Source organism: Sphingomonas sp. M1A8_2b, assembly GCF_053345535.1.
Window position 1 is genome coordinate 1299643 of record NZ_JBKFAH010000001.1, and the last position, 57010, is coordinate 1356652.

The 57010-nt window shown below is 66.2% G+C and carries 50 protein-coding genes and 1 pseudogene (2 of these 51 running past the window's edge); 35 read left to right on the top strand and 16 right to left on the bottom strand.

Annotation, left to right across the window (positions count from 1 at the left end):
- Positions 1-151 carry the start of a PAS domain-containing protein gene (locus tag ACLBWL_RS06020; RefSeq protein WP_447791107.1) on the bottom strand. The gene continues 617 nt to the left of window position 1, outside the view, so only the first 151 of its 768 coding nucleotides appear in the window; it begins with the start codon at positions 149-151; its stop codon lies off the left edge, out of view.
- A 147-nt stretch (positions 152-298) separates the two neighbouring features.
- Between ACLBWL_RS06020 and ACLBWL_RS06025 the strand changes: the two genes are divergently transcribed.
- Entirely contained in the window at positions 299-1603 is a 1305-nt protein-coding gene (locus ACLBWL_RS06025) for a M28 family metallopeptidase (RefSeq protein WP_447791109.1), read from the top strand.
- A gap of 31 nt (positions 1604-1634) precedes the next feature.
- On the opposite strand, the gene ACLBWL_RS06030 is transcribed toward ACLBWL_RS06025, so the two are convergent.
- Together ACLBWL_RS06030 and ACLBWL_RS06035 are read right to left on the bottom strand one after the other, a co-directional pair.
- A complete protein-coding gene (locus ACLBWL_RS06030; RefSeq protein ID WP_447791111.1) occupies positions 1635-3968 on the bottom strand; it encodes a putative bifunctional diguanylate cyclase/phosphodiesterase in 2334 nt (777 codons plus the stop codon).
- A gap of 192 nt (positions 3969-4160) precedes the next feature.
- Positions 4161-5933 carry a fatty acyl-AMP ligase gene (locus ACLBWL_RS06035; RefSeq protein WP_447791113.1) on the bottom strand — a complete coding sequence of 591 codons (1773 nt, stop codon included), beginning with the start codon at positions 5931-5933 and terminating at the stop codon, positions 4161-4163.
- Between the two features lie 98 nt (positions 5934-6031).
- Between ACLBWL_RS06035 and ACLBWL_RS06040 the strand changes: the two genes are divergently transcribed.
- The 5 genes and pseudogenes from ACLBWL_RS06040 to ACLBWL_RS06060 all read left to right on the top strand — a co-directional run.
- Positions 6032-6724: a regulatory protein RecX gene (locus tag ACLBWL_RS06040; RefSeq protein WP_447791115.1), complete on the top strand. Its 693-nt coding sequence runs from the start codon at positions 6032-6034 to the stop codon at positions 6722-6724.
- A gap of 64 nt (positions 6725-6788) precedes the next feature.
- Positions 6789-7400 carry a cold-shock protein gene (locus ACLBWL_RS06045; protein WP_447791117.1) on the top strand — a complete coding sequence of 204 codons (612 nt, stop codon included), beginning with the start codon at positions 6789-6791 and terminating at the stop codon, positions 7398-7400.
- Positions 7400-7900 carry a DUF192 domain-containing protein gene (locus ACLBWL_RS06050; RefSeq protein ID WP_447791119.1) on the top strand — a complete coding sequence of 167 codons (501 nt, stop codon included), beginning with the start codon at positions 7400-7402 and terminating at the stop codon, positions 7898-7900. The genes ACLBWL_RS06045 and ACLBWL_RS06050 overlap by 1 nt, the downstream gene beginning before the upstream one ends.
- A gap of 142 nt (positions 7901-8042) precedes the next feature.
- A complete protein-coding gene (locus tag ACLBWL_RS06055) occupies positions 8043-8435 on the top strand; it encodes an NADH:ubiquinone oxidoreductase subunit NDUFA12 (RefSeq protein WP_447791120.1) in 393 nt (130 codons plus the stop codon).
- 197 nt (positions 8436-8632) lie between these two features.
- A pseudogene (locus ACLBWL_RS06060) lies at positions 8633-8866 on the top strand (DUF2155 domain-containing protein); the annotation flags it as partial.
- A gap of 35 nt (positions 8867-8901) precedes the next feature.
- Here ACLBWL_RS06060 and aat read toward each other — a convergent pair.
- From aat to ACLBWL_RS06075, 3 genes are all read right to left on the bottom strand, one after another.
- Positions 8902-9648 carry a leucyl/phenylalanyl-tRNA--protein transferase gene (aat, locus tag ACLBWL_RS06065; RefSeq protein WP_447791122.1) on the bottom strand — a complete coding sequence of 249 codons (747 nt, stop codon included), beginning with the start codon at positions 9646-9648 and terminating at the stop codon, positions 8902-8904.
- On the bottom strand, positions 9645-10370 hold the full coding sequence (locus ACLBWL_RS06070) for a ParA family protein (RefSeq protein ID WP_447791124.1): 726 nt from the start codon (positions 10368-10370) through the stop codon (positions 9645-9647). The genes aat and ACLBWL_RS06070 overlap by 4 nt, the downstream gene beginning before the upstream one ends.
- 122 nt (positions 10371-10492) lie before the next feature.
- Positions 10493-10876 carry a hypothetical protein gene (locus tag ACLBWL_RS06075; RefSeq protein ID WP_447791125.1) on the bottom strand — a complete coding sequence of 128 codons (384 nt, stop codon included), beginning with the start codon at positions 10874-10876 and terminating at the stop codon, positions 10493-10495.
- A gap of 521 nt (positions 10877-11397) precedes the next feature.
- On the opposite strand from ACLBWL_RS06075, the gene ACLBWL_RS06080 reads away from it, so the two are divergent.
- From ACLBWL_RS06080 to ACLBWL_RS06175, 20 genes are all read left to right on the top strand, one after another.
- Positions 11398-12366, top strand: a complete 969-nt coding sequence (locus tag ACLBWL_RS06080) for a cysteine synthase A (RefSeq protein WP_447791127.1) — start codon at positions 11398-11400, stop codon at positions 12364-12366.
- A 59-nt stretch (positions 12367-12425) separates the two neighbouring features.
- Positions 12426-12695, top strand: a complete 270-nt coding sequence (locus ACLBWL_RS06085) for a hypothetical protein (protein ID WP_447791129.1) — start codon at positions 12426-12428, stop codon at positions 12693-12695.
- 365 nt (positions 12696-13060) lie between these two features.
- Positions 13061-13588, top strand: coding sequence for a division/cell wall cluster transcriptional repressor MraZ (locus ACLBWL_RS06090; RefSeq protein ID WP_183129002.1), 528 nt, complete (start codon positions 13061-13063; stop codon positions 13586-13588).
- Positions 13585-14535, top strand: a complete 951-nt coding sequence (rsmH, locus tag ACLBWL_RS06095; RefSeq protein ID WP_447791131.1) for a 16S rRNA (cytosine(1402)-N(4))-methyltransferase RsmH — start codon at positions 13585-13587, stop codon at positions 14533-14535. The genes ACLBWL_RS06090 and rsmH overlap by 4 nt, the downstream gene beginning before the upstream one ends.
- On the top strand, positions 14532-15221 hold the full coding sequence (locus ACLBWL_RS06100; protein WP_447791133.1) for a hypothetical protein: 690 nt from the start codon (positions 14532-14534) through the stop codon (positions 15219-15221). Before rsmH ends, ACLBWL_RS06100 begins: the two co-directional genes overlap by 4 nt.
- A complete protein-coding gene (locus ACLBWL_RS06105; protein ID WP_447791135.1) occupies positions 15218-16936 on the top strand; it encodes a peptidoglycan D,D-transpeptidase FtsI family protein in 1719 nt (572 codons plus the stop codon). Before ACLBWL_RS06100 ends, ACLBWL_RS06105 begins: the two co-directional genes overlap by 4 nt.
- Positions 16937-16946: 10 nt before the next feature.
- On the top strand, positions 16947-18362 hold the full coding sequence (locus ACLBWL_RS06110; protein ID WP_447791137.1) for a UDP-N-acetylmuramoyl-L-alanyl-D-glutamate--2,6-diaminopimelate ligase: 1416 nt from the start codon (positions 16947-16949) through the stop codon (positions 18360-18362).
- 133 nt (positions 18363-18495) lie between these two features.
- A complete protein-coding gene (locus ACLBWL_RS06115) occupies positions 18496-19887 on the top strand; it encodes a UDP-N-acetylmuramoyl-tripeptide--D-alanyl-D-alanine ligase (RefSeq protein WP_447791139.1) in 1392 nt (463 codons plus the stop codon).
- Positions 19888-20958 carry a phospho-N-acetylmuramoyl-pentapeptide-transferase gene (mraY, locus tag ACLBWL_RS06120; RefSeq protein WP_056486650.1) on the top strand — a complete coding sequence of 357 codons (1071 nt, stop codon included), beginning with the start codon at positions 19888-19890 and terminating at the stop codon, positions 20956-20958. It begins immediately after the preceding gene.
- Positions 20955-22331 carry a UDP-N-acetylmuramoyl-L-alanine--D-glutamate ligase gene (gene murD, locus ACLBWL_RS06125; protein WP_447791141.1) on the top strand — a complete coding sequence of 459 codons (1377 nt, stop codon included), beginning with the start codon at positions 20955-20957 and terminating at the stop codon, positions 22329-22331. The genes mraY and murD overlap by 4 nt, the downstream gene beginning before the upstream one ends.
- 65 nt (positions 22332-22396) lie before the next feature.
- Positions 22397-23578: an FtsW/RodA/SpoVE family cell cycle protein gene (locus tag ACLBWL_RS06130; protein ID WP_447792022.1), complete on the top strand. Its 1182-nt coding sequence runs from the start codon at positions 22397-22399 to the stop codon at positions 23576-23578.
- Positions 23575-24717 carry an undecaprenyldiphospho-muramoylpentapeptide beta-N-acetylglucosaminyltransferase gene (gene murG, locus ACLBWL_RS06135; protein ID WP_447791143.1) on the top strand — a complete coding sequence of 381 codons (1143 nt, stop codon included), beginning with the start codon at positions 23575-23577 and terminating at the stop codon, positions 24715-24717. Before ACLBWL_RS06130 ends, murG begins: the two co-directional genes overlap by 4 nt.
- Positions 24714-26132 (top strand): UDP-N-acetylmuramate--L-alanine ligase, encoded by a 1419-nt coding sequence (murC, locus tag ACLBWL_RS06140; protein ID WP_447791145.1) that lies wholly within the window; start codon positions 24714-24716, stop codon positions 26130-26132. Before murG ends, murC begins: the two co-directional genes overlap by 4 nt.
- An 83-nt stretch (positions 26133-26215) precedes the next feature.
- Positions 26216-27223, top strand: coding sequence for a UDP-N-acetylmuramate dehydrogenase (gene murB / locus ACLBWL_RS06145; protein ID WP_447791147.1), 1008 nt, complete (start codon positions 26216-26218; stop codon positions 27221-27223).
- Positions 27220-28173, top strand: a complete 954-nt coding sequence (locus ACLBWL_RS06150) for a D-alanine--D-alanine ligase (protein WP_447791149.1) — start codon at positions 27220-27222, stop codon at positions 28171-28173. Before murB ends, ACLBWL_RS06150 begins: the two co-directional genes overlap by 4 nt.
- The gene (locus ACLBWL_RS06155) at positions 28170-29135 is read left to right on the top strand and encodes a cell division protein FtsQ/DivIB (protein ID WP_447791150.1); all 966 of its coding nucleotides are present in this window, start codon (positions 28170-28172) and stop codon (positions 29133-29135) included. The genes ACLBWL_RS06150 and ACLBWL_RS06155 overlap by 4 nt, the downstream gene beginning before the upstream one ends.
- A gap of 1 nt (position 29136) precedes the next feature.
- Positions 29137-30399, top strand: coding sequence for a cell division protein FtsA (ftsA, locus tag ACLBWL_RS06160; RefSeq protein WP_132738761.1), 1263 nt, complete (start codon positions 29137-29139; stop codon positions 30397-30399).
- Positions 30400-30512: 113 nt separating this feature from the next.
- Positions 30513-32102 carry a cell division protein FtsZ gene (gene ftsZ, locus ACLBWL_RS06165; protein ID WP_447791152.1) on the top strand — a complete coding sequence of 530 codons (1590 nt, stop codon included), beginning with the start codon at positions 30513-30515 and terminating at the stop codon, positions 32100-32102.
- A 260-nt stretch (positions 32103-32362) separates the two neighbouring features.
- Entirely contained in the window at positions 32363-34429 is a 2067-nt protein-coding gene (locus ACLBWL_RS06170) for an SPOR domain-containing protein (RefSeq protein ID WP_447791154.1), read from the top strand.
- Positions 34426-35610: a deoxyguanosinetriphosphate triphosphohydrolase gene (locus ACLBWL_RS06175; protein WP_447791156.1), complete on the top strand. Its 1185-nt coding sequence runs from the start codon at positions 34426-34428 to the stop codon at positions 35608-35610. Before ACLBWL_RS06170 ends, ACLBWL_RS06175 begins: the two co-directional genes overlap by 4 nt.
- A 79-nt stretch (positions 35611-35689) precedes the next feature.
- Here ACLBWL_RS06175 and ACLBWL_RS06180 read toward each other — a convergent pair whose 3' ends face one another.
- On the bottom strand, positions 35690-35983 hold the full coding sequence (locus ACLBWL_RS06180; protein ID WP_447791158.1) for a hypothetical protein: 294 nt from the start codon (positions 35981-35983) through the stop codon (positions 35690-35692).
- 216 nt (positions 35984-36199) lie between these two features.
- Between ACLBWL_RS06180 and ACLBWL_RS06185 the strand changes: the two genes are divergently transcribed.
- The 4 genes from ACLBWL_RS06185 to ACLBWL_RS06200 all read left to right on the top strand — a co-directional run bounded on the left by ACLBWL_RS06185 (position 36200) and on the right by ACLBWL_RS06200 (position 41610).
- Positions 36200-37753 (top strand): DUF1800 domain-containing protein, encoded by a 1554-nt coding sequence (locus ACLBWL_RS06185; RefSeq protein WP_447791160.1) that lies wholly within the window; start codon positions 36200-36202, stop codon positions 37751-37753.
- A gap of 2 nt (positions 37754-37755) precedes the next feature.
- Positions 37756-38910, top strand: a complete 1155-nt coding sequence (locus ACLBWL_RS06190; RefSeq protein ID WP_447791162.1) for a DUF1501 domain-containing protein — start codon at positions 37756-37758, stop codon at positions 38908-38910.
- Positions 38911-39166: 256 nt separating this feature from the next.
- On the top strand, positions 39167-40891 hold the full coding sequence (argS, locus tag ACLBWL_RS06195; protein ID WP_447791164.1) for an arginine--tRNA ligase: 1725 nt from the start codon (positions 39167-39169) through the stop codon (positions 40889-40891).
- Positions 40891-41610 (top strand): SPOR domain-containing protein, encoded by a 720-nt coding sequence (locus ACLBWL_RS06200; protein WP_447791166.1) that lies wholly within the window; start codon positions 40891-40893, stop codon positions 41608-41610. Before argS ends, ACLBWL_RS06200 begins: the two co-directional genes overlap by 1 nt.
- A 513-nt stretch (positions 41611-42123) precedes the next feature.
- Here the strand turns inward: ACLBWL_RS06200 and ACLBWL_RS06205 are convergent.
- A complete protein-coding gene (locus ACLBWL_RS06205) occupies positions 42124-42393 on the bottom strand; it encodes a hypothetical protein (RefSeq protein WP_447791168.1) in 270 nt (89 codons plus the stop codon).
- Between the two features lie 230 nt (positions 42394-42623).
- Between ACLBWL_RS06205 and ACLBWL_RS06210 the strand changes: the two genes are divergently transcribed.
- Both ACLBWL_RS06210 and ACLBWL_RS06215 read left to right on the top strand, forming a co-directional pair.
- Positions 42624-44855 carry a ribonuclease R family protein gene (locus ACLBWL_RS06210; protein ID WP_447791169.1) on the top strand — a complete coding sequence of 744 codons (2232 nt, stop codon included), beginning with the start codon at positions 42624-42626 and terminating at the stop codon, positions 44853-44855.
- Positions 44856-44906: 51 nt separating this feature from the next.
- Positions 44907-45203: a hypothetical protein gene (locus tag ACLBWL_RS06215; RefSeq protein WP_447791171.1), complete on the top strand. Its 297-nt coding sequence runs from the start codon at positions 44907-44909 to the stop codon at positions 45201-45203.
- A gap of 157 nt (positions 45204-45360) precedes the next feature.
- On the opposite strand, the gene ACLBWL_RS06220 is transcribed toward ACLBWL_RS06215, so the two are convergent.
- Entirely contained in the window at positions 45361-46521 is a 1161-nt protein-coding gene (locus ACLBWL_RS06220) for a saccharopine dehydrogenase family protein (RefSeq protein ID WP_447791173.1), read from the bottom strand.
- A gap of 108 nt (positions 46522-46629) precedes the next feature.
- Here ACLBWL_RS06220 and ACLBWL_RS06225 point away from each other — a divergent pair, with 108 nt between their 5' ends.
- Positions 46630-46968: a TfoX/Sxy family protein gene (locus ACLBWL_RS06225; RefSeq protein ID WP_447791175.1), complete on the top strand. Its 339-nt coding sequence runs from the start codon at positions 46630-46632 to the stop codon at positions 46966-46968.
- Positions 46969-47158: 190 nt separating this feature from the next.
- Here the strand turns inward: ACLBWL_RS06225 and ACLBWL_RS06230 are convergent, their stop codons facing one another.
- A complete protein-coding gene (locus ACLBWL_RS06230; protein ID WP_447791177.1) occupies positions 47159-48934 on the bottom strand; it encodes an ABC transporter transmembrane domain-containing protein in 1776 nt (591 codons plus the stop codon).
- 172 nt (positions 48935-49106) lie between these two features.
- On the opposite strand from ACLBWL_RS06230, the gene ACLBWL_RS06235 reads away from it, so the two are divergent.
- Positions 49107-50339, top strand: coding sequence for a polyhydroxyalkanoate depolymerase (locus ACLBWL_RS06235; protein ID WP_447791179.1), 1233 nt, complete (start codon positions 49107-49109; stop codon positions 50337-50339).
- 152 nt (positions 50340-50491) lie between these two features.
- On the opposite strand, the gene ACLBWL_RS06240 is transcribed toward ACLBWL_RS06235, so the two are convergent.
- The 5 genes from ACLBWL_RS06240 to ACLBWL_RS06260 all read right to left on the bottom strand — a co-directional run bounded on the left by ACLBWL_RS06240 (position 50492) and on the right by ACLBWL_RS06260 (position 55537).
- The gene (locus ACLBWL_RS06240; RefSeq protein ID WP_132738710.1) at positions 50492-50989 is read right to left on the bottom strand and encodes a pyridoxamine 5'-phosphate oxidase family protein; all 498 of its coding nucleotides are present in this window, start codon (positions 50987-50989) and stop codon (positions 50492-50494) included.
- A 401-nt stretch (positions 50990-51390) separates the two neighbouring features.
- Positions 51391-52569, bottom strand: coding sequence for an acetyl-CoA C-acyltransferase (locus ACLBWL_RS06245; RefSeq protein ID WP_447791181.1), 1179 nt, complete (start codon positions 52567-52569; stop codon positions 51391-51393).
- Between the two features lie 133 nt (positions 52570-52702).
- A complete protein-coding gene (locus ACLBWL_RS06250; RefSeq protein WP_447792024.1) occupies positions 52703-53137 on the bottom strand; it encodes a MaoC family dehydratase in 435 nt (144 codons plus the stop codon).
- Positions 53138-53291: 154 nt separating this feature from the next.
- On the bottom strand, positions 53292-54458 hold the full coding sequence (locus ACLBWL_RS06255) for a mechanosensitive ion channel family protein (RefSeq protein WP_447791184.1): 1167 nt from the start codon (positions 54456-54458) through the stop codon (positions 53292-53294).
- A gap of 11 nt (positions 54459-54469) precedes the next feature.
- Entirely contained in the window at positions 54470-55537 is a 1068-nt protein-coding gene (locus tag ACLBWL_RS06260) for a DNA topoisomerase IB (RefSeq protein WP_447791186.1), read from the bottom strand.
- A 63-nt stretch (positions 55538-55600) separates the two neighbouring features.
- Here ACLBWL_RS06260 and ACLBWL_RS06265 point away from each other — a divergent pair, with 63 nt between their 5' ends.
- On the top strand, positions 55601-56164 hold the full coding sequence (locus tag ACLBWL_RS06265) for a type 1 glutamine amidotransferase domain-containing protein (RefSeq protein WP_120301195.1): 564 nt from the start codon (positions 55601-55603) through the stop codon (positions 56162-56164).
- Between the two features lie 57 nt (positions 56165-56221).
- Here ACLBWL_RS06265 and ACLBWL_RS06270 read toward each other — a convergent pair whose 3' ends face one another.
- Positions 56222-57010: the 3' portion of an acyltransferase family protein gene (locus tag ACLBWL_RS06270; RefSeq protein ID WP_447791188.1), read on the bottom strand. The gene runs 288 nt beyond the window's last position; only the last 789 of its 1077 coding nucleotides appear in the window; its start codon lies off the right edge, out of view; its stop codon occupies positions 56222-56224.

Consider the following 57010-nt stretch of genomic DNA (forward strand, 5'->3'; position numbering starts at 1 on the left):
CGATCAGCTCTCTTTGCGTGCGTTGCAGCACGCGAGCCACCGGTTCGTCGATGGACTGGATGACACCCGCCGCGCTGGAAATCGAATGGCCTATGATCATTGCATTTCCAAAGAATCCGGTAAGTGTCTCTAGGGCCTGTTTAAACAACATTAAATTGAGAGAGCACAACATGGATCATGTCCACGTACGTCGCGCGACGATGGCGACAGCCCTCGGCAAGCCAAGCCAGCTTTTTTAAGGCAAGTCCCAAGGTATTAAACACTTGAGGCGTGACTCCGATCCGGGCACCATCCCGGCATGTCGATCCTCACCGTCCCGCTGCTGCTCGCAGCCGCCGCTCCGCTCGCGTCATCCCCTGCGACAGTGCCGCCGCCGTCCGCGACCCGCTTGAAGGCGGACGTCACGACGATGGTCGATTTCGGCACGCGTCATACCGCGTCGACCACGACCGATCCCAAGCGCGGCATCGGCGCAGCGCGAACCTGGGCGGCGCGACGCTTTGCGGAGATCGGCGCATCCTGCGGGGGGTGTATCTCGGTCGAGCGCATTTCGCGGACGTTTACCGGCCCGCGTGCACCGACCGGCGTGGTCGTCGAGGACGTGCTGGGGATCCAGAAGGGCCGCGATCCGAACCGCGTCGTGATCGTCGGCGCACATATCGACAGCCGCGTGACCGACGTGATGAACGTGACGTCCGACGCGCCCGGCGCCAACGACAACGCGTCCGGCGTCGCGCTGGTGCTGGAGGCGGCGCGACTGCTGTCGCAACGGCAGTTCGATGCGACGATCGTCTATGCGGTGTTCTCGGGCGAGGAACAGGGTCTGTGGGGTGCCGAACTGCTCGCCGATACCGCCAAGGCGCGCGGATGGCAGGTCTCGGCGATGCTCAACAATGATATCGTCGGCAACACCGTGGGGCAGGGCGGCGTCCGGGTCGCGGACAAGGTGCGCGTCTTTTCCGAAGGCATCCGCGCGTCCGAGGATATGGTCGCGCAACAGGGGCGCCGCGCCGAAGGGGGCGAGGACGATGGCCCGAGCCGCGCGTTGGCCAAGGCGATCGACGGGATCGCCGGGGGTATTCCCGGTGGGCTCGACGTGATGCTCGATCGGCGGCCGGATCGATTCGGCCGCGGTGGCGATCACGAACCCTTCCTCAAGCTCGGTTATCCCGCGGTGCGATTCTCGGTCGCGGCCGAGAATTGGGATCGCCAGCATCAGGATCTGCGCACCGAAAACGGCATCGTCTACGGCGACACGATCGCGGGTATGGACTTCCCGTATCTAGCGAAGGTGACGGCAATCAACGTCGCGACGATCGCCCGGATCGCCGACGCGCCGGCGGCACCCGAAGACGTGTCGATCGCGGGAGCGCTGTCGCGTGACACGACCGTCAAATGGACCGCGGTGCCCGGTACGACGCGCTACCGGGTCCGCTGGCGGCGCAACGATGCGCAGACCTGGACCGACATGCGGGATGTGACCGGGACGCAGACAGTGCTGACCCAGGTCCCGGTCGATGATAATTTCGTCGGTGTCTCGTCCCTGGCGGCGGACGGCGCCGAAAGCCTGGTGAGTTTTGCCGGGCGAGAGCGCCGCCGATAAACGGAGTCGGAAAATCGGCGGCGCTCCCCAATCAGGCCGCCGCCGATTTTTTCCATCCCCGATGAGCCAGCGCGCGGGCTTCCTCGACGGGAAGCGGGCGCCCGAAATAATAGCCCTGAACCTTGGTGCAGCCGAACTTCTGCACCATGCGGTGTTCGGCTTCGGTCTCGACTCCCTCGGCGGTGGTGGCCATGCCTAGGCTTTCCGCCAGCGCGACGACGGCGCGGATGATCGCGATCGCCTCTCGCACGCCCTTGGCGGCATCCTGGACGAAGCTGCGATCGATCTTGATCGACGAGAACCGCGTCCGGCTCAGATAGCCGAGCGACGAATAGCCGGTGCCGAAATCGTCGAGGCTGAGGCGCACGCCGAGATCGAGGACGCGCTCCAGGACCTTGGTGACGCCCAGCCCCTCGTGCATGAACACGCTCTCTGTCACTTCGAGTTCGAGCCGTTCGGCCGACAGGCCTGTGCTGGCGAGTGCGCCGGTGACGGTCGTCACGAACCCGGGGTTCTGCAACTGGTCGGGCGAGACGTTGACCGCGATCCTGAATTCGGACGGCCAACGCGCGGCCTCTTCGCACGCGGTTCGCAGCACCCACGCGCCGATATTGGCGATCAGGCGGGTTTCCTCGGCAAGCGGGATGAACTTGTCGGGCGACACGGTGCCGAACTCCGGGCTCGTCCAGCGCAGCAGCGCCTCAAAGCCCAGCAGGTTGCCGGTGCCGGCATCGACGACGGGCTGGTAGACCAGATGCATTTCGCCATTCTCGACTGCCGTGCGCAGTGCGATTTCGAGGACGCGGCGCTCTTCGGCCTGGACGTGAAGCTCGGGTTCGTAGCTGCGGAAGACACCGCGACCGGCATCCTTGGCACGGTAGAGCGCGAGATCGGCGGAGCGGATGAGCATTTCGGCGGTTCGGCCATCGCGCGGACCGACCGCGAGACCGATGCTGGCGCCGATGTATAGCGTGTGTGCGTCGAGTTCGTATGGCAGCGACAGCGAGTCGATGATTCGCTGGGCGAGCGATTCGAGTGCGGCCTGATCGCTGGCATCGCGTACCACGACCGCGAACTCGTCGCCGCCGAGTCGGCCGCACAGCGCGTTGTCGGTCATCAACTGACTCAGGCGTTCGGCGACGCGGCTCAGCAGGCGATCGCCGATCGGATGGCCGAGCGTGTCGTTGACCGCCTTGAACCGGTCGAGGTCCAGCATCATGAATGCGTAGCGGCCGCCCCACTGGCCGGCTTCGGCGATCGTTCGGACGAGCGTTTCGTTGATCATCAGCCGGTTGGGCAGGCCGGTCAGCGTGTCGAAACGCGCCATCCGGTTGATCTTGTCGACCGACGCGCGTTGCTCGGTGATGTCGGAGCCGACCCCGCGAAACCCGGTGAATACGCCGCGGTCGTCGAACCGCGGCGATGCCGCGATCTCCCACCAGCGGTCGTCGCCGGCGATCTGGACAGGCAGGCGCAGATCGCGAAAGCTCTCGCGCTTCTTCATCTTTTCGGCGAGCGTGCGCAGTCCGGTGGTGAACTCCCCGGTTTCCCAGGTCGGGCCGGCGAGGATCTGGAGCAACGGCATGCCGTCGATGCGGTGCGGATCGAGGCCGGCGGCGAAGGCGAATCGCGGCGAGGCGCGGACGATGCGCCGCGAGGCATCGGTTTCCCACAGCCAGTCGGCGCTGGTTTCCTCGAATTCGCGGAGCAGCAGGCTGACCGTCTCGTCGCGTTCGTCGAGCGCCATTTCGCTGGCCTGCAGCAGCATCAGCGTGCGGGCGCGGCTGACGCAGACCAGCATCAGCAGCAATGTGAAGACGAACACGCCGACCGACGCCGCGATCGTCCCCGCCAGCGCCAGCTGAACGACAATCGCACTTCCCAGAGATCCCAGGAATATCAACGTCCCCAGCGTCAGCGGCGCCATTACGAACGCTGCGGCGGTCATCAGCGCGCAGAGCGTCAGACCGAGCCCTGCGGTCGTCCCGGAGGGCGCATGCGTGCAGAACAGCACCGGGACCGTCGACCACGTCAACGCCGACACCAGCCCTTCCCAGCCGGTGCTCCGCATGTCGCGCAACGTCGCCTGGCCGTCGTCCGATCGGGGAACCCTTAGACGACGATAGCCGATGACGATGGCGACGATCATCAGCACGCCGAGCCAGATCTCGATCTGCCAAAGGGGTGTGGTGGCGTCCACCAGCAGCGCGGTGGCGGCTGCCGCGACGAGGTCCGCGAGAAGCATCAGGGGCATCATCCGACGCCCGCCGACCAATTGCGCGGCGCGAATACGGCTCCATTCGGCCGGGTCGGGCCCGTCGCGCAACCCAAGCAGCACCGGAAAGGTGACGGCGATCCTTCGCAACGTCGAGGGAGCTTTGCTCGACGGTGCTTTGGTCAGAGAGTGCGTCGTGGTCACGGGTCGAACCGTAATGGTCTTTGGTTAGCGGAACATTCGTCCTTTGCCGCATCTGCCACGGCTCGTCCGATGGCTGGGGCCGACTGCCGCGCCTCGACCGGTTCCGCCGTGCCGAGCGTCATTGATCGGCCCGCGTTTTCAGGCGGCGATATCGTAGGGTTTGATGTCGCCACTGAGGTACAGATTACGTGCCTTGGCCCGGCTGAGCTTGCCCGACGAGGTGCGGGGCAGCGTGCGCGGCGGGATCAGTTCGATGACGCAGTTCATCCCTGTCACTGAACGGACGCGCTCACGGATCTCGTCGCGCAGGCGGAGGCGTTCGGCCTCGTCGGAACTGCGGCACTGGACCAGCACGGCAGGGGTTTCCTCCCCGCCCGGCGTCGTGATCGCGAATGCGGCGATGTCCCCGGCCTTGAACCCGGGCAGTTGCTCGACCGCCCATTCGATGTCCTGTGGCCAGTGGTTCTTGCCGTTGACGATGATCATGTCCTTGGCGCGGCCGACGATGTAGATATAGCCGTCCGACATATAGCCCATGTCGCCGGTATCGAGCCAACCGTCGGACATGCACGCCTCGGTCGCGGCGTCGTCGCGGAAATAGCCGACCATCACCGACTTGCCCTTGCACCAGACCTTGCCGATGGCGCGCTCGGGCAGCGGCGTGCCGTCCTCTTCGCGGATCTCGATTCGCATGTCGCGAACCGGCTTGCCGCAATTGACGATCGCGCGGTAGCGCTGGGGGCGGTCAATGCCGCGCGAGCCGCCCGAGAGTTGCGTCTCCTCGACCAGTTCGACGCGGATGCCTTCGCCCGGCGGCATCAGCGAAACGGCCAGCGTCGCCTCGGCAAGGCCATAGCTCGGCAGGAACGCGCTGGCCTTGAAGCCGGCATCGGCGAACGCATCGACGAACGACTGCATCACGTCGGGGCGGATCATGTCGGCGCCGTTGCCCGCGACGCGCCAGCGGGACAGATCGAACCGGTCGCTCGCCTTGGTCTGCGACGACATGCGGCGTGCGCAGATGTCGTAGCCGAAGGTCGGCGAATAGCTCAGCGTGGTGCCGGTGTTGCGGCTGATGAGATCGAGCCACGCGAGCGGACGGCGCGCGAAATCCTCGGTCTTGAGATAATCGGTCGAGACCTGGTTGGCGATCGGCGACAGGAAGCAGCCGACCAGCCCCATGTCGTGATACCAGGGCAGCCACGAGACGCAGCGATCGGTATCGCAAACTTCCATGCCGTGACTGTGCGCGGCAAGGTTGTTGAGCAATGCGGCGTGGGTGATGACGACGCCGTGCGGGAAGCGCGTCGAGCCGCTCGAATATTGCAGATAGGCGATGTCGTCGGGGCTGGCTTCCGGCAGCGCCGCGGCGGGCGCCTCGCGGGTCGCGAATTCGGACCAGTCGATCCCTACGGTACCCGACAGACGCGCGGCCTCGCCGGCCATCTGCGCGAGTTCGGGCGGGAAGATCAGCATCTTGGGATCGCAGCTCGAAAGCTGGACACGGAGCTGTTCGATGTACGAATCGCGTCCGCCGAACGAGGTCGGCAACGGCAGTGGCACGGGCCAGGCCCCGGCGTAGACGACGCCGAAGAAGAGCGCGGCGAACTCCGGGCCGGTTTCGGCGACCAGTGCGATGCGGTCCTCGCGGCCGACGCCGGCGGCGATCAGGCGGTCTGCCATTGCGCGTGCGTCGGTGCGGAGCCGCGAATAGGGATAAGGATGCGACAGGGTGCCGCGCGCGTCGTGGAAATTAAGCCCACGGCTACCATTTGCGGCGTAGTCGAGGGCTTCGCCCAGCGTCCCGAAATCGGCGAAGCGACGCGGCAGGGCGTCTTCGGTCGGCGTAGCAACCTGCGCCGTTGCGGCCTGGCCGCGCGTGCCGTCCTTGATGGGCGTGTCGGTCGTCATCGCAGTTCCTGCCTTGCTTCGTCGCGGCGATCGAACACACCACGCCTATCTCTAGTCTAGCCGTTCAACTTCGGGTGTCAGTGTGGCACAATGATGGCGTGGACGACGACGCCGACTCCCTGGACCCGCAACGGGATGCTGCCGACGCCGACGCGAGTCGATTCACGGGCCGGTCGAAGGACGGTCGCGGCACGGCGAAACGCGCGGGTTGGGGGAAGGGCGGCGGCAAGGATCGATCGCGGGAACGGCCTGCACCCAAACCGCTCGACTCCACCGCGCTCGAGCATCTCGCGCTGCGCTATGTCGAACGGTTCGCAACGACGCGCGGGCGGCTGACCGATTACCTCAACCGCAAGATTCGCGAACGCGGCTGGGCTGGCGAAACCGGTGGGGGCGCAGACAACGGCGCTGCCGCCGACCCCGTCGCGTTGGCGCAGCGAATGGCGGATCTCGGCTATGTCGACGACCGCGCCTTCGCCGAGCAGCGGGCGGCGGCGATGCAGCAGCGTGGCTTGGGCGCGCGGCGAGTAGCCGGCGCCTTTCGCGAAGCCGGCATCGACGACGGCGATGCGGAATCGGTGGCGCCGGCGATCGCCGACCGCGCGGTCGAATCGGCGTTGGCGTTCGCCCGACGCAAGCGGATCGGACCCTATGGCAGCGGCGATAGCGACCGGAAACAGCACGAAAAGCAGCTGGCGGCGATGCTTCGCGCAGGTCACCGTTTCGATCTGGCACGCCGGATCGTCGCTGCGCCGCCATCGACCATTGTCGAAGCGTCCGATTTCGAGTGATGTCCGTCATGGTTTCGTTGCGATTGCGACGAACCGTGCTAGCTAGGCGGCTAGGGGTGTAACGATGCGTATCGAGACGCAAACAGGGGCCGACATGCCGATCGAAACTGCGATCGAAGCCACTATCGACAAGGGGGCGGTATTGGCCGGTCTTGCCGGCGATGGCGACACACGTGCGATCGGTGGCGTCATCAAATGGTTCGACGTGACCCGCGGGTTTGGATTCGCGGTCGCGGACGACGATAGCGTCGGTGACATCCTCGTGCATTTCTCCGTTTTACAACCGCACGGCCGCCGCAGCCTGCCCGAGGGCGCGCGGGTCGAAACCGTCTCGGTCCAGCGCGGTCGCGGGTTCCAGGCGCGCGAGATCGTCTCGATCGACATGACCAATGCCGTTTCAGAAGTGCAGAGGCCGCCCCCCTCACCCGACCGGGTCGATCCGATCGCGATGATCGATGCCGCCGGTCCGTTCGAACCCGTCGTCGTCAAATGGTTCAACCGGCTCAAGGGCTATGGTTTCCTCGTCCGCGGTGCAGACGGCAGCGACATCTTCGTGCATATGGAGACGCTGCGCCGCGCCGGGATCGAGGCGGTCGAGCCCGACCAGCCGCTCCGCGCGCGAGTCGTCGCAGGACGCAAGGGGCCGCTGGCGGTCGCGGTCGAAGAGGGTTTTTAATGAGCGTACTTGCCAAGGTCGGTCTGGCCGCGGTTCTGGTTACGGGTGCAGGGGTTGGCGGGGTCGCGTACATGCACAGCCAGACCAAGGCCGAGGATGCCGCCGTCGTCACGCTGCCCCTCACGGTCAAGAGCGCGAACGGCGCGCACGTGTTCGTCGTCGAGAGCGCGAAGACGCCGGGGCAACAGCAACGCGGGCTGATGTACCGAACCGATCTGAAGCCGGATGGCGGCATGCTGTTCTGGCCCTATCCGGCGACCGGCGGTGCCCCGGTGGCGGCAAACTTCTGGATGAAGAACACGCCGAGCCCGCTCGACATCCTCTACATCCGCGCCGACGGCACGATCGCGCGGATCGCCGAAAACACCGTACCGTTCTCCGAAGCACCAATCCCATCCGGCGAGCCGGTCGGCGCGGTGCTGGAGTTGATGGGCGGTCGATCCGCCGAACTGGGGATTGCCGAAGGCGACCTGGTGACGTGGGACAAGAGCGCCAAGTAGCGGGGCGTAGTCCGGGGGTGTGATTGTCGGCGCGCATTCTCGACCGAACACGTCCCGGATGACCTGAGGGAGCGCCGTCCCGGCCACACCGCGATCATCATCATGGTTGAAGCCCGCCGCCACTCGGGTTAAGCGCACCGGCATGGGCTTTCTCGCATCGACTTTCACGTGGTGGAACGGCGCCACCCTCGGTACCAAATTCGGCTTGCGCAGCATGGCGAAGAAGGGCGAGGACGCACTCGGCAACGTCTATTACGAGGGCGGCAAGGATACTGCCGGCAACCCCCGTCGCTGGGTGATCTATCAGGGTGCGACCGACGCGAGCCGCGTTCCACCCGCGTGGTTCAGCTGGCTGCATCATCAGGTCGACGACGTGCCAGAGCGGGCGTTGCCGCCGGTTCGTGCCTGGCAGAAGCCCGCCGTCCCCAACATGACCGGCACCGCGCTCGCCTATCGCCCGTCGGGTGCGCTCGAGAAGGGCGGGACGCGCGCGCCGGCCACCGGTGATTACGAAGCCTGGGCGCCCGAAGGGTGAACCTGCGCTGGCTTGCCACGGCCGTTCTGGTCGTGGTGCTGGGGTTGGGCGGCTGGTTCGGCTACCGTACGCTGCATACGTCGGCCTCCAAGACTGCCGTGGTCCAGCAGGACCTGCCGATGGCGGACGAGTCGGGAAATTCCTCGGTCGAGACGATCGATACCGCCGCCGCGACGATCGCGAATGGCGGCACGCCGATGGCGCAACGCGTCGCGGTGCTCGGGATCCTCAACAAGCGCAACGGCGAGACGCACGACGTCACGCTCAAGCCCGGCCAGGCGACGCGTCTGGGTGACGTGGTCCTGCGGCTGCGCGCCTGCGAACAGACCGCGCCGTGGGAGCAGGAGCAACTGACCGGCGCGTTCGTCCAGGTGCTGGTGCGCGGTGTCGATACGCATTGGCGTCGGACGTTTTCGGGCTGGCTCTACAAGGAGCGCCCGGCGCTCAACGCCGTGCAGAATCCGGTTTACGACGTCTGGACCAAGAGCTGCGCGATGACGTTCCCGGCGACCGGTCCCGATACGGCGCCGGTGGCGGAGACTGCGCCTGCCAGCCGGTCGAGCGCGCGGAAATCGCCGGCGGCCAGCGAGGGCGATGCCGAGGTCGCACCGACCACGCCTTCGAGCGACGCGGCAAGCAACGCGACGTAGTCGGCGCGCTCGATCTCGATCGCGCCGAGCGAGGCGAGGTGCGAGGTCTGGAACTGGCAGTCGAGCAGCGTGAAGCCACCGACCCTCAGGCGGGCGACCAGATGCGCGAGCGCGACCTTCGAGGCGTCGGTCGCGCGGCTGACCATGCTTTCGCCGAAGAACGCACGGCCCAAGGCCAGGCCGTAGAGCCCACCCACCAGCTTGCCGCCGTCCCAGCATTCGACCGAATGCGCAAACCCCATCGCGTGCAGCGTCGTGAAGACGCGCTCGATGCCGGCGTTGATCCACGTCTCGGGACGACCTGCGACGCTCTCGGCGCAAAGCCGGAGCACGTCGTCGAACGCGGTGTCGACGGTGACCTTAAACCGATCGGCGACGACCGTTTTCCGCAGCGACCGCGAAAGCCGGAACGAGTCGAGCGGCAACACTGCACGGCGGCGCGGTTCGACCCAGTAGACGCTGGCGGCGTCGCGGCTGTCGGCCATCGGGAAGACGCCGACCGAATAGGCGCCCAGGACGAGCTGCGGGTCGAGCGCATTCTTCGGATCGAGAACCTCGCTCATTCGGCCAGCCGGTGTTCGATCCGTCGCCACAGATCGGCGAACGCGCGCGCCGCCGAGGATTTGGGCAGGAAGGCGCCGACCGGCGCACGCTTCGACGCCATCGCTTCGATCCCGCTCGCCATAGGGATGACCGGCCAGTCGGGGTGCCGAGCCAGCGCATCGGAATGCAGCGCGCGGCGCTTGTCGACCATCACATGAACCGGCAGCAACGGCGTGCGACCGCCGAGATGCGCGACCACCGCTTCATAGGCGCGGGTCGACAGCGGCGAGGGGATGACCGGGATCACGATCAGGTCGGCGGCACGCATGACCTGGTCGGCGGTCTCGGTCAGGCCCGGCGGGCAGTCGAGGACAACGCGGTCGTAGTCGGCAAGCTCGGACACCAGCTTGGCCAGCCGCTTCTTCTTGTCGAGATCGTGGAACAGCTGGTCGAGCCCGCGCAACGACGCGTCGGCGCCGATCAGGTCGAGATGCGGATACGCTGTCGGCCGCGCCTGCTTGCGGACGCCGATATCCTTGGAGAACATCGCCTGCGCCTGATCGGTGCAGCCGCGTTTGTCATTGTCGCGGCCGGTCAGCACCCAGGTCGCGGCGGCTTGCGGATCGAGATCCCAGAGCAACGTGCGGCGTGAGGAGAGCGCGGCGGCGCACCAGGCGAGGTTCACGGCGAGCGTGGTCTTACCGACGCCCCCCTTCAGGCTGTAGATCGCTAGCGTTGCCATGGCGCACAAGGTGCCGGGCCGGCGGCGTCCGGGCAAGAGTGCATCGCACAAAGAAAAAACGGCCGGCGGAAGGTCCGCCGGCCGTTTTTCGAACCGTTCATGCAAAAATCTTTGAGCGAGCTTTATGCGTGGCAGATCTGCGCCGACTTGCCCGGCCGGGTCAGCGTGACGCTGTCCTCGTTGCCGGTCATCGACCAGCCGCCCTCGGCGGTCTTCGGTGAACCGGCGACCTCGGACTTGAGCGTCGTCGGCGTGCCGTCCTGCTTGGTGCGCACCACGGCCTGCTTGTCGCCCTGGAAGAACGTCACGTACACCAGGCTGTTGTCCTTGCAGCGCAACGTCTTTTCCGACTTGATCGACGGCGGCAGCTCGACCGGCGCCGCGTTCGCGAGCGTGTTCGCCATCGGATCGGGATTGGAGTCGAGCACCTCCGGCGAGGCTGGCTTGGAGTTGCAGGCAGCCAGCACGAGCAGCGCGGCAACGGCGGTGATGGGGAGGATCTTCATAGCGGAACCTCGCTTCGCGCATGCAGCATAGGGCGTCAAGTTTTATGCGCGACCGCGGGGCGGAGTCACGACCAAAGGGGCAGGCTTGCTGACGAGTGGAGTGGTCGTGGTAGCGCTATCCGACTGCGCTGTATGCGGGGCTGTACGCGGGTTTCCGCAGTCAGGGTTTTGGTGCCTCGCGCAGCGCGACCAGCTGTGCTTCGACGACATCGATCGGAGTGGCGATATGGGCTGAGGCCAGCGAGCCGCCGACCGCGACCATGATCCGCATGGCCTCCGACAGTAACGACAGCGTGCGCTCGTAGTTTTCCAGGACCGAAAGACCTCATATCCTGATCAGGGTCTACTGGCGCAATTAATATGGATTAGTCGTACGTGGAAGCATGGTCGATTTCATCGAGGTGGCGCGCCGTGGTTCAAGCTGCGTAGTTCGAGCTGCAGGGCTCGAGCCGATCAAGCGGTTTAGCGTGCAAAACTTTCGATGGGTTGCCCGCGGCTGGCGGCACCGCCATTTAACCGCGATGCACACGACACCTGATACGCTCGCCCTGATCGGCAACACTCCGCTCGTTCGCCTTAAGGGGCCAAGCGACGCGACCGGTTGCGACATCTTCGGCAAGTGCGAATTCACCAACCCCGGCGCGTCGATCAAGGACCGTGCGGCGTTGTTCATCGTAGAGGATGCCGAACAGCGCGGGCTCCTCCAGCCGGGCGGGACGATCGTCGAGGGTACCGCCGGCAATACCGGGATCGGGATCGCGCTGGTCGCCAATGCCAAGGGCTACAAGACGATCATCGTCATGCCCGAGACGCAGAGCCGGGAGAAGATGGACACGTTGCGCGCGCTCGGCGCGGAACTGGTGCTGGTACCCGCGGCCGCATTCTCGTCACCGTGCCATTTCGTCCACACGTCGCGGCGGATCGCGGAAGAGACCCCTGGCGCGGTCTGGGCGAACCAGTTCGACAACACCGCCAATCGCCGCGCGCACATCGTCGGCACGGCGGAGGAGATCTGGGATCAGATGGAAGGACGCGTCGACGGCTTTACCTGCGCGGCCGGGACCGGGGGGACGATCGCCGGGGTCGGGCTCGGGTTGAAGGCGAAGGACGACAATGTCTGTATCGCGTTGACCGACCCGCACGGCGCGGCGCTCTACAATTACTACGCGCACGGCGAACTGAAATCCGAAGGGTCTTCGGTCGCCGAGGGGATCGGGCAGGGGCGGATCACTGCCAATCTCGAAGGGGCGCCGATCGATACGCAGTTCCGGATCTCGGATCAGGAGGGGTATGCCTGGGTCCGCCGCCTGCTGGACGACGAGGGGCTGTGCCTCGGCCTATCGTCGGGGATCAACGTGGCGGGCGCGGTCGCGCTGGCGAAACATCTCGGGCCCGGCAAGCGTATCGCGACGATCCTGTGCGACACCGGATTTCGGTATCTGTCGACCTTGTACGACCCCGAATGGCGGGCGGCGAAGGGCCTGTCCTGATCGTGGAGTTTGTAGAGAATCGACAGCGGGGCGGCGGTCGGGTATCGGAGCGCGACAAGATGAAGTCGTCCAACGATCCATTCCAGCGCATGCAACGCATCAAGGTCGGCCTGATCGGTCTCGCGGCCGTCGTGCTACTGATCGGTCTGGCGAGCGCGATCATCGGCTCGGCCAGTCGTGAGCGGCCGGTCGCGGCGGCTGGGGCTGCACAGCCCGATGTGGTCGCCAACATGGGCGTGACGAACAGCGTGGACGCGACCGACTCGGGTGAACCGCTGGCCGAGATGGGTGTCGCACCCAGTGGTAACGGACAGGTCGCGACCCACTAGCGCCGGCTGCCGCCGCCGTTTCAGCCACGACTTCGCACGGGGCATATTCGGCCCCCTGCAAAATCTGCGCCATCTTTCGATACGCTCTACGACGGGTTCCGATCCGGTCGTTGACTGCGTGATTCCTGAGAAATCCCCGGAAATCCCCAGGTAGACGTCCCTAACGACGCGTTAATTCCGCCAGCCCAAGCTGAATTCCCCGGAATTAGTCGACGAACCGACCTGTGAATTCCGACAAATCCCCAAAAATCCCGTTGCGTCCCCGTATCTCTATGGTAGATGGAGGTTAATACAGGGGCATGTTTCACCGTCGGCAATTGCTGCGGTCGGGGCGCGATGATGGTCGCGGCTCGAGGTGGTGAAGCGTGTGCGCCATTTCGAAGGGTTTTGGCGTGTCGGTACGTGGTCGCTATCAAGGAGACGGTATCGGCCTTGTCGACGACAAGGGCCGGGTAGCCATCCCTTCGGCGCTCCGCACGACGCTGTCCGCCAATGCCCCCAAGGCGAACGGCAAGGACGGCGGGACCATCATCATCGGCGCGCATCAGAAGAATCGCTGCCTGGTTGCGTATGATCCCGGTTACGTCGACATCCTCGCCGAGCGCCTCGATCGCCGCGAATCCGAGAACACGTCCGAGAACGGCGAGTACGACTACAACATCAAGCGCGCCGCAGCGTCGGGCGAAGCGGTGCCGTTCGACGGCTCGGGTCGCTTCATCATGCCCGCGTTCCCGCGCTTCTATGCGGGCATCAAGGGCCATGCGTTCTTCTACGGTGTGCTCGACTATATCGAGATCTGGGACCCCGCGACGCTGATCGCCACCGACGGCATGCCCCCCGTCGTCAAGGAGATGGCGCGCTTCTACATGGCCGAGAAGGGGGTGCAGCTGTGAGCAGTCCCGACGCACCGCACATTCCCGTCCTGCTAGACGAAGTCCTGGCCGCGCTTTCCCCCGAGCCCGGCGAGACGATGGTCGACGGCACGTTCGGTGCGGGCGGCTACACGCTGGCGTTGCTTAAGTCGGGCGCGCGGATCGTCGCGTTCGACCGCGATCCCGATGCTATCGCCAATGGTCGCGCGATCGAAGAAGCCGAGGAAGGCCTGACGTTGATCGCCGCGGACTTTTCGGCGATGGCGTCCGAACTCGAATCGCGGGGCCTTGCCCCGGTGGACGGCGTGACGCTCGATATCGGCGTGTCGTCGATGCAACTCGACCAAGCCGAGCGCGGCTTTTCGTTCCAGTCGGACGGCCCGCTCGACATGCGGATGGCGCAGGCCGGCATGTCGGCGGCGGACTTCGTCAACGAGGCGGACGAGAACGAGATCGCCGACGTGCTGTATCAATATGGCGACGAGCCAAAGTCGCGGCGCGTGGCGCGCGCGATCGTCGCGGCGCGCCCGCTGACGCGGACAGGCGAGCTGGCGCACATCGTCCGCCGCGCGCTCGGCTACAAGGCGCACGACAAGAAGGATCCCGCAACGCGCGCGTTCCAGGCGATCCGCATTCATGTGAACCGCGAGCTGGGCGAGCTGGCCGACGGATTGCTGGCGGCCGAGCGCGTGCTGAAGCCGGGCGGCCGGCTCGCCATCGTGACGTTTCACAGCCTGGAGGACCGAATGGTGAAGCGCTTCCTGCGCACGCGGTCCGGCGGGTCGCCTTCAGGGTCCCGTCATCTTCCGCAGGTGAAAGCCGCTGCAGACCCTAGTTTTTCTCATGTCGGCCGCGGTGTTCGCGCCGGCGAGGCCGAGATCGCGCGCAACCCGCGCGCGCGCTCGGCGACATTACGGACGGCGCGGCGGACCTCCGCGCAACCCTGGACGGAAGAGGTGACGACATGACGGCGGCGTATCGGATGAAGGGTGTGGGCTGGTTCGGGGGCTGCGTGGCCGTCGTGCTCGGTTTCTACCTCGTATCGCTGCAGGTCGCTGCCGAGCGCAAGAAGCTGGAGGCGGTCAATGGCCAGATCCGCGTCGCGCAGCGCGATATCCGCGCGCTGGAAACCGAGTTCGACACGCGCGGCAACCTGGCGCAGCTCGAGCGCTGGAACGGCGATACGCTCGCCTTGTCGGCGCCGACCGCGGGGCAGTTCGTCGTGAGCGAGGCCGCGCTCGCGTCGCTCGACGTCAACAGTCTGGGGGGCGACGGTGTTCAGACCGCCGCGTTGCTAGTGCCGTCGGGGGCGGGGTCCGTCGTCTCCGTGCCGACCGTCCCGGTGACCGCTGCGCCGGCGGTCGTGAAGCTTGCTCCGGTTCAGATGGCGCAGGCGACCGCACCGCGCGCGATGAACGTCGCGATCCAGGCTGCGTCGAAGACCGCGCTCAAGCCCGTCGTGATCCGTGCCTCGGTCTCGGCGCCACGCTCCGCCGAGGCTGCGCTCGTCCGCGCCGCTAAGACCGAGCGGCTAGCAGCAGTCGCGAAGGTCCGCCCGCAGGCGGTCGCGATGCTCGATCGCAAGCTGCTGTCCGATTCGACGCTGGGTGACATCATGAGCGGTGCCCGTTCCGAGAGCGGTCGGCGGCGTTGACGGCTTTGGTCGCCCGACCTGTTTCGCAGCCGCGTAGCGCCAACCAGCGTCATGCCCTGGTAGCGACGGCGCACACGCGCCTGATGATGCTGATGTTCCTGTTCGGCGCGGCTGTTCTGGTGGTGATCGGGCGGCTCGGGATGCTGGCGGTGCAGTCGTCGCTCGCCGATCCGCAGGCGCGCTCGGCGGCGATCGCGGCGCGTGGCGACATAGTCGATCGCAACGGATCGCCGCTCGCGCGGACGATCGACGCCTGGACGATCGCGGTGCATCCCAAGAAACTGATCGGCGACCCGACCGAGATCGCCAGCAAGCTCGCCGCGCTGATGCCCGAGGCGGGCGACCAGGCGCATTATTATGCGCTGCTGACGTCGGGGAAGAACTTCATCTATCTCCAGCGGCGTGCGTCGCCGGCGTTGGTCGAGCAGGTCAACGCGATCGGCGAGCCCGCGATCGTGTTCGACCGCGATACGCAGCGGCTGTACCCGCAGTCGACGATGGCGGCGCATGCGCTCGGCTTCCTGTCGACCGCGGGCCACGGCATGAGCGGGATGGAGCGCGTGCTCGACGAGCGGCTGACCAACCCGGCGCTCAACGGCACGCCGGTCGCGCTGTCGCTCGACAACCGCGTCCAGGCAGCGATGGAGAGCGAACTCGGTCGCGCGATGACGACGTTTTCGGCACGCGGCGCCGGTGGCATCGTCCTTGATGTCTCGACCGGCGAAGTGATCGCGATGGTCTCGTTGCCGACGTTCAATCCCAACCGCGTCGGCATGTCGGGCAGCGAGCAGCTCCGCAACATCACCACGCAGAGCGTGTTCGAGCTGGGCTCGACGTTCAAGCCGATCACGATGGCGACCGCGCTGGATACCGGCGTGGTGACGTCGTTCGCGCGGCGCTTCGATGCGACGCATCCGCTCCAGGTCGGGCGCTTCACGATCCACGACGAGCGCGGCGATCCGAAGCGGTGGCTGAACATGGCCGAGACGCTGATCTATTCGTCCAACATTGCCACCGCGCGCGTTGCCGATGAGGTCGGGCCCGCGAAGATGCAGGCGATGTTCAAGAAATTGGGCTTCGACACCAAGCCCGATATCGAGCTGCGCGAGAAGGGCCGTCCGTTGTGGCCGAAATACTGGGCGCGGACGACGACGATGACGACTGCCTATGGGCATGGCATCGCGGTGACCCCGCTTCATCTCGCGAGCGCGTATGCAGCGCTGGTCAACGGCGGGATCTGGCGTCCGGCGACGTTGCTGAAGGTCGCGCCGGGTCATGCGGTTGCCGGTCGTCGCGTCATCAGCGAGCAGACGAGTGCGCGGATGCGGCAGATGCTGCGGCTGATCGTGCAGCGCGGTACGGGGCGGAAGGGTGACGCACCCGGCTACCGTGTCGGTGGCAAGACCGGCACGGCCGAGGCGGCGGTGTCGGGCGGCTACGATCATTCGCGCAACGTGGCGACATTCGCCGCGGCATTCCCGATGGATGCGCCGCGCTATGTCGTGCTGGCGATGCTCGATTCGCCACTCGGGACGAAGGAAACCGCCGGGTGGAAGACCGCGGCATGGAATACCGCGCCGGTGGTGGGCCGCACGATCTCGCGCGTCGGGGCGATCCTGGGCGTGGTGCCGGACGCGCACCGCGACATCGACGTGTCTGACATCCTGCCGACTTTGTGGCAGGACCCGACCCGTACGCAGCCTACCGGGCAATGAGGACTATTGCATGAAACTCGCAGCGCTGACCGACGGGACGGAAGAGGCGCAGGTGACGGGGTTCGCGATCGATCACCGCAAGGTCGCGCCGGGCACGGTGTTCGGCGCGTTCGAAGGCGCGCGGGTGAATGGCGAGGATTTCGTGGCCGATGCGATCCGCTCCGGCGCGATTGCAGTCGTGGCGCGGCCTGGGCTGACGGTCGAGGGCGCCACCTACATCGCCGACGACAATCCCCGCGAGCGGTTCGCGCAACTGGCGGCGAAGTTCTTCGCGCCGTTTCCTGAGACGTCGGTCGCGATTACCGGAACCAACGGGAAGACGTCGTGTGTCGAGATGACGCGGCAGTTGTGGCGGATGGCTGGGTTTCATGCCGCCTCGATCGGGACGCTGGGGGTTACAACGGCCGACGAGCGGGTGACGACCGGGCTGACGACGCCGGACGTCGTGACGTTCCTGTCGAATGTCGCCGGGCTCGCGCGCGAGGGCGTGACGCATCTGGCGTTCGAGGCGTCGAGCCACGGCCTGACCCAGTACCGAACCGAGGGGCTTAAGGTGGCGGCGGCGGCGTTCACGAACCTCAGTCGCGACCATCTCGACTATCACGGCGACATGGCGGCGTATTTCACCGCCAAGATTCGGCTGTTCTCGGAAGTGCTTTCGACGGACGGCGCGGCGGTGGTCTGGGCGGACGATCCGCAGTCGGCGCGGGTGATCGACTTGGCGCGCGAGCGCGGCAACCGGCTGATCACGGTCGGCACGCAGGGTGAGACACTTCGGCTCGTGGGCCGCGATCCGACGCTGCTCGGGCAGGGGCTGACGATCGAGGCGGAGGGTCAGACGTACAAGGTCACCTTGCCGCTGATCGGCGCCTACCAGGCGGCGAACGCGCTCGTGTCGGCTGGGCTGGTGATCGCGACCGGTGGTGACGTGGGCTCAACGATCGCAAACCTCGCGCGATTGCAGCCGGTGCGCGGGCGGCTCGAGCGCGCGGTGATCGCGAAGTCGGGTGCGCCGGTGTACGTGGATTACGCCCACACCCCTGACGCTCTCGAAGCAGCGATTGCAGCTTTGAAGCCGCATGCAGGCGGCAAGCTGATCGTGGTATTCGGAGCAGGGGGCGACCGCGACACCGGCAAGCGCGAGACAATGGGGCAGGTCGCGGTGCAGCACGCCGACCGTGTTATCGTGACCGACGACAACCCCCGGACCGAGGACGCTCGGGCGATCCGATGCGATGTCCTGAAGGGCGCGCGCGGGGCTGAGGAAATCGGCGACCGGCGGGCGGCGATCGGCGCTGCTGTGCGCGAGGCTGGCCCCGAGGACATCGTGCTGATCGCCGGCAAGGGCCACGAGCAGGGGCAGATCGTCGGCGACATGGTCCTGCCGTTCGACGACGTGACGGTCGCGCGGGAGTGCGCGGCGTGAGGGTGGCTATCTTCTTCCCCCCTCCCGCAAGCGGGAGGGGCCGGGGGTGGGCTCGCGGGTTCGGCAGGCGCTGCGCTTTGTCGACAGCGTGCGCCCACCCCCCGACCCCCTCCCGCTTGCGGGAGGGGGGGAAGTGAGCCTCTGGACTTCGGCCGAGATCGCGGCCGCTACTGGCGGTGTCGCGTCTGGTGATTTCTCCGTCAGCGGCGTCGCGTTTGACTCTCGCGAGGTTGGCCCCGGGGATCTGTTCGTGGCGATGAAGGGCGAGGCCAGCGACGGGCACCTGTTCGTCGACCAGGCCTTCGCACAAGGCGCCGTGGGGGCGATCGTGTCTGAGCCTTGCGATCATCCGCACGTGCTCGTGGCGGACAGTTTTGCCGCATTGAACGCGCTTGGCGGCGCTAGCCGTACACGCTCGTCCGCCAAGATCATCGGCGTCACCGGCTCGGTCGGCAAGACCAGCGCGAAGGAGGCTCTCTTCGCCTGTCTCGACCGCGCAGCCCCCGGCGAGGTGCATCGCTCGGTCAAGAGTTACAACAACCACACCGGAGTCCCGCTCAGCCTCGCCCGCATGCCGCGCGACGCGAAGTTCGGCGTGTTCGAGATGGGGATGAACCACGCCGGTGAGCTTGCCGAGTTGACGCAACTCGTCCGTCCGCACATCGCGATGATCACCGCGATCGCGCCTGCGCATACCGCGTTCTTTCCCGACGAAAGCGCGATTGCGGATGCCAAGGGCGAGATATTTGCTGGGTTGGAGCCGGGCGGAACGGCGATCGTGCCTTATGACAGCCCGCACCGCGACCGCCTGCTCGGCCACGCCGCGCCGCATGCCGCGCATATCGTCACGTTCGGCAGCGAGAAGGGCGCTGATATCCGCGCGATCGAGGCGATGCGGCTGCCGACCGGCGGGACGTTCGTTACCGCGCGGATGGGGCAGGGGGCGGAGCATGAGCTGAGCTTCACGATCGCGCAGCCCGGCGCGCATTGGGTGTCGAACGCGCTGGGCGTGCTCTCGTGCGTGCAGGCGGCCGGGAGCGATCTCGGACTCGCCGGGCTTGCGCTGGCCGAACTTGGCGGCCTGCAAGGTCGCGGAGCGCGGTCGCTGGTGACCGTCGGCGAAGGCCAGGCGCTGGTGATCGACGAGAGCTACAACGCCAACCCCGCTTCGATGCGTGCGACGCTCAGCGTCCTTGGCCACGAGCCCGGTCGTCACATCGCGGTACTCGGCGAAATGCGCGAACTGGGCGAGGCGTCCGACGACTATCACGCTGGACTCGGTGAGCCGATCCTCGCCGCGCGCGTCGAAATGGCGCTGCTCGTCGGTGAAGCGATGGCGCCGCTAGCGCAGGTGCTTGAGGGACAGATCGAAACCGTCCATGTGGGCGACGCTGCGGCCGCACTCGCGTCGTTACGGACGATTCTGGCGCCCGGCGATGTCGTGCTCGTCAAGGGATCGAACGGGGTGGGCCTCGCCCGCGTCGTGGCTTGTCTTCAAGCTGGCCTCAAAGGCGGGATTAACTGAATGCTGTACTGGCTCGCCGAGCATCTGGGGTTTCCCGGCCTGCTGAACCTCATCCGCTATCAGACGGTGCGGACCGGTGGCGCGGTGGCAACCGCGCTGATCATCGGCCTGATCATCGGGCCGAAGTTCATTGGCTGGTTGCGCGTGCGGCAGGGCAAGGGCCAGCCGATCCGCGCCGACGGCCCGCAGTCGCACCTGTCGAAGCGCGGCACGCCGACGATGGGCGGGCTGATGATCCTGACCTCGATGTGCCTCGCCATCTTCCTGTGGATGGACCTGAGCAACCCGTATGTCTGGGCGTGCGTATTCGTGACGCTGGGCTTCGGGACGATCGGGTTCCTCGACGACTACGACAAGGTGCGAAAGGCGAGCACCGCGGGGATCAGCGGGCGGACGCGGCTGCTGCTCGAGTTCGCGATCGCCGGGATCGCCGCGACGATCATCATGTCGCAGAACGGGCCGCATCTGTATCTGCCGTTCACCTCGCGCATGTACCTCGATCTCGGCTGGTTCTTCCCGGTGTTCGCGGCGTTCACGATCGTGTCGTTCGGCAATGCGGTGAACCTCACCGATGGGCTCGACGGGCTGGCGACCATGCCGGTGATTATCGCCAGCGTCGCGTTCATGGTGATCGTGTACCTGGTCGGGAACGTGAAGTTCGCGGATTATCTCGGCATCCCGCATGTGCCGCGTGCTGGTGAGCTGGCTATATTCTGCGGGGCGATCGTCGGCGCGGGGCTCGCGTTCCTGTGGTTCAATGCGCCACCGGCCGCGGTGTTCATGGGCGATACCGGAAGCCTCGCGCTCGGTGGCGCGCTGGGGACGATCGCGGTCGTCGCGCATCACGAGATCGTGCTGGGGATCATCGGCGGGCTGTTCGTGATCGAGGCGCTGTCGGTGATCATCCAGGTGTTCTTCTACAAGCGCACCGGCAAGCGCGTGTTCCGGATGGCGCCGATCCACCATCATTTCGAACAGCTCGGCTGGGCCGAGGCGACCGTCGTGATCCGGTTCTGGATCATCGCGCTGGTGCTCGCGCTGGTGGGTCTTTCGACGTTGAAGCTGCGGTGATTATTGCGAAGGCCTGGCGCGGGAAACGCTACGCGGTGCTGGGGCTGGCGCGGTCGGGGGCTGCGACGGTGCGGGCGCTTGTGGCTGGCGGGGCGCAGGTCGTCGCGTGGGATTCCGACGAGGCTAAGCGCGCCGTCTTCACTCCCTCTCCCCTCCGGGGAGAGGGTCGGGGTGAGGGGCAGCCCAGCAGTGTTACGCCCGGAACTGCCCCTCACCCAACCCTCTCCCCGGAGGGGAGAGGGCTTTTAGAAGTCGCGCCGCTCGACGATCTTTCGGGGGTCGACGCTTTGGTCGTGTCGCCGGGGGTGCCGTTGAATACGCATCCGTTGGCCGCGAAGGCGCGTGCGGCTGGCGTTCATGTGATTGGCGACATCGAGTTGTTCGCGCAGGCCCGCGCAGACCTCCCCCCGCACAAGGTCGTCGGCATCACCGGCACGAACGGCAAGTCGACCACCACCGCACTCGTTCACCATATCCTCAAAACCGCCGGCATCCCGACGTTGATGGGCGGCAACATTGGCCTGCCGATCCTCGAACAGCAACCGCTGCCCGAGGGCGGCGTCTATGTGCTCGAACTGTCGAGCTACCAGATCGACCTGACCCAGACCCTAAATTGCGATGTCGCGGTGCTGCTCAACATCACGCCGGATCACCTCGATCGCTATGACGGCTTCGAAGGCTATGCCGCCTCCAAGGCGCGGCTGTTCGCGATGCAGTCGGCCGAGCATGACGCGGTCATCGGGATCGGCGATGCGCCGTCCGCGCAGATCGCGCGCGGTCTGTCGGCGAAGGGCGAGCATCTCACCAAGATCGCGCCAGGCGTGTGCCTGTTCCAAGGCAATTGGCCCGCGCTCCAGGGGCCGCACAACGCGCAGAACGCGCTCGCCGCGATTGCGGTCGTCAAGGCGCTGGGCGTGAGCGAGGTCGATATCGACCGTGGCCTCACCAGCTTTACCGGCCTGCCGCACCGGATGCAGCAGATCGCGTCATATGGCGGCGTCGCCTATGTCGACGACAGCAAGGCGACCAATCCCGAGAGTACCGCGCCCGCGCTGGCCGCGTTCGACCGGGTCCACTGGATCGTCGGCGGGCGCGCGAAGGGCGACGATCTCGACGCGTGCAAGCCCGCCTTTGGCCACGTCGTCCGTGCCTACACGATCGGCGAGGCTGGCCCGATTTTCGCCGAGATTTTGAAGGATTCCATGCCCGTCGAGAATGTCGGTACGCTCGACGCCGCCGTCCGCATCGCCGCGGCCAACGCCAAGCCTGGCGACACGGTGTTGTTATCCCCCGCTTGTGCTAGCTTCGACCAGTTTCGCGATTACGAAGCGCGCGGGGCGGCGTTCCGCGCTGCGGTGGAGTCGCTGGCATGACCGATATGCGCGTTGGGACCATGGATATGGGTGTGTCCGGACAGAAGAACGGGATCGTCGCGAAGATGAAGCAGCGCGGCGGGCGCGGCGATCGGTCGCCGCTCGGCACGTGGTTCTGGGATATCGACCGGATGCTGCTGTTGCTAACGCTGTTCCTGATCGCGATCGGTCTGATCGCGGTGGCGGCGGCGTCGCCGGCGAGCGCGGTGCGCTATTCGGGCGAGCATCACAAGATCGCGCCGCTCTATTATTTCTGGCGACAGTTGATGTGGGTCGGCGTGTCGCTGCCGGTGCTGTTCGGCGTGTCGATGATGCCCGTCGCGACGGCGCGGCGGATGGCGATCGGCGGGTGTGCGCTGTTCGTGCTGATGCTGATGGTGACGCCGTTTATCGGAGTTGAAGCCAATGGCGCGCGCCGCTGGCTCGGCGTCGGCTTCGCGCAATTCCAGCCTTCCGAGTTCCTGAAACCGCTGTTCATCGTCACGGTCGCGTGGCTGTTGTCGTTGCGCGCGAAGGATGCCGAGCTGCCGACGGTGCTGATCACCGGCGCGATGACCGCGGGCGTCGCGGTGCTGCTGATGCTGCAACCCGATTTCGGCCAGACGATCATCTTCTGTACGGTGTGGATGACGCTGCTGATGATCGCGGGGACGCCGGCCAAGGTGATGTTCGGGCTCATGGCGATGGCGCCGGCCGGTCTGGTCGCGGCGTACATATTCTACGGCGTGGCGCGGTCGCGGATCGATGCGTTCCTGTTTCCGGGTGTCGAGGGCGAGGGCGCGGGCGATCATTTCCAGACGAATGCCGCGCATAATACGCTGACCGCGGGCGGCTGGACCGGGACGGGGCCGGGCGCGGGTGCGGCGAAGTTCGGGCTGCCCGAGGCGCATACCGACTATATCTTCTCGGTGATCGGCGAGGAATTCGGGCTGATCGCGTGTTCGGTGATCGCCGTGATCTTCCTTGCGATCGTGGTGCGCGTCTTCGTCAAGCTGCTGGACGAGCAGGACGAATTCAAGCTGCTCGCCTCGGCCGGCCTCGCGACGCAGTTCGGCGCGCAGGCGCTGGTGAGCATGGCGGTGAACACCGGCCTCGCGCCCTCAAAGGGTATGACGCTGCCCTTCATCAGCTATGGCGGGTCGTCGATGATTGCGTTGTCGGTCGGCATGGGGTTGCTGCTGGCGTTTACCCGGCGCAATCCGTTTCTCACGCGGAGCCCCTATGTCGTCCGCTGGAGTGGTGAATGAGTAAGCATTACGTCCTCGCAGCCGGTGGAACCGGGGGACACATGGTCCCGGCAGCGGCGCTCGCGGCCGAACTGACGAAGCGCGGCCACCGTGTCGCGCTGGTCAGTGACGCGCGCGGCGTGCGGTTTCCGGGGCTGTTCGAGGACATCCAGACGCATGTCCTGCCGGCTGGACGCTTTACCGGCGGGCCGCTCGGCTGGGCTCGGGCCACGCGGGAGATGTGGCGCGGGCGGGCGATGGCGCGCGAGCTGTACCGGACGTTCAAGCCGGCGGCGGTGATCGGCTTTGGTGGCTATCCTGCGTTGCCGGCGTTGCTGGCGGCGTTCGCGGACAAGATCCCGACCGCGGTGCACGAGCAGAACGCCGTGCTGGGGCGCGTGAACCGCTTCGTCGCTGGGCGCGTGGACGCGATCGCGACCTCGTCCGAGCCGACCGAGCGCCTCGCGCCGAAGCTGCTGGGCAAGGCGCATCTGGTCGGCAACCCGGTGCGCGAGGCGGTGCTGGCGCTGCGCTCGCGACCGTATCCGTTGCTGGAGGAGGATGGGATTTTTCGCGTGCTCGTGACCGGCGGTAGCCAGGGGGCGAGCATCCTGTCGCAGGTCGTGCCTGACGGACTGGCGATGCTGCCGGTGACGTTCCGGCGGCGCTTGCAGGTCACGCATCAGGCGCGGATCGAGGATATCGACGCGGTGCGCGCGAAATACGCCGAGCATCATATCCCGGCCGAGCTGGCGACGTATCTGCCCGATATGCCCGAACAGCTGGCTTGGGCACATCTGGTAATCGCCCGTGCAGGCGCGTCGACGATTTCGGAGCTGACCGCGGCGGGGCGGCCGGCGATCCTGGTGCCGCTGCCGGGGGCGACCGACGATCACCAGACGGTGAACGCGCGCGAGATCACGCGGGCGGGTGGCGCGCGGACGATCGCGCAGGGAGACTTTACCGCAGTGGAACTGGCCAAGCAGATGCAGAAACTCGGGCTCGATCCGGCGGCGTTGCAGAATGCGGCGGGCCGCGCGCGGAGTTGCGGGCGGCCGAATGCGGCGAGCGATCTGGCCGATCTGGTCGAGAGCCTCGACGCGCCGTTGTCGCGCATTCCGGTCGGTGCGCCCACCAAGCCGAAGGCGCAGTTCGCATGAAGGGCGTTCCTACTGACATCGGCACGATCCACTTCGTCGGGATCGGCGGGATCGGCATGTCGGGCATCGCCGAGGTGATGAAGAACCTAGGCTATCGCGTGCAGGGGTCGGACGTGGGCGAGGGCTATGTCGTGCAGGGGTTGCGCGACAAGGGCATTCCGGTGGCGATCGGCCACGCCGCGTCGAACATCGGCGATGCCGCGGTAGTGGTCGTGTCGACCGCGATCGTGCGTTCGAACCCCGAGGTCGAGGCGGCGTTGAACGCGCGCGTGCCGGTGGTGCGGCGCGCTGAAATGCTGGCGGAACTGATGCGGCTGAAGTCGACCGTCGCGGTTGCCGGCACGCATGGGAAGACCACGACGACGTCGATGGTCGCGGCGCTGCTCGATGCCGGCGGCGTCGATCCGACGGTGATCAACGGCGGGATCATCAACTCGTACGGCTCGAACGCGCGACTGGGTGCGAGCGATTGGATGGTGGTCGAGGCGGACGAGAGCGACGGCAGCTTCCTGCGGCTCGACGGCACGATCGCGGTCGTCACCAACATCGATCCGGAGCATCTCGACCATTACGGATCGTTCGACGCGGTGAAGAATGCGTTCGTCGAGTTCGTCGAGAACGTGCCGTTCTATGGCGCGGCGCTGCTGTGTCTCGATCACCCGGAGGTGCAGGGGATCCTGCCGCGGGTGCGTGATCGGCGGGTCGTGACGTACGGTTTCTCCGCGCAGGCGGATGTGCGCGGGGTGGAGGTTACGCCGATCCCGGGCGGTAACCGCTTCGATTGCGTGGTGCGCGAGCGCGATGGCGCGACGCGGACGATCGCGGGGATCGAGATGCCGATGCCGGGGCGGCATAACGTCCAGAACGCGCTGGCGGCGATCGGCGTGGCGCTGGAACTCGGGATCGCGGATGCGACGATCCAGCAGGGGTTCGCCAAGTTCGGCGGCGTGAAGCGGCGGTTCACCAAGGTCGGTGAAGTGGCCGGTGTCACGATCATCGACGATTACGGGCATCACCCGGTCGAGATTCGGGCGGTGCTGGCGGCGGCTCGCGAGGGTGTGAAGGGTCGCGTGATCGCGGTGGTGCAGCCGCATCGCTATTCACGGCTCGGCAATCTGATGGAGGATTTCCAGACTGCGTTCAACGACGCGGATCGAGTGCTGGTGACGCCGGTCTACGCTGCGGGCGAGGCGCCCGTGGAGGGCGTCGACGCGGCGGCTCTGGTCGAGGGACTGAAGCGGCGCGGGCACCGGTTCGCCGGTGTGGTTGCGGATGCGGATGCGCTGGCGGTGGAGCTGGCAGCGACGATCGAGGCGGATGACATGGTCGTGTGCCTTGGCGCCGGCGACATAACGAAGTGGGCAGCCGGGCTCGCCGACGCGATCGCTGCCGAGCGCGCGAAGGTGCTGGCGTGAGCGCTCGCGCTTCTGCTCCCCTCCCGCTTGCGGGAGGGGTCGGGGGAGGGGCTTCGGCCTCCTCCGACGGCACGGGCGCGGCTATGTCAGTCCCTCCCCTAACCCCTCCCGCAAGCGGGAGGGGAATCAAGGTCGAGGCAGGGGCTTCGCTGGCGGCTTTCATATGGTTTCGGACTGGTGGGCCGGCGGAGACGCTGGTGCGGCCCGATACGGCGGACGATCTAGCGGCGTATTTGCGCGATCTCGATCCTTCCACTCCCGTGCTGCCGGTCGGGGTCGGCTCGAACCTGATCGTGCGCGATGGCGGCGTGCCGGGGGTCGTTGTGCGATTGCCTAAGGCGATGGCCAAGGTTTCGGTGCAGGACGGCCGCGTTCGGGCAGGCGCGGGGGCGATGGGGATTACCGTTGCCAGTGCCGCACGGGATGCTGGGATTGCCGGGCTTGAGTTTCTGCGTGGGATACCGGGCACTGTTGGTGGTGCGGTTCGGATGAACGCGGGGGCTTATGGACGGGATGTCAGCGATATTCTGGTCGAGGCTACCGTCGTCACACGCGACGGTTCGATCGAGACATGGTCCGCTGAGAAGCTCGGGTTCACCTATCGCCATTCTGACCTACCCGCGGGCGCGGTGGTGGTCGAGGCGGTATTCTGCGGCACGCCCGGCGAGCCTGCCACCATCGGTGCGGAGATGGATCGGATCGGGGCCGAGCGTGAGGCTTCGCAGCCGCTCCGCTCGCGCACGGGTGGGTCGACGTTCAAGAACCCCGAGGGGCACAAGGCGTGGGCGTTGATCGACGCGGCGGGGTGTCGCGGGCTGACTCGCGGCGATGCGCAGGTGAGTGAGAAGCATTGCAATTTCCTGCTGAACCTCGGGTCCGCGTCGAGCGCGGAGATCGAGGCGCTGGGTGAAGAGGTACGGGACAGAGTGAAGGCGCATTCGGGGGTGACGTTGGAGTGGGAAATCCAGCGGGTTGGGGCCGCTGCTCCCTCTCCCCTACGGGGAGAGGGCCGGGGTGAGGGGCAGCCCAGCAATGCTGCGCCCGGTACGACCCCTCACCCAACCCTCTCCCCGAAGGGGAGAGGGCTATGACATCGCCTCTTCACATCGCGGTGCTCATGGGCGGCTGGTCGGCGGAGCGTGAGGTTTCGCTGATGTCGGGTAATGGCTGTGCGGATGCGCTTGAGTCGCTCAGGCACCGGGTTACGCGGATTGATATGGGGCGGGATGTTGCCGCCAAGCTCGCCGACGCCAAGCCTGATCTCGTGTTCAACGCGCTGCATGGAACGCCTGGTGAGGACGGCTCGGTGCAGGGCCTGCTCGACTTGATGGGCCTGCGCTACACGCACTCCGGGCTGGCGACGTCGGTGATCGCAATCGACAAGGTTCTCACCAAGCTGCTCCTCGTTCCCGCCGGGATTCCGATGCCGGGCGGGCGGATCGTCAAGTCGGCGGACCTGTTCGAGAGCGATCCGATGGCGCGGCCTTATGTCCTGAAGCCCGTCAACGAAGGTTCCTCGGTCGGCGTGGCGATCGTCACCGACTCCGGCAATTACGGCAACCCGATCGCACGCGACAGCGTCGGGCCTTGGGGTGAGTTCGAGGAACTGCTCGCCGAGCCGTATATCCGCGGGCGCGAGCTCACGACTGCGGTACTCGGCGGCAAGGCGCTCGGCGTGACAGAGTTGAAGCCCAAGAGCGGCTGGTACGACTATGACGCCAAATATACCGACGGGATGACGGTGCACGTCTGCCCCGCGGAAATCCCCGACGAGATCACCGACGCCTGCAAGAGCCTCGCTCTCGAAGCGCATCGGTTGCTTGGCTGCAAGGGCGCCTCGCGGTCGGACTTTCGCTGGGACGACGAGCGTGGTGTCGACGGTCTGTTCCTGCTCGAGGTGAACACGCAGCCGGGGATGACCCCTCTCAGCCTCGTTCCCGAACAGGCGCGCCACATCGGCATGAGCTATGCCGAGCTGGTCCAGGCGATCGTCGATGAGGCGCTGGCCGATCATCCGCTTGCGCAAAGCGGGGCGCCATGAGCCGCACGATCAAGCGAGGTCCGCCCCCCAAGCGGCCCGCCCCGCGCCGGAAGGTTGCGGTCAAGAAAGTGTCGGTGATGGACCGGCTGATCGGGATGTTGCCGGTCAGCGAAGAGACGCTGAAGAAAATCGCGACATGGTCGATCCTCGGTGCGGGCGGTGCGGTGGCGATCGCCGCAGCGACGTATGTCGGCATTCCCGGGATGATCGGCGCGGCTCTGGCTGAGGGTGCAGGTCGCGCAGGCTTCAAGGTGGAGCAGATCGAGGTCACGGGGCTCAAGCGGATGGACCGCATGTCGGTCTATGCGGTCGCGCTGGAGGACAAGCAGAACCAGACGTCGATGCTGTCGGTCGATCTGGAAGCAGTGCGGCAGAAGCTGCTGCGCTATGGCTGGATCGCGGACGCGCATGTCTCGCGGCGGCTGCCGAATACGATGCTCGTCGATATCGTCGAGCGGACCCCCGCCGCGGTGTGGCAGGACAATGGCCAGCTCACGCTGATCGACTCGTCGGGCGTGCTGCTCGAGCCGGTCCAGCCCGATGCGATCCCGAACCTGCCGCTGGTGATCGGGCCCGGCGCGGATCGGCAGGAGGCATCGTACCAGACGCTGCTCGCCTCCGCCCCCGCGCTGCGTCCGCGCGTCAAGGCGGCGACCTGGGTCGGCAACCGGCGGTGGGACCTGACGTTCGAAAGCGGCGAGACGCTGGCGCTGCCTGAAGACGGCGCGCCGCGCGCGCTGGTGAAGTTTGCCGAACTGGATGGATCGAAGCCGTTGCTGGGGCGCGGCTGGATTCGGTTCGACATGCGCGATCCGACCAAGCTCGTCGCGCGCAAGCCGGGCGCGAGCCTCGCGCATAGCGTCGACGTGCCGGCACCGGTTTCGAGCGACACAACGACTACTCCGTCTCAATCGACGGATACGAACGCAACGGGCGCTACTGCAACAGGGGGGGAGGGATGACATGGCGAAGGTGGCACCGGAAGGGCTGATCACGGCGCTCGATATCGGGTCGTCGAAGGTATCGGCGATGATCGCGCAAAAGGGGGACGGGGGCGAGTTGATCGTGCTCGGCACCGGCCAGCGCGAGAGCCGCGGCGTCAAGCGCGGCTATATCGCCGACATGGCGACGACCGAAGCGGCAGTGCGCGAGGCGGTCGAGCAGGCCGAGCGGATCGCCGGGATCAACATCGAGAATGTCTGGGTCGGCTTCTCGGCCGGCGGGCTCGTGTCCGATGTCGCCGAAGTCGAGTTCGAGCTGGGCGGCCACCGCGTAGAGCAGCAGGATATCGATGCGTTGCTCGCCGCCGGGCGCAACTCGATCGATCCGCAGGGGCGGATGGTGCTGCACGCGCAGCCGGCGCTCTATACGCTCGACGGGTTGACGGGGGTCAAGACACCGCTCGGTCTGCATGCGGATCGGCTCGGGGTGCACATCCATGTCGTTGCGGCGGACGGCTCGCCAGTGCGCAACCTCGATCTCTGCGTGCGATCGGCGCATCTCGAGGTGAAGTCGATCATCGCCTCGCCGGTCGCGACCGGGCTTGCCTGCCTCAGCGAGGAGGAGCGTGAGCTCGGCGTGGCACTGGTCGAGATGGGGGCGGGGATCACCAATGTTTCGCTGTTCGCGGGCGGCATGCTGGTCGGGCTGACCTCGATCCCGATGGGCGCGGCGGACATCACGGATGATATCGCCAGCGCGTTCGGCACGCGGCGGCAGAATGCCGAGCGGATGAAGTGCTTCCATGGCTCGGCCAATGCGAGCCCGCGCGATAATCACGACATGATCCCGGTCATGCCGATCTCCGCGGAGGACGGCGCGGGCGAGGGGGCTCAGATCACCAAGGCGCAACTGATCGGCGTGATCCGCCAGCGGCTCGAACATCAGATGGGGGAGGTGCGCAACGCGCTCACCAAGCTGAAGTTCGAGGGGCCGGTCGGGCGCCAGGTCGTGCTGACCGGCGGTGGTGCCGAGCTGAAGGGCATCGCCGACTATGCGCAACAGGCGCTCGGGCGGTCGGTGCGGATCGGTCGACCGCGTGGCCTGACCGCGCTGCCGGAAGCGCATGGCGGACCGGCGTTCGCGACGCTAGCGGGATTGGCCTTCTACGCGGCGACCAACCCGATCGACCTTCGCGGGCTCGCGCCGCAGCGGACGACGGTGCATCGGCCAAAGGGTATGGGCATGATGCGCAAGTTGATTCAGGCGGCACGCGCGAATTATTAAGAGTTTCGAGGGCGCTGGCGTTATTTCGGCTGGAACAGGCCGTGACGTTGGTGCACACAGATTAATCAGGGGCCCGGCCGTAGCGTATCTACCGGGTTGTGCGGAGAACGGCGATGAGCATCGAATTCCTTAGTCCCGACGTGGACGATCTGGCCCCCCGCATCGCGGTGATCGGCGTCGGCGGCGCGGGCGGCAACGCGATCGCCAACATGATGCGGGCCGACGTCCAGGGCGTCGACTTCCTCGTGGCGAACACCGACGCGCAGGCGTTGAAGCAGTCGACCGCACCGCAGCGGATCCAGCTCGGCACCAAGATCACGCAGGGTCTCGGCGCCGGTAGCCGTCCCGAGATCGGCCGCGCGGCCGCCGAAGAGACGATCGACCAGCTCGCCAAGATGCTCGAAGGCGCACACATGTGCTTCATCACCGCCGGCATGGGCGGCGGTACGGGTACGGGCGCGGCGCCAGTCATCGCCAAGGCGGCGCGCGACATGGGCATCCTGACCGTCGGCGTCGTGACCAAGCCGTTCGCGTTCGAGGGCAACCGTCGCGCCAAGTCGGCCGAGGGCGGCATCGAGGAACTGCAGAAGTACGTCGATACGCTGATCGTCATCCCGAACCAGAATCTGTTCCTCATCGCCAACGCGAACACGACCTTCAAGGAAGCGTTCACGATGGCGGACGAGGTGCTTCAGCAGGGCGTCCGCAGCATCACCGACCTGATGGTGATGCCGGGCCTCATCAACCTCGATTTCGCCGACGTCCGCTCGGTGATGCAGGAGATGGGCAAGGCGATGATGGGCACCGGCGAGGCGAGCGGCGACAACCGCGCGCTCGAAGCCGCGCAGAAGGCGATCTCGAACCCGTTGCTCGAAGGCGTCAGCATGCGGGGCGCGAAGGGCGTCATCATCTCGATCACCGGCGGCGACGACATGCGCCTGCTCGAAGTCGACGAAGCCGCCAATCACATCCGCGACCTGGTCGATCCCGATGCGAACATCATCTGGGGTTCGGCGTTCAACCAGGAGCTCGAAGGCAAGATTCGCGTCTCCGTCGTCGCGACTGGGATCGACGCGGACGCACGGCCGGCGGAAGCGCCGATCGAGCCGACCCGCTCGTTCAGCTTCGGATCGCGCAAGACCGACGAGACGACTTCGTTCCGTCCGAGCGAGCCTTCCGCGCCTGTCGCTGCGGCTCCCGCTCCCGCCGACGAAGAACCGCTTGATCTGACGGCTGCGTCCGAGGTCGATTCGTCGCCTGCTGCGGCCGACGACGAGCTGGTGCTTGGCGCAGAGACGATCGTTCCGCAGGCCACGCAGCCGGCTCCGACCCCGCAGGCCTCGCCGGCATTTCAGTCATCGCAGGCGGCACCCGCTCAGCGCAGCTATGCCGACGAACCTTATGGCCGTGGTCCGATCGCCCGGCCGGCTGCGCCGGTAACCCCGCCGCGTGCGCCGATCGCGACGTCGGCGCCGGTCCCGACGCCTGCGGCCGACGAAGGTGGCGCACGTCGCCGCTGGCTCGCGCCGGGTGCCGAGGCAGCACCCGAAGCTGTGCCGCCCGCACCCCGTGTTAAGCTGGGGGGGACGCTGTTCGAGCGCATGTCGAACGCTGCCCGTGGTGCGGCGAAGGAAGATGGCGAGGCCGCTCCACAGGATCCGCTCGACATCCCGCGCTTCCTGCACCGCCAGAATAACCAGTAACCAGCGCCACCGTTCTCCCGCTGTAGTGGGAGAACGGTCGGCGGTGTTCGAGAGCCGCGGCTATCGAGCGAAGGCGATGTGGCGAACACCATCGGTGCCATCCCTGATCGGGTTTCGCCGTTGGTATGGAAAATCAGCGTTGTTTGCCGCGTCGTATTCCGTGAAACGCCTCATTCGTCGCCGCAGCGGTTCGCTTCGGCTCGCTTGCACGGATCGGACATTGCCGGCTCGATCGGGCTGGCCTCTAGACATATGATCTCATGACCCGTTCGTCCCATCATCTTTTGACTGCCGCGCTGGTTTTCGTGCTGGCAGCTTCGCCGCGTCCCGTCGTCGCGCAGGAAGTCGTTCAGATGCTGCCGGGAACGACCGATGCCGATCGACTCGGCGACGTGATGCGACAGCTTGCGAGCAATCCGCGCGATGTCGATGCGCTGATCAAGGCGGCCGATCTGTCGATGGGCTTGGGCGACCTGAGCGGGGCCGCGGCGCTGCTGGCGCGGGCTGAGAAGGTCAATCCGCGCGACGGTCGTATCAAAGCTGGCATGGCGTCGATCTTGGTTCGATCGGAGCGGCCGGGCGAGGCGTTGCGCTATTTCGCGCAGGCCGAGAGCTATGGCCTCGATCCACGCCGGTTCGCTGCGGATCGTGGCCTCGCCTATGATCTGATCGGCGAGCAGGACCGCGCGCAACGCGACTACCGCTTGGCGCTGCGCGAGGCGCCGGATGACGAGACGCTGCGCCGCTATGCGTTGTCGCTGGGAATTTCGGGCAAGCAGGACCTCGCCTTGCAGCAATTGGCGCCGCTTCTGCAGAAGAGCGATCGCGGTGCGTGGCGGTCGCGTGCTTTCATCATGGCGATGAACGGCGATGTATCCGGCGCGGAGAGGATCGCGACGACGATGATGCCGCGCGGCACGGCGCAGGGCTTGCAACCGTTCTTCCAGCGGCTGCCGACGCTCCCCGCTATCGATCGCGCGTTCGCGGTGCATTTTGGCGAGGTCCACGCGACCCCGGAACGGATCGCGGATGCCCGGATGACTCCACCGCTGGGGGCGCTGGCTCCGGACCCGACCGCGCCGGTGATGCTCGCCGCATCGCCGCCACCGGTTGCGGTCGCCGCCACTTTCAAAAAGACCAAGCGCGATCGACGTGGCAAGCAGGCCAAGGTCGAGATGGCGGCCGCCAACACACGTCGGACTACCCCGCCGGCCGTCGCGGTTGCTCCACCGGTTCAGCTTGCATCGTCGTCGGTCCGGCAGGCGCAGCCGGTGCCCTATCGGTCGACCGCACCCGTCGCGCCGACGCCGCAAACAGCCTATTCTGCGCCGGCCCCGGCCGCACCAACCGTCCAGCGCCCAGCGGTTGTGCCGGAACAGACTGGTGTCGCGACCAATACCGTTCCCCCGGTTGCCTCGCCGACGCAAGCGCCGGTCGCCTTGGCGCGCGTCGAGCCGGGCTTTACCGCGTCGCCGTCCTCCAGCGTTGCCACGCAAACTGCGGCGCAGCCGGTCGGACAGGTCCAGTCGGCGACCCCGCGTTCGGCGAATGCGGTAGCGGCGTCCGCGTTGCCATCGACAACCGCGCCGACTCAGCAGGCTGCGGCCGGTGCTGTTCGACCGGCGCCCGTCCAAGTCGCGACGGCGACGCCCCCTCGCGCGGTTGCAACGAGCGAGGACTCGATTCTCGCGCGGATCGTCGCAGGCCTGTCGATCCCGGCGTCGGAACTCGACGTCGCCCCGATGCGGCCAGCGCCAGTCGTGACGCAAGCCGCGGTGCCGGTGTCCGCGGATGCCGAACGCGTGCTTGCCGAGGCCAAGGCGAAGGCCGAACGCGATGCCGCCGCGAAGACGCTGGCCGCCGAGAAACTCGAGGCGGGCAAGCTCGCGGCCGACAAACTGGCGGCTGACCGCAAGGCGCTCGCGGACAAGAAAGCCGCCGATCGGAAGGTGGTCGCCGACAAGAAGGCGCTGGCGGCCAAGAAGGCGGCCGCCGCCGAGAAGCTTGCGGCGGACAAGGCTGCGGCCGAGGAAAAGCGGATCGCACGCGCCAACCCCGAGCGGATCTGGGTGCAGGTGTCGACCGGTGCTACCGAAGGCGATTTGCCCAAAGCGTGGAAGAAGGCGAAGTCCAAGGCACCGACCGTGTTCGGCAGCCGCGGTGGTTGGACTGCGCCGTGGAAGGCGACCAACCGCGTGCTCGCCGGACCATTCAAGACCGATGCGGAAGCGCGGACTTTCGTCAATCAGCTCGCGAAGGAAGGCGTCTCGACCTTCACCTTCACCAGCGATGCCGGCGAAGTCATCACCAAGCTGCCGTCTAAGTGAGTTACCGCGCGCCCTGGGCATCGGACCCGGCGCGCAGCAAAGGACGGCTCCACGAGGAACAGAACGGGTCCGTTCGTGGCCCGCGCGATGCCTTCCAGCGCGATCGTGACCGGATCATCCACTCGATCAGCTTCCGGCGCCTGCGTCACAAGACGCAGGTGTTCATGGCGCCCGACGGCGACCATTTCCGCGTTCGCCTGACCCACAGCCTCGAGGTCGCGCAGATCGGTCGGACGATCGCGCGGACGCTGGCGCTGAACGAGGATCTGACCGAGGCTTTGTGCCTGGCGCACGACATCGGCCATCCGCCGTTCGGCCATGCTGGCGAGGATGCGCTGAAGGCGGCGCTGATGCCTTCGGTTGAAGAAGGCGGGCAGGGCGGGTTCGACCACAACGGTCATACGCTCCGCACGCTGATGACGATCGAACGGCCTTATCCGTCGTGGAACGGGCTGAACCTGACCTGGGAAACACTCGAAGGGTTGGCCAAGCATAACGGTCCCGTGCGGCATCCGGGCTGGGCACTAGCTGCGGCCGACGCCGAATACCCGCTCGCGCTGACCAGTTTCTCGTCGCTGGAGGCGCAAGTCGCGGCGATTGCCGACGATATCGCGTACGACAATCACGACATCGACGATGGGCTTCGCGCGGGATTGCTGACGCTCGACCAAATGCTCGCCGTGCCGCTGGTAGCACGTGGCTGGGACGACGTGCGTCGCCGCTTTCCTGACATCGCACCGAAGCGTCTGGTCGGCGAACTTGTCCGCACGCAGATCGGCACGATGGTCAACGACCTGATCGCCGAGACGCGTCACCGGATCGCGACAAGCGGCGTGACCGACGTCGAGGATGTGCGTGCGGCCGGGCAATGCCTAGTCGGGTTCTCGCCCGAGATGCGCGAGGCGGAACGCGACCTGAAGCGCTTCATGTACGCCAATCTCTATCACCATCCACGGCAGTTGGCGGCCGCGGATGCCGCGAACGGTATCGTCGCCGGCCTGTTCGCGGTCTATCGCACCGACTCGATGACGATGCCCGAGGAATGGCGGGAACGCCTGCCGACCGCAGACCCCGATCGCAGTCGGCACATCGCCGACTTCATCGCCGGGATGACCGACCGGTACGCAGTGTCGCGGTATCGCGAACTGGTCGGCCCGATCGATTTACCGGAGGGGTTCTAGGAAAGGCGTACGCAAACTAAAGCGGCGGCCGGACCGAGGTCCAGCCGCCGCCACCAGGTCGCGCTCGAGGTGAGATCGCTTAGCGCGCCATCGCTGCGACGCCCCCGGCTGCGCCGGCTGCTTCGGTTGTCTTGAACGCGACCGGAACGCCGCCAGACAGGCCCGACACGCGGTTGCCGCGGACGATCAGATGGAACGCCTGGCCCGAGGGATAGCGGCGGCCATCGATGACCTGACGCCCATCCTGCTGGCTGGACGTGTAGATATAGGTGCTGCCCTCGTGCACGAACTTCTGCTGCGTCTCGCCGGCCATGCCGATGGTCGAGGTGAGCGCTGCAGCGGCAGCAGCGATGATCTTGATGGTCTTGCGCATGATCGTTTCTCCCGCGGTGTGCGTCGAGCCGGATCAGGTCGTCACCCAACTCTGAGCTGGAGGATTATTGCGGTGCAGCATGGGTTGCAATTGCAAACCTATCCTTCGCGATTGCAGGTCGTGCAACGGTCAGGCGACAGTTCGATACGATAAGTCGAGGCGCGTGACATACTCTTACGACAACCCGCGGGCAGGGTGATCGAAAGGAGACGTTGCGTGTCGGCTTCCAGTATCGCGCTCAATCGGTTTGGTCTGGGTGCCCGCCCCGATGATCGGATCGAGGGCGATCCGGCGCACTGGCTGACGGCGCAGATGGAGCGGTTCGTGGTGCGCCCACCGGAACTTGCCGCCGCAGCGTCGAGTGCCGAAGTGTCGGCCAGCCTCGCGACCTATTTCGCGCAGATAAAGGCCATTCGGGCGCAGTTCGGCCCACGCGGCGCGCGGCCGCTGCAGCCTGCTGCGTCGACGCCTGCCATGCCGATGCCAATGTGGCCTATGAGGGCGGAGCCGGCCGCGATGGTTCCGTCTCCGGCGACGGTGCCCAATAGCCCGGCTGCCGCAGTCGGTGTTGCGGTGAAGCCCGACGCAGGAGACGGTCCTCGTCAGGAGGCCCGCAGGTTGGCGGGGTTACAGGGTCGCAACGACTATGGCGGTGCGGTCGCCGCGCGGACCAACGCCGCGCTGGCGACCGACGCACCGTTCATCGAACGGCTCGTCTTTTTCTGGGCAAACCATTTCGCGGTCTCCACCGACAAGCTGGAGGTCATCGGTCTCGCCGGCAGCATGGAGTTCGAGGCGATCCGTCCGCACGTGCTGGGGACGTTCGCCGACATGCTGAACGCGGTCGAGCGGCATCCGGCGATGCTGCTGTACCTCGATCAGACCGTCTCGATCGGGCCGGACAGTGCCCGCGGGCTGCGTCTGGCTGGACGGGGCGGCAAGCGGGTCGGCCTGAACGAGAACCTCGCGCGCGAGATCATGGAGTTGCATACGCTCGGTGTTCGCAGCGGATATTCCCAAGCCGACGTGACCGAATTCGCGCGGGCGATGACCGGATGGACGGTGGCAGGCATCGGTCGCGGTCCCGGTTCGCACGACGATGTCGGTACGCCGGGCGCGTTCCAGTTCCTGGCCGACGTCCACCAGCCTGGCGACCGGACGATCATCGGCAAACGCTATCCCGCAGCCGGCGAGGCGCAGGCGCAAGCGGTACTGAGCGATCTCGCGGTCCACCCCGCGACGGCCGAGCATATCGCGACCAAGCTCGCGCGCCATTTCGCCGGCGACGTCCCGCCGCCGGCGATGGTCGCGCGACTGAAGGCCGCGTTCCTGAAATCCGGGGGCGACCTTCCGACCGTCTATCGCGCGCTGATCGCATCGCCCGAAGCATGGGTGTCGACTCCCGTGAAGTTCAAGACACCGTGGGAATGGTACGTCTCCACGCTGCGCGCGCTTGGCACCAAGGCGGTGCAGCCCGGCGTGTCGGTCGGGTTGATGAACCAGCTCGGCCAGCCGGTGTGGAAGCCGGGACAACCGGTCGGGTACGACGATATCGCGGCGGCGTGGGCCGGCCCCGATGCGGTCATGCGGCGGGTCGAGGCGGCCGAGCGGTTCGCCTCGCGTGCGGGCCAAGTCGATGCGCGCGTGCTCGGGCCCAGATTGTTTCCGGCAGCGCTCGGCCCGGCGACGGTGCAGGCGATGTCACGGGCGGAAAGTCCTGCGCAGGCGCTGGCGCTGTTGTTGGTCGCCCCCGAATCGATGCGGAGATAGTGATGCTAGATCGTCGTTCCTTCCTCACGACCGGGGCGCTCGGCGTCCTGGCCTCGACCTTCGCCCCGCGCATCGCATTCGCCCGCGCGGCGACGCCGAAGCGCTTCGTGTTTATCATCCAGCGCGGTGCAGCGGACGGCCTTGGGACGATCGGCGCGGTCGGCGATCCGGCCTTTGCCGGAGTCCGCGGCGATCTGGCAGCGGACGTCGCGACCGGCACGAAGCTCGATGCGATGTTCGCGTTGCATCCGGCGATGGTGGCGAGTGCGGGGCTGTATAAACAGGGCCAGGCGCTGTTCGCGCATGCGATCGCATCGCCTTACCGCGATCGCTCGCATTTCGACGGGCAGAACGTCCTCGAGACGGGTGGCGTCAACGCGTATCAGGTCCGCGATGGCTGGCTGAACCGCCTGCTTGGCGTTTTGCCGGCAGACGAGGCGCGCGCGATCGCGGTGGCGGCGACCGTACCGATGGCGTTGCGCGGGCGGCGTGAGGTGGCGTCCTACGCGCCGTCCAACCTGCCTGATGCGTCGGACGACCTGCTGCAACGCGTATCGCTGCTGTATCAGGGCGACCAGCAACTCCATGGTCTGTGGAGCGAGGCGATGTCGACCCGCCAGCTCACCAGCGATCTCGCACAGGACAACGGTCGCAATGCCGCAGCGACCGGCGTCTTGGCCGCGCGGCTGCTCAAGCCCGACGACGGTGCCCGGATCGCGATGATCGAGACTGGCGGCTGGGACACGCATACCGGCCAGCGTGGCCGACTCGCCGCGCAGTTGAAGGGCCTCGATGCGATGATCGCCGCGCTTCAGTCCGGGCTTGGGCCGCTATGGGCTGACACGATGGTACTCGTCGCGACCGAGTTCGGCCGCACGGTGGCGGTGAATGGCACCGGCGGCACCGATCACGGGACCGGCACCGCGGCAATGCTGTTCGGCGGCGCGGTCAAGGGTGGGCGTGTCGTGTCCGACTGGCCGGGACTGTCGCCCGCTTCGCTGTACGAGGCACGCGATCTGAAGCCGACGATGCAGCTCGATGCGTTCATCGGCGGCGCGGTATCATCGCATTTCGGTGTCGATCCCAGGCGGGCAATGACGGCGCTGTTCCCCGCGAGCGCGAGGACCGCGGCGATCGAAGGACTGGTGCGGGTTTGACGCGAATCTCCGCTTTTCGTGCGTATTGTATCGATACACGGCTGTTCCCTCGCGCACGCGGGGGACCAGGATCTCGCGCGGTAGATGTGATTAGATGGGGCCCCACGTCCGCGGGGGAACGGTTGTCTCGTGCCAACCTCGTGCCAACGTGTCTGAAGACGCCGAGCGGCGCATCCCGCCGCCCCGACGGGATTAAAATTGAGCGCCACCCGGCTTTGGTCTAGAGCGCGCGTTTCCTCGACGTACCGGGACTGCCATGACGCTCTACACCCGTTTTGCCGCGCATATCGACGCGGCACTCGACACGCTGACCGCAGCGGGCACGCTGCCGGTTGGCCTCGACCGCAAGAACGTGACGGTCGAGCCGCCGCGCGACACGAGTCACGGCGATCTCGCGACCAATGCCGCGATGGTGCTCGCCAAGCCCGCCAAGACCAATCCGCGCGTAGTGGCGGATGCGCTGGTCGTCGAACTGTCGAAGCTCGAGGACGTCGCGTCGGCCAGCGTCGCGGGACCCGGCTTCATCAACCTCAAGCTGACCGACGATGCATGGCGCGCCGAACTGGCCGCGATTCCCGCAGCAGGCGCGGATTACGGCCGGTCGAAGCAGGGCGAGGGGATCACGGTCAATATCGAGTATGTCTCGGCGAACCCGACCGGACCGATGCACATGGGCCATTGCCGCGGCGCCGTCGTCGGCGACGCCCTCGCCAGCCTGCTCGAATTCGCCGGGCACAAGGTCATTCGCGAATATTACGTCAACGACGCGGGCGGTCAGGTCGACGTGCTCGCACGCTCGGTCCACCTGCGCTACCGCGAGGCGCTCGGCGAGACCGTCGAGATTCCCGAGGGGCTGTATCCCGGCGACTATCTCGTCCCCATCGGCCAGTCGCTCGCGAAGGAGTTCGGCGATCGCTACGTCGGCGCGCCCGAGAGCGAATGGCTGGCGACCTTCCGCAGGCAGGCGGTCGCGGCGATGATGGTGATGATCCGCGCCGACCTCGCGCTGCTCGGGATCGAGCATGAGGTGTTTTCGTCGGAAGCGGAGCTACAGGCGGCGGGCAAGCCCGAGGCGGCCGAGGCAGAACTGCGATCGCGCGATCTCGTCTATGACGGCGTGCTCGAGGCGCCGAAGGGCGAAACGCCGGACGATTGGGAACCGGTCGAACTACCGCTGTTCCGCTCGACCCAGTTCGGCGACGACCAGGATCGGCCGATCAAGAAGTCGAACGGGTCATGGACCTATTTCGGCGCCGATCTCGCCTATCATTTCCAGAAGAGCCAGTCAGCGGACCAGCTGATCGACATCTGGGGTGCGGATCATGGTGGCACGGTCAAGCGGATCGTCGCAGCCGTGGCGGCGCTGACTGGCGGCAAGACGCGGTTCGACGTCAAGCTGGTCCAGATGGTCCGGCTGCTGCGCAACGGCGAGCCGGTCAAGATGTCGAAGCGCTCGGGCAATTTCGTCACGCTGGCGGACGTTGTGCGCGAGGTCGGCAAGGACGTCGTGCGCTTCACGATGCTGACGCGGCGGTCGGATGCGCAGATGGACTTCGACTTCGCCAAGGTGGTCGAGGCGTCGAAGGACAACCCGGTTTTCTACGTCCAATATGCGCACGCGCGGATCGCTTCGTTGCACCGGCGTGCGGAAGAGGCAGGAATTACGCCCATTTCGGCCGATTTGTCCCGGCTTGATACGGACGAACTGGCGCTTGTGCAGCTCGCGGCGCAGTTTCCGCGGCTCGTTGAAATCGCCTCCACGGCGCGTGAACCGCATAGAATTGCGTTTTATCTCTATGACTTGGCGGCGGCGTTCCATGCGCTCTGGAATGTCGGCAACGACCGTCCCGATCGCCGCTTCCTGGTGATCGAGGATCCGCAGGCGACCGCGGCACGGCTTTTCCTCGCCTCTGCGATCGGGCAGATTATTCATAATGGCCTTGCTATCATGGGGGTCGAAGCGGTTTCGGAGATGAAGTGATGGCCGAAGACATGGATCTGCGCGAGGAAGACCGGCTGCCGTGGCTCGAGACGGTCGAACCGGATGACACCGAGACGGTCGGCATCGGCCGCGTCATCGCGCTGGTCGTGCTAGGTCTGGCCGTCCTGGCGGCGATCATCTTCGGCATTTACAAGCTGCAACAGCGCGCACCCACGGGTGACGGCCAGCTGATCGCCGCGCAGGAAGGCGACTACAAGGTCAAGCCGGACGAGCCCGGCGGCCTGAAGGTCAATGGCGAGGGCGATGCCGCGATCGCGACCAGCGCGGGCAAGTCGGGCAATGGCGCGATCGACCTACGCGGCGTGCCGGAGGCGCCGGTCGACGGCAAGCGTGCCACGTCCGCGAAGAAGACCGATGCCGCGGGCCGCAACGCGGTGGCGCAGGTGCCCGAGTCGGGCGGTCGCTTGGTGGCCGCGGCGCCGATGGCGCCGTCGCGCTCGGGCGTTGCCGGAACCGCCAGCGGCGGCTCGCTGGTACAGCTCGGCGCGTTTCCGAGCGAGGCGTCGGCCAATGCCGCCTGGGAGCGATTCTCCAAGCGATTCGCCTATGTCGCATCGCTCGGCAAGTCGGTCCAGCCGGTCGCGACGGGTGGCAAGACGCTGTATCGCTTGCGCGTGAACGCCGGCAGCGCGAACCAGGCGGCCGACATTTGCGGGCGCCTGCGGGTTGCCGGCGAAACCTGCTTCGTCGCGAGCTGACGAGGCGGGTTTGCGAGAACGGGGTGCGGCTTTACAGGCCGCCCCGTCGGCATGGTCGTCATCCTGCGCAGGCCGGGATCCGTATCTCTTAGCTAGCGCCTATACGGTGAAGGCATCCAATATGGGTTCCCGCCTCCATGGGAATGACGTTGGATGGCTGGGGGGCGTAGATCCTGATATGTCCGGTCGGCTCCAGGTGTTGGTACTGCGAACACGGAATAGCTGGCGAGTTAGCTGCTCGACGGCCTACAAAAGTGTCAGTCAGCAGATCTCCCAACAAATACAGCGCCCCGGCGAAAGCCAGGACCTAATTGGAAGGGGCCGAAACAGAGAGAGGATGCGGTTGTTCTCTCCGCGCTCCTGTTTGACCCAGTCTCCGGCCGCGAGGCACTTGCTCGAAGCATAACGGTGCCAAGCATATTCGCGGTAAAGCCGATATCGGCAGATGGGGCGTCAACATCCAGCGACAGCCGCAGGAATCCTGAACCGCCATATCATCTCAACCGGTGCCGTTCAGATCGAACGACGATGCTTCCCGCCATATTTGCGACCGATATAGTCGCCGATCTGCGCAACCTCGGTGGCAGCGGCGCGCGCGCCTTCCATCCGACAGGGCAGGGGATCGTGGTCATGGTCGGCGACCCGCGCCTGCACCTTGTCGCACAACTCCTCGATGTCTGCGCGCGAAAGGACATTCTTCTCCCGTAACAGACAAATCAGGCTTTGCAGGATCACGAGGTTTTTGTCCTCTGGGTCTGCTTCGAGTTTCAGGTTCGTTGGCATCGGCCATCTCCTCTTCCGGTATGTAGAAGACTATGCCGACCAGAGCGCATTGCAAGCAGCGAATTGAGAAATGGGTATCTCCACACGCGACGTTGAGAGGACGCGATTCGGCGTCATTGGATACCGCCCTATCGGCCAGGCCACGGTAACCGTAGCGCGGAACCCAAGTTCACGCCGCCCAGCCGATCAAGCCGTTTGGTAATGGTGCTTCGACCGACTATCTCTATGGCATGTACAAACCAAAAGCCGGTCTTCCGACGCGCGAGCAGATTCTCGACTTCATCGCCACCTCCGACGTGCCCGCGGGCAAACGCGAGATCGCCAAGGGCTTTGGGCTCAGCGCGCAGGACAAGATCGGGCTGAAGGCACTGCTCAAGGACATGGCCGACGAGGGGCTGATCGACAGCGCTCCCGGTCGCGCGTTCCACAAGATGGGCGGCATTCCGAAGGTGACGGTGCTACGAATCGCGGACGTTGATGACGGTGGCAACGTCTGGGCGGTGCCCGAGCGCTGGGAGGCCGAGGGTGTGCCGCCGCCACGGCTGCGTGTGCGCGAGCGGAAACGTGGTGCGCTGGGCGTCGGCGAACGCATCCTTGCGCGGACCGAGGAGGCGGGGAACGGCTGGATCGCGCATCCGATGAAGGTGCTCGCGCCGGCGTCGGAGCAGGTGCTGGGCGTGTTGCGCGAAGAGGCGGGGCGGCTTTGGCTGACAGGTGTCGACAAGCGCGAGCGGCGCGAGTTCGCGGTTGCGGATGCAGGCGGTGCGGCGCCGGGCGATCTCGTGCTGGCGGAGCTTGCGGGCAAGCCGCCTAAGATTGCGGCGCGCGTCGTTTCGAAACTGGGCGATCCGTTTGCGGCGCGTAGCTTCTCGCTGATCGCGATCCACAAGCTCGGCATCCCGGACGTGTTCTCGCAGGAGGCGCTCGACGAGGCGGAGCGGGTTTCGAAGTTGCCGCTGGGGGAAGGGCGCGAGGATCTGCGCGACCTGCCGATCGTCGCGATCGATCCCGAGGATGCTCGCGATCACGACGACGCGGTCTGGGCGGAGGCGGACGACGATTCCTCAAACGTGGGGGGCTGGAAGGCGATCGTCGCTATTGCGGACGTCAGCTTCTACGTGCGGCCGAAGTCCGAGGTCGACCGGGAGGCGCGGCGGCGGGGGAATTCGGTGTATTTCCCCGACCGGGTGGTGGCGATGTTACCCGAGATCCTGTCTGCCGAGGTGTGCTCGCTGAAGGAGGGTGCTGACCGTGCTGCGCTCGCGTGTCATTTGCGGATCGGCAAGGATGGCTCGCTGAAATCGTGGCGCTTCACTCGCGCGGTGGTCCGGATCGCGGCGAACCTGGCGTATGAAGAGGCGCAGGCGATCATCGACTCCTGCTCCCCTCCCCTAGACGGGAGGGGAAATATGCTTGCCGTGTTGCAGCCCCTCTGGGCCTGTTGGCATGCGCTTGCCAAAGCGCGAGACGCCCGCGCGCCGCTCGATCTCGATCTTCCAGAACGCCGCGTAGTGCTCGACGAGCAGGGGCGGATCATGTCGGTGTCGTCGCGCGAACGGCTCGACGCGCATCGGCTGATCGAGGATTACATGATCGCCGCCAACGTCGCCGCCGCCAAGGCGCTGGAGGCCAAGAAGGCGGCGGTGATGTACCGCATCCACGAGCCGCCGAGCCGCGAGAAGTTGGCGGCGCTGAAGGAATATCTCGAGACGTTCGACGTGCCGTTCGCGCTCGGGCAGGTGGTCCGTCCGGCGACGTTCAATCACATCATCGAGCGGATCGGCGATGCGGACTTCCGGCCTCAGGTGATGGAGCAGATCCTTCGCACGCAGACTCAAGCCTATTACGCGCCCGGCAATCACGGGCACTTCGGCCTCAGTCTCGGCAGTTATGCGCACTTCACGTCGCCGATCCGGCGTTATGCCGATCTGCTCGTCCACCGCTCGCTGGTCTCGGCATACGGCTTGGGCGAGGGCGGTTTGCCGGCGGACGATGCGGCCAATATGGAGTCGGTCGGCGAGATTATCAGCCGCCTCGAACGCCGCGCGATGGAGGCGGAACGCGATACCACCGATCGCTACGTCGCCGCATTCCTGTCCGAGCGCGTCGGCCAGGTGATGGACGTGCGGATCACCGGGGTGACCAATTTCGGCTTCTTCGCGACGGTTGAAGGTGTCGGCGGTGATGGCCTGATGCCGGTCCGCGATCTGGGCGGAGAGTATTTCCGCTTCGACGAGGGCGCGCGGACGCTGACCGGCGAGCATAGCGGCCACGTCTTCGCGCAAGGCCAGACGCTGGAGATGCGGCTGGCAGAGGCGAACCCTGTATCGGGCGCACTCCGCTTCGAAATGCCCGAGGGGAAGGGCGCGGCCCGGCCACCGCGCAATGGCCGTAAACCGGTGCGCGAGATCAAGCGGCGCGGTCGCCCGGCAAATATCCGTCATCAGGGCAAACGACGTTAGGATTTGCGCAAACCCTGCGCGGTATGCGACGTTCTCGCCGTGGAGATTGGTATGTGGAGACTGAGGCTAGGCCGATCGCGGCGACGGATCGTCAAGGATTTCGTCGCGGCGAAGGCGACCGTGGCGGACCGCGCGATCGCCTACGAGGCCGAGGATGCCGCGACGTTCCGGCGCTTGTGCGGCTATGGCGCGATCGTCGACGACGGCGCGGGGCGCTATCATCTCGACGCGGGCAAGCTGGGTGCGTTTCGCGGTGCGGTGCGCAGGCGGGCTGCGGCGATCGCGGCGACGTCGGGAGTCGTTGCGAGTGCGGCCGCCGCGGCGACGGTGTTCGCGCTGGCGGAGTGATGCCGGCAATTTAAGCCGATAGTCCGATACGGGCAGCGCCCGACGATCACGCGCAACCAAAAGAGTATTTCCCCGCGAAGGCGGGGACCCAGACTGGGCCCCCGCCTTCGCGGGAGAACAAGCAGGCGGGTATTTTCGCGGGACCAATGATCCCGGTCTAACATCCGACCGTAAACCTCAGCCCCGCCTTCGCCACCAGCCGGTCGCGCAGTTTCGCGCCCATCAGCGCGCCCGGAGTCCAGATCCCGCCGTCGCCCTCGACGTCCTGCACGAGGCACAGCGCCGCCTCCGCGATCATCTTGCTGGTCGAGCCGTAGCCCGGATCGCGATCGCCCGTGACGACCGCGTCGATCCGCTCGCCGTCGGGCAGGATGCCGACGAACAACAGGTCGTAATGCCCGGCGTCGCGTTCTTCCTTCGAGGGTCCCTCGCCGGGCTTCGGCCCCTGGTCGCCCGAGAACGGATTGAACTTCGCGATCGCCTCCGCCGCGACCTTGCCGAGATCGCCCAGTCCCGCGACCATCATCTCGTCATAGACGAAGTCCGCGCCATACGCCTCGCCGAGCAGAAAATTGGTGCGGTGGACGTTCTTGGTGTTGATCGGCGCCATTACGAAGGGTGCTACCCACGCGGAAATGGTCGTGTCGTATTCAGGGATCAGCCCGGTCGGCTGGTGCGGGCCGCTGAAACCGGGGGTGAGCGCGAACGGACTGGTCAGCAACTTGACGATGCCGGGATCGCGCGCGGCAGCGGCGAGCGTCGCCTTGAGGCTCGCCGCGGTGCCGCCCGAGAACGTCCCCTGCATTTTCCGCACGCGACCTTTCACGCGGGGCGCTGGGATGCCGTATTTCGCCTTGGCGGCGTCCTGCAACGTCAGCACGCCGAGATCGAACGGGATGCTGTCGAACCCGCACGAGAACACGATACGTGCGCCGGTCCGCGTGGCTTCGCCTTCGTGCGCGTCGATCATGTGGCGCATCCAGGCGGGCTCTCCACAGAGGTCGACATAGCCGGTGCCGGTCGCGGCGCAGGCGGCGACGAGGTCCGAGCCGTACAACTGGTACGGTCCGACCGTCGAGATGACGACGGTGGCGCGCTCGGCCATTGCGCGCAGGCTGGCGGGATCGTCCGAATCCGCAGTGACCAGCGCTGTATCGGCGGGTGCTCCGATCAGGTCGCGGACCTCCTGCAGTTTCGCCAGCGAACGCCCGGCCATCGCCCAGCGCACGCCGGTCGGGTATGTCTGGACGAGATATCCGGCAACCAGCCGCCCGGTGAACCCGGTCGCGCCGTACACGATGATGTCGAAGTCGCGCATGTCCGTCTCCTGTTTCGCCGAGTTTGCGCGCGTGGGCGCGGCGTCGCAAGCGAAAGACCGTCGTCGGAGTGGCTCGCCATCGACACGCGGATCTGTCAGCATCGGCAGATGGCATCCGATCGCAAAACCGTCGCGTTCATCGTCGACCAGCTCGCCGCGGCGGGAGAGGTCTCCGCAAAGCCGATGTTCGGTGAATACGGGCTCTATTGCGATGGCAAAATGGTCGGCTTGATCTGCGACGACCAGCTGTTCGTGAAGCCGACCCCAGGCGGTCGCGCTTTTGCGGGGGCGATCGACGAGGGTGCGCCGTATCCGGGGGCGAAACCGTGTTTGCTGGTCGACGCGGATCGGTGGGACGATGCCGACTGGCTGGCGGGCCTTGTCCGGATCTCGACTGCGGAACTGCCTGTGCCGAAGCCGAAGAAGGCGAAGATTAAGAAGGGCTAAGGCGGACCGAGGTTTAGTTTGAGTCCAAGGCTCTCATTCGTCTTCCGTCATGCCGGGCTCGTTCCGGCATCCACGGCACCGCACTATCGAGAGCAATGGGTCCGCGGCGCCGTGGACCCCGGAACAAGTCCGGGGTGACGGAGCAATGATGGCGCCGTCTCGCGCTGAAACTGCCGAACAGCGCTCGTCCCTACGCCGCCTCGTTGAACTGCAAACTCGCCAGCCGCGCGTAGAGCCCGCTGTTGGTCATCAGCGACCCGTGCGAGCCTTCCTCGACGATCTGCCCGTCGTTCATCACGATGATCCGTCCCGCCGCGCGCACCGTGGCGAGGCGGTGCGCGATGACCAGCGTGGTGCGGTTCGCCATCAGCCGCTCAAGCGCCTCCTGGACTAGCCGCTCGCTCTCGGCATCCAGCGCACTCGTTGCCTCGTCGAGCAACAGGATCGGCGCATCGCGGAGAAGCGCTCGGGCGATCGTGACGCGCTGGCGCTGGCCACCCGACAGCCGGGCGCCGCCTTCGCCGAGGAACGTGTCGAGTCCGTCGGGCAGTTTGCGGAGGAACTCGGCGGCATTGGCGGCTTCAGCGGCGGCCCAGAGCTGGTCGTCGGTCGCGGACCAGTCGCCGTAACGCAGATTGTCGCGGGCGGAGGCGCCGAAGATGATCGTCTCCTGCGGCACCATCGCGATGCGTGCACGGACCTCCGCCGGATCGGCGTCGCGGAGGTCAATCCCGTCGAGCGTCACGCGGCCGGCGTCGGGATCGTAGAAGCGCTGGACCAGTTGAAACAACGTGGTCTTGCCCGCGCCCGACGGGCCGACAACCGCGACCGTCTCGCCTGGTTTCACGTCAAGCGAGAAGCCGTTGAGCGCGGCGACGTCGCGGCGCGTCGGGTAGTGGAACTGAACATTCTCGAACGCGAGCGCGCCTCGCGGCGGCTGCGGCAATGCTAACGGGTTGGCGGGGGCGGCGATTTCGGGCTTCTCACGGAGCAGTTCGGACAGGCGTCCAGCCGCGCCGGCGCCGCGCAACAGGTCGCCGTACACTTCTGTCAGCGCGCCGAACGCACCTGCGACGATGCCGCCGGTCAGCACGAAGGCGGCGATCGCACCGCCGCTGATCCGCCCGGCGGCAACGTCGATCGCGCCTTCCCACAGGACCAGCGTGATCGATCCGAACACGAGGCCTATGACGATCGCGGTCATCACGGCACGCAACAGGATGCGCGCACGGGCCGCGGCAAAGGTCGCGCCGACCGCGTCGGCGAACCGTGCAGCCTCGCGGTCTTCCTGGCCGAACGCCTGTACGACCTTCATCGCGCCGAGAGTCTCGGTGGCGATCGAGCCGACATCGGCGACGCGGTCCTGCGAGGTGCGCGAGTAATTGCGGACGCGTTTGCCGAGCAGCGCGATCGGCAGGATGATCAGCGGGATGCCGATCATCAGCATGCCCGCGAGCTTGGGCGAGATCGCGAACAGGTAGATCAGCCCGCCGATCCCGGTGAAGGTGTTGCGCAGCGCGATCGATACCGTGCTACCGACGACCTGTTCGATCAGCGCGGTATCCGAGGTCAGGCGCGAGGCGATCTCGGACGGGCGGTTCTCCTCGAAGAAGCGCGGCGTCAGGCGGAGCAGGTGGCGTTGCACGGTGGTGCGGATGTCTGCGACGACGCGCTCGCCGAGCCACGACACGTAATAGAAGCGGACCGCGGTTGCGACCGCGAGGACCGCGACGATCATCAGCAGATAGTGGAACGAGTTGGCCACCGAACCGCCCTCGCCGGGGCCGAAGCCGCGATCGATCACGCGCTTGAACCCGTACGGGATGCCGATCGTCGCCGCCGATGTCGTCAGCAAGGCAAGGCCAGCAAACGCGATCTGGCGAGGATAGTTGGCGGCATGGCGCCACACCATCGCGAGATCGCCGATCCGGCGGGGCGTTTTGTCTTCGGGTATCGGCTTGGCCATTTGGGCGGCCTAGCAGCGGCGGGAGTGGCGCTCAACGAGAACCGCGTGCCGGGGGGCTCCATCGTGGCCGTCCCGGGTCGGGCGCCGCGTCCGTTCCCTATCGATCGCGCGTTGCGCTGCAACGAAATTACACTAGGTTGTCGGCAAGCCCGATGAGGCGAGAGGATACCGCATGCTCTACGATGCTTATGAATTCCAGCGCTCCATGATGGCCGGCGCGAGCAGGTTGGCCAGTTTCGGCGCTGACATGCTGAACAATCCGGCAAACCCGTTCGCCTATTTGGGCGGTGGTGCTGTCATCGGATCGGCACTCGAAGTGTTCGCACACGCGAACGCGACGCGCGGCAAGCCCGCCTTCGGGCTTGACCAGACGATCATCGACGAACGTGAAGTCGCGGTGCGCGAGGAGATCGTGCTGCGAAAGGATTTCGGGCAGCTGAAGCGCTTCGTGCGCGACGGTATCGATGGCGGTCCGAAGCTGCTGATCGTCGCACCGATGTCTGGGCATTATGCGACGTTGCTGCGCGGCACAGTCGAGCGGATGCTGCCGTTTGCCGACGTTTACATCACCGACTGGCGCGACGCGCGCAGCGTGCCGGTGTCGGCCGGGCGGTTCGATCTCGACGATTACATCGATTATCTGATCGAATTCCTCGAAACGATCGGCTCGAACGAGGGGCAGGGGGGCACGCACATGCTCGCCGTCTGTCAGCCGTCGGTGCCGTGTTATGCCGCCGTTGCACTAATGAGTGCGGACAAGAACCCGTGCCGGCCGAAGACGCTGACGATGATGGGCGGTCCGGTCGACACGCGAGAGGCGCCGACCGCAGTCAACACGCTGGCGACCGAGCGGCCACATGCATGGTTCGAGCAGAACGTCATTGCGACGGTTCCGGGCAATTATCCGGGGGCGGGGCGGAAGGTGTATCCCGGGTTCCTGCAGCTCGCCGGGTTCATGTCGATGAACCTTGGCAACCACATGGTCTCTCATTGGGAGATGTATAAGCATCTCGTTCAGGGAGACGGCGCAAGCGCGTCGCAGAGCCAGGATTTCTACGAGGAATACCGCTCGGTCTGCGACATGACCGCGGAGTTCTATCTCCAGACGATCGACGTCGTGTTCCAGAACCATGCGCTGCCGCGCGGGATCATGACGCATCGCGGGCGAGTGGTGGACCCGGCGGCGATCACTGACATTGGGCTGCTCGCGGTCGAGGGGGAGCGTGATGATATTTCGGGGTTGGGGCAGACGAAGGCTGCGCTGACGCTGGCGACCGCGCTACCGGATGACAAGAAGCGCTATCTGTTGGCGGAGGGTGCTGGTCATTACGGGATCTTCAATGGATCGCGCTGGCGGGATAAGATCGCGCCGGTGGTTGAAGAGTTCATTACTGCGAACGGATAGAGCTTTTAGTTTACTTCGATAGTCCGTCACCCCAGCGAAAGCTGCGGTTTCCCTTTTGGGTGACGTCAACGCTCAAACTGGGAGATCCCAGCTTTCGCTGGGATGACGGATGGGGGAGGGGGCGGTAGTTTCTCGCCCCCTCCCCGGTGGTCTTATGCGATCGAGTTGACCACTGCGTGGCTGCTCGACTCGTCCGACTGGATCGTACCGCCGAACAGCATCTTGAGGCGGCCGCCGATCGAGATGTCGGTTTCCCACAGCTCGGCGCTGTCGATGTCGAAGCGCAGCAACGTCAGGTTCGGGTCTTCCTTGCCGCCCGGAAACCATGCCTCGACCTGGTTGTTCCAGAGCTTGTCGATCTGCGTGCGGTCGTTCGACGTCGAGACGTCGCCAGACATGCACGCGAAGAAATCATGACCCTTGCCGACGAACTGCGCCATCGCCGCGCCGCCCTTGGCGATGCGGTTGTCGCGGCCGGCGAAGAAGAACAGCGTGTTGGGCTGATCGTCGTCGATCTGCGCGGTCATCGGCTCGGAATGCTGGCTCCCCGAATGCTGGCCGTCGTGCAGGCCGATCATCACGAACGGGCTCGCCTTCAACTTGTCGATGAACTTCGCTGCGACTTCCTGCGGGGTATCCTTGTCGGCCATCGTCATTCTCCTAGTGGCTTGGATTGCCTGTGAGAACGGGTGGGGCGGAGGTTGGTTGCGCGGGGGCGTCCGATCGGCGCACGCGATGTCGCTTGGTACTTGCGCATGCGACGCGTCATGGTGGCGGCGGCAGCAGTCTTGCTGCCAAACCAAGAAAGGTAAGGTGTATGCAACTTGCCGATCTGTGCCTCATCCTCGGCATGCTCTTCGCCTTCGCGACATTAGTCGTGAAGATCATCGAAGTGTCACGCAAAGGCTAGGTGCACGGGAGGGGCTCGATCTAGCAGTCGAGTCCCAAACGTATTGAGCCCCGGCCGCTAGCACGACCGAGGCCCAGACACGAAAGGCGGTGTATGCAACGCCGGTACAGTACATGCGCTACACCGGTGTGGATTTCAAGATCACAGCACTTCGAACAACCCGGCGGCGCCCATGCCGCCGCCGACGCACATCGTGACCACGACATACTTTGCGCCGCGACGCTTGCCTTCGATTAGTGCGTGGCCGGTCGCGCGGGCGCCGGTCATGCCGTAGGGGTGGCCGATCGAGATCGCGCCGCCGCTGACGTTGAGCAGCTCGTCGGGAATGCCGAGGTTGTCGCGGCAGTACAGCACCTGCACTGCGAACGCCTCGTTCAGTTCCCACAGGCCCACATCGTCCATCTTCAGGCCGAAGCGCTTGAGCAGCTTGGGGATCGCCACGACCGGGCCGATGCCCATCTCGTCGGGCTCGGTGCCGCCGACCGCCATGCCGACATAGCGCCCGAGCGGCTGGAGGCCACGCTGCGAGGCGATCTTCTCTTCCATCAGCACCGACGAGGACGAGCCGTCGGAGAGCTGCGACGCGTTGCCGGCGGTGATCGTGTAGTCGGGGCCCATCACGGGCTTGAGCGACTGGAGACCTTCCAGTGTCGTGTCGGCGCGGTTGCCCTCGTCCTTGGTGATCGTCACGTCCTTGTACGTGACCTCCTTCGTCTCCTTGTTTACGATGGCCATGTTGGCGTCGACGGGGATGATCTCCGCGTCGAAATAGCCCGCGGCCTGCGCGGCGGCGGTGCGTTGCTGCGACTGGAGCGCGTAGGCATCCATTGCGTCGCGGCTGATGCCGTAGCGCTTGGCGACGACTTCGGCGGTCTGCAGCATCGGCATGTAGACGTCCTTGTGCATCGCGATCAGCTGGGGATCGGGGGCGACGCGCATCTGCGGGGTCTGGACGAGGCTGATGCTCTCGACGCCGCCGCCGATCGTGATGTCCATGTTGTCGGTAATGATCTGCTTGGCGGCGGTGGCGATCGCCATCAGGCCCGACGCGCACTGGCGATCGACCGACATGCCCGAGACGGTAACGGGGAGCCCGGCGCGGAGCAGCGACGTGCGGGCGATGTTGCCGGCTTGGTGACCCTGCTGGAGCGCGCAGCCGAAGACGACGTCGTCGACTTCGGCACCGTCGATGCCGGCGCGTTCGACGGCGGCCTTGATCGAATGCGACGCAAGCGTGGGGGCGGGGGTGTTGTTGAAGCCGCCGCGATAGGCGCGGCCGATGGGCGTGCGGGCGGTGGAGACGATGACGGCTGAACGCATGATTTTATCCTTATCTGCTCCCTTCCCGCTTGCGGGAGGGGTTGGGGGAGGGGGTGGCCAAAGCAGCCGGCGCAATCGCGGCTATCTCGGACCCTCCCCTGACCCCTCCCGCAAGCGGGAGGGGAATGAGTAATCAAACGAAGACTTGGCTGATCCATTCGGCGATCAAGGCGGGCTTTTCCTGACCTTCGATCTCGACAGAGAAGGCGTTGGTCTGCTGCCACTGGCCGGGGCGCTTTTCGTCGAACGAGAGCAGCTTGAAACGGCCGCGGACCTTCGAGCCGGAGCGGACGGGGGTCAGGAAGCGGACCGAGTTGCCGCCGTAATTGACGCCCATCTTGGCACCCTCGATGGTCGGCGCATCGGGCACCTTCGACGACAGCAGCGGCATGAGCGACAGCGTCAGGAAGCCGTGTGCGATCGTGCCGCCGAACCGGGTCTGCGCCGCGCGGACCGGATCGATGTGGATGAATTGGTGGTCGCCGGTCGCATCGGCGAACTTGTCGATCATGGCCTGCGTGACCTCGACCCAATCGGAGACGGTTTCCGTGCCGACACGGGCCTGCATCTGGGCGGTGGTGATCGTTGCCACGGGGTTCCTCTCTGGTTGGCGCTGAACGCTGGTGCGTCTCTAGGCCGGTCGGCGAGGCTCCTGCAAGTCTCGACCAACCTAAAAGAGGAAAAACCCGCATCCGCTAAGGTGGGCGCGCGAACCCGATGTTCTAAACGTCGACGCGAGCCGCGGCGAGTTCGGGATATGGCATCACCACGGAGCCATTAGGTGCGGCGGTCATGTTGACCTGGGTCGGGAAGGCGATCTCGATCTTTTCGTCGTTGAAGCGTTTCAGGATCGCGATGCCGACCGCCGTGCGGCCATCGTAGAAGCTGGCGTAATCCGGCCCCTTGCTGTCGAACTGGACCTCGAAATCGAGGCTCGACGCGCCGAAGCCGGTGAAGCCGGCGCGGGTGAAGATCTTGTCGTTGGCTTCGACGATCTCCTTCAGCATCGCAGGGATACGCGAACACACTTCGGGGGGCGTCGAATAGGTGACGCCGATGATGAATTTCGCGCGGCGATGGTTGCGTTGCGTGTTGTTGAGGATCTCCTTGTTGAGGAGATTCTTGTTCGAGATCACGCGCTCCTCGCCGTCGATCCCGCGGATGCGCGTGGATTTCAGGCCGATCGCCTCGACGCTGCCCGAGGCGGTGTCGTAGCTGATCGAGTCGCCGCGGCGGAACGGGCGGTCGAAGATGATCGCGAGGGCGGCGAACAGGTCGGCGAAGATGCCTTGCGCGGCGAGGCCGATCGCGATGCCGCCGACGCCGAGCCCAGCGACGAGGCCGGTGACGTTGACGCCGAGATTGTCGAGTACCACCACCAGCGCGACGGCGAAGACGACGAAGGTGACGAGCAGGCGGATCAGGCCCATCGCCGAGAGCAGCGCCTCGCCCGAATAATGTTCGGACTGCGTGCGGTGCTCGATCGCGCCGAGGATGATCTCGCGCACCCAAACGGCGGCCTGGAACACCGCGGCAACGGTGAAGAGGAAGTCGATCGTCTTCGATACCTCGCCGGGCGCGGCGGAATAGCCGGACACCAGCTTCGCCGCGAGCATGACGATGAAGAAGTTGCCGGTGCGTGCGATCGCCTTGCCGACGACGATGCCCCAGCCGTTGAGCGCGCGCGGGCGTTCGCAGAGCTTGCTGCCGAAGCGGCGCGTCGTGTGGAGGACGATGACGATGACTGCACCGATCCCGAACGCGATCAGGATCTGGAGCCAATAGGCCTGGATCCAGGCGAAGCTCGCGGTGACGAACCCTTGCGCATGATCGCCGACATCGCTGGCGTCGAAGATCGGCTGTTTGGCGGCGGCAGTGGAATTGGACATGGAAATACTCGTCAGGCCGCTTTGGCGCGTGGGGATGCGATCGTGGCGGTCGCGGGCGTGCCGGCCTCGAGGAAGGCGATCAGGCCGCATTCCTCCCGGCTAAGATGGCGCTTGGCGCGCGGGAGGCGGAGGGCCTTGCGGAAGGTCGACTGACCGGTCTTCACGAGCGCGATCAGTGATGGGTGGACGTAGCTTTTGCGCGCGATCGCGTGCGTGTTGCCGAGCCGGGCGACGACGGGTTCGAGCATCGCCTTGAGGCTGAGGTCGCGCTCGGCCGATGCGAGCGCCTCGAACGCGGCGACGCTGGCAGCCCAGGTGCGGAAGTTCTTGGCGGTGAAATCGGTGCCGGTGACGTCGCGGATGTAGCAGTTCACGTCGGTCGAGGTGACCGGGTGCGCCTCGCCCGCGTCGTCGAGCCATGCGAACAGATGCTGTTCGTCTAGGTCCTGGCATTTCTTGACGAAGCTGCTGAGCGAGCGGTCGGTGATCCTGAGCGTCCGCATCTTGCCGGACTTGCCCTTGTACTGGAGCTTCAGCGTCGCGCCCTTCACCTCGCCGTGGCGCTTGCGCAGCGTGGTGGCGCCGAAGCTCTCGTTCGCCTCGGCATAAGCTTCGTTACCGATGCGGATATGGCCGCCGTCGAGCAGCCGGATGACCGCGGCGACCGCGCGTTCACGGGTCAGCGAGCGTTTGCGGAGGTCCGCCTCGACGGCATTGCGGATCTTGGGGAGGGCGTGGCCGAAATCGGCGCAGCGTTCGTATTTGGCGGCCTCCTGTGCTTCGCGAAAACCCACGTGATAGCGATACTGCTTGCGCCCCTTCTCGTCCCAGCCGACCGCCTGGATATGGCCGTTCGGCTTTGGGCAGAACCAGGCGTCGCGGTAGGCGGGGGGCAGGCCGACCGCGTTCAGCCGGTCGATCTCGTCGCGTTCGGTGATGCGTTCGCCCTTGGCATCCCAATAGCCCCACCCGTTCCGCATCTTCTTGCGGGTGATGCCGGGCTTGGAGTCGTCGGAATACACGATCTTGGTGGGCAATGCGGGGGTCCTTCTCGTCTGGAAATGTTCGGGAGGACGCATCGTTCCGGAACGACGGGCGCGGCGCGGGGTTGAGGGTGCACGGGATTTCACTGGAGACATGACATGGCCGATCTTTCCCAAGCTCGCGTATTGATGCTCGCTGCCGATGGTTTCGAGACCGTCGAACTGTTCGAACCGCGCAAAGCGCTGGAGGCGGCGGGGGCGAAAGTAACGCTGGCGTCGATTAAGACCGACCCGATCCAGGGCATGAAGGGCGACATCAACAAGGCCGAGACGGCGACGCCCGACCTGACGCTCGACGAGGTCGATACCGACGATTACGACGCGCTGGTGCTGCCGGGCGGCGTCGCCAACCCGGACACGATGCGCCAGCAGGAGCGCGCGATCGAGATCATCACCGAGTTCATGGAAGACGGGAAGATCATCGCCGCGATCTGCCATGCGCCGTGGCTGCTGGCCGAGGCGGACGTGATCGACGGACGCCGCGTGACGAGCTTCCCGTCGATCCGGACGGACCTCGAGAATGCGGGCGCGGACGTGGTTGACGAGGAGGTCGTGGTCGACGGCAACCTGATCACCAGCCGCAAGCCGGACGATATTCCGGCGTTCAACAAGGCGATCATCGACGCGCTTGAGGAAGAACTGGCCGACGAACCGGTCGACTGAGTTGTTCACTTCCCGCTTGCGGGAGGGGTTAGGGGAGGGGTGTTGGGGGCCGATGTGTTACGGTCGCCCCTCCCCCGACCCCTCCCGCAAGCGGGCGGGGAGCCTGTTGAGTTTGCGTTGCGCTGGGCGTTCGATCAGGTGGTAGAGCGCGATCGAGGCTAGCAGTACCAGGCCGAGGTACAGCGCGATCAGCATCGGTGGGACAGCCGCCGCGTCGCTGACGAACAGCAGCTTGAATACGACCCACAGCATGAAATGGCCGAGATACGTCGCGTAGCTGATCTCGCCGAGATAGTGGACCGCCCGGCTCGAGAGCGGGTTCCACTTTGCCGCGGACGTGAGCGCCAGCACGAGGAGCAGGCAGGCGAAGGCGGCCGGGACCACCAGCGTTTCGGGTGTGCCAGCCGCCCACGCTGCCAAAAGCGCGACGCCGGCGGTCGACGCAGCGATCGCTGTTCGCATTGGATGCGTGGCGCGCCACCGCAGCCAGAGCGCGCTCACGATCGTACCGGTCATGAATTCGGTCAGACATCGCAGCAACCCGTAGCGCGGGATATCGGTGCCGAGCGTTGGCGCACCCATCGTCAGGTGGAGCAGCACGAGGAACGCCGCGGCGGCGACCAGCAGGATCGGGCTGGCCAGCCGCCGCCAGTCGACGATGGCGATCAGCAGCGGAAACACCAGATACGCCCCGAGTTCGGCGCTGATCGACCAGCTCGGATCGTTCCAGGTGAGGCGGTTTGTGAACCCCCAGTTCTGCACAAGTAGGAGATGCAAAGGGAGTTGCGCGAAGGGGTAGTGGACCGGATCGCCGCGGCCGGTCGCGACGAAGACCAGCGCGAGCGC

What these genes read in the sequence shown, in the direction of transcription:
- ACLBWL_RS06025 (WP_447791109.1), top strand. Translation starts at nt 299, where the DNA reads ATGTCGATCCTCACCGTCCCGCTGCTGCTCGCAGCCGCCGCTCCGCTC.
- ACLBWL_RS06035 (WP_447791113.1), bottom strand. Translation starts at nt 5,933, where the DNA reads ATGACGACCGACACGCCCATCAAGGACGGCACGCGCGGCCAGGCCGCA.
- ACLBWL_RS06045 (WP_447791117.1), top strand. Translation starts at nt 6,789, where the DNA reads ATGCGTATCGAGACGCAAACAGGGGCCGACATGCCGATCGAAACTGCG.
- ACLBWL_RS06050 (WP_447791119.1), top strand. Translation starts at nt 7,400, where the DNA reads ATGAGCGTACTTGCCAAGGTCGGTCTGGCCGCGGTTCTGGTTACGGGT.
- ACLBWL_RS06055 (WP_447791120.1), top strand. Translation starts at nt 8,043, where the DNA reads ATGGGCTTTCTCGCATCGACTTTCACGTGGTGGAACGGCGCCACCCTC.
- aat (WP_447791122.1), bottom strand. Translation starts at nt 9,648, where the DNA reads ATGAGCGAGGTTCTCGATCCGAAGAATGCGCTCGACCCGCAGCTCGTC.
- ACLBWL_RS06070 (WP_447791124.1), bottom strand. Translation starts at nt 10,370, where the DNA reads ATGGCAACGCTAGCGATCTACAGCCTGAAGGGGGGCGTCGGTAAGACC.
- ACLBWL_RS06075 (WP_447791125.1), bottom strand. Translation starts at nt 10,876, where the DNA reads ATGAAGATCCTCCCCATCACCGCCGTTGCCGCGCTGCTCGTGCTGGCT.
- ACLBWL_RS06080 (WP_447791127.1), top strand. Translation starts at nt 11,398, where the DNA reads ATGCACACGACACCTGATACGCTCGCCCTGATCGGCAACACTCCGCTC.
- ACLBWL_RS06085 (WP_447791129.1), top strand. Translation starts at nt 12,426, where the DNA reads ATGAAGTCGTCCAACGATCCATTCCAGCGCATGCAACGCATCAAGGTC.
- ACLBWL_RS06100 (WP_447791133.1), top strand. Translation starts at nt 14,532, where the DNA reads ATGACGGCGGCGTATCGGATGAAGGGTGTGGGCTGGTTCGGGGGCTGC.
- ACLBWL_RS06110 (WP_447791137.1), top strand. Translation starts at nt 16,947, where the DNA reads ATGAAACTCGCAGCGCTGACCGACGGGACGGAAGAGGCGCAGGTGACG.
- mraY (WP_056486650.1), top strand. Translation starts at nt 19,888, where the DNA reads ATGCTGTACTGGCTCGCCGAGCATCTGGGGTTTCCCGGCCTGCTGAAC.
- ACLBWL_RS06130 (WP_447792022.1), top strand. Translation starts at nt 22,397, where the DNA reads ATGAAGCAGCGCGGCGGGCGCGGCGATCGGTCGCCGCTCGGCACGTGG.
- murG (WP_447791143.1), top strand. Translation starts at nt 23,575, where the DNA reads ATGAGTAAGCATTACGTCCTCGCAGCCGGTGGAACCGGGGGACACATG.
- murC (WP_447791145.1), top strand. Translation starts at nt 24,714, where the DNA reads ATGAAGGGCGTTCCTACTGACATCGGCACGATCCACTTCGTCGGGATC.
- murB (WP_447791147.1), top strand. Translation starts at nt 26,216, where the DNA reads ATGTCAGTCCCTCCCCTAACCCCTCCCGCAAGCGGGAGGGGAATCAAG.
- ACLBWL_RS06150 (WP_447791149.1), top strand. Translation starts at nt 27,220, where the DNA reads ATGACATCGCCTCTTCACATCGCGGTGCTCATGGGCGGCTGGTCGGCG.
- ACLBWL_RS06155 (WP_447791150.1), top strand. Translation starts at nt 28,170, where the DNA reads ATGAGCCGCACGATCAAGCGAGGTCCGCCCCCCAAGCGGCCCGCCCCG.
- ftsA (WP_132738761.1), top strand. Translation starts at nt 29,137, where the DNA reads ATGGCGAAGGTGGCACCGGAAGGGCTGATCACGGCGCTCGATATCGGG.
- ftsZ (WP_447791152.1), top strand. Translation starts at nt 30,513, where the DNA reads ATGAGCATCGAATTCCTTAGTCCCGACGTGGACGATCTGGCCCCCCGC.
- ACLBWL_RS06170 (WP_447791154.1), top strand. Translation starts at nt 32,363, where the DNA reads ATGACCCGTTCGTCCCATCATCTTTTGACTGCCGCGCTGGTTTTCGTG.
- ACLBWL_RS06180 (WP_447791158.1), bottom strand. Translation starts at nt 35,983, where the DNA reads ATGCGCAAGACCATCAAGATCATCGCTGCTGCCGCTGCAGCGCTCACC.
- ACLBWL_RS06190 (WP_447791162.1), top strand. Translation starts at nt 37,756, where the DNA reads ATGCTAGATCGTCGTTCCTTCCTCACGACCGGGGCGCTCGGCGTCCTG.
- argS (WP_447791164.1), top strand. Translation starts at nt 39,167, where the DNA reads ATGACGCTCTACACCCGTTTTGCCGCGCATATCGACGCGGCACTCGAC.
- ACLBWL_RS06200 (WP_447791166.1), top strand. Translation starts at nt 40,891, where the DNA reads ATGGCCGAAGACATGGATCTGCGCGAGGAAGACCGGCTGCCGTGGCTC.
- ACLBWL_RS06205 (WP_447791168.1), bottom strand. Translation starts at nt 42,393, where the DNA reads ATGCCAACGAACCTGAAACTCGAAGCAGACCCAGAGGACAAAAACCTC.
- ACLBWL_RS06210 (WP_447791169.1), top strand. Translation starts at nt 42,624, where the DNA reads ATGTACAAACCAAAAGCCGGTCTTCCGACGCGCGAGCAGATTCTCGAC.
- ACLBWL_RS06215 (WP_447791171.1), top strand. Translation starts at nt 44,907, where the DNA reads ATGTGGAGACTGAGGCTAGGCCGATCGCGGCGACGGATCGTCAAGGAT.
- ACLBWL_RS06220 (WP_447791173.1), bottom strand. Translation starts at nt 46,521, where the DNA reads ATGCGCGACTTCGACATCATCGTGTACGGCGCGACCGGGTTCACCGGG.
- ACLBWL_RS06225 (WP_447791175.1), top strand. Translation starts at nt 46,630, where the DNA reads ATGGCATCCGATCGCAAAACCGTCGCGTTCATCGTCGACCAGCTCGCC.
- ACLBWL_RS06230 (WP_447791177.1), bottom strand. Translation starts at nt 48,934, where the DNA reads ATGGCCAAGCCGATACCCGAAGACAAAACGCCCCGCCGGATCGGCGAT.
- ACLBWL_RS06235 (WP_447791179.1), top strand. Translation starts at nt 49,107, where the DNA reads ATGCTCTACGATGCTTATGAATTCCAGCGCTCCATGATGGCCGGCGCG.
- ACLBWL_RS06240 (WP_132738710.1), bottom strand. Translation starts at nt 50,989, where the DNA reads ATGGCCGACAAGGATACCCCGCAGGAAGTCGCAGCGAAGTTCATCGAC.
- ACLBWL_RS06245 (WP_447791181.1), bottom strand. Translation starts at nt 52,569, where the DNA reads ATGCGTTCAGCCGTCATCGTCTCCACCGCCCGCACGCCCATCGGCCGC.
- ACLBWL_RS06250 (WP_447792024.1), bottom strand. Translation starts at nt 53,137, where the DNA reads ATGCAGGCCCGTGTCGGCACGGAAACCGTCTCCGATTGGGTCGAGGTC.
- ACLBWL_RS06255 (WP_447791184.1), bottom strand. Translation starts at nt 54,458, where the DNA reads ATGTCCAATTCCACTGCCGCCGCCAAACAGCCGATCTTCGACGCCAGC.
- ACLBWL_RS06260 (WP_447791186.1), bottom strand. Translation starts at nt 55,537, where the DNA reads ATGCGTCCTCCCGAACATTTCCAGACGAGAAGGACCCCCGCATTGCCC.
- ACLBWL_RS06265 (WP_120301195.1), top strand. Translation starts at nt 55,601, where the DNA reads ATGGCCGATCTTTCCCAAGCTCGCGTATTGATGCTCGCTGCCGATGGT.